The sequence below is a fragment of the Streptomyces sp. NPDC045967 genome (assembly GCF_056430495.1).
The window spans coordinates 1-57,671 of sequence record NZ_JBWKLE010000018.1 but is presented as its reverse complement, the minus strand read 5'-3'; the positions used below and the strand labels follow the sequence as shown (position 1 = coordinate 57,671).

The 57,671-nt window shown below is 73.4% G+C and carries 44 protein-coding genes, 1 rRNA gene and 1 other RNA gene (1 of these 46 running past the window's edge); 20 read left to right on the top strand and 26 right to left on the bottom strand.

The features are described 5' to 3' along the window. The 6 genes from AC07FY_RS26695 to AC07FY_RS26670 all read right to left on the bottom strand — a co-directional run. A protein-coding gene (locus tag AC07FY_RS26695; protein WP_479010834.1) for a HelD family protein crosses the window boundary here: on the bottom strand, positions 1-744 show its 5' end (the start). Its footprint begins 1,563 nt before the window's first position; only the first 744 of its 2,307 coding nucleotides appear in the window; the start codon lies at positions 742-744; its stop codon lies beyond the left edge, outside the window. A gap of 116 nt (positions 745-860) precedes the next feature. Beyond that, positions 861-1,433 (bottom strand): CGNR zinc finger domain-containing protein, encoded by a 573-nt coding sequence (locus AC07FY_RS26690; RefSeq protein WP_479010831.1) that lies wholly within the window; start codon positions 1,431-1,433, stop codon positions 861-863. Positions 1,434-1,585: 152 nt separating this feature from the next. Continuing rightward, positions 1,586-2,134: a GNAT family N-acetyltransferase gene (locus tag AC07FY_RS26685; protein WP_479010829.1), complete on the bottom strand. Its 549-nt coding sequence runs from the start codon at positions 2,132-2,134 to the stop codon at positions 1,586-1,588. A 44-nt stretch (positions 2,135-2,178) separates the two neighbouring features. Further along, entirely contained in the window at positions 2,179-3,318 is a 1,140-nt protein-coding gene (locus tag AC07FY_RS26680; protein WP_479011028.1) for a uroporphyrinogen-III synthase, read from the bottom strand. Positions 3,319-3,416: 98 nt separating this feature from the next. Further along, positions 3,417-4,790: a nitrate/nitrite transporter gene (locus tag AC07FY_RS26675; protein WP_479010826.1), complete on the bottom strand. Its 1,374-nt coding sequence runs from the start codon at positions 4,788-4,790 to the stop codon at positions 3,417-3,419. A gap of 98 nt (positions 4,791-4,888) precedes the next feature. Next, entirely contained in the window at positions 4,889-5,854 is a 966-nt protein-coding gene (locus AC07FY_RS26670) for a LysR family transcriptional regulator (protein WP_479010823.1), read from the bottom strand. Positions 5,855-5,948: 94 nt separating this feature from the next. Here AC07FY_RS26670 and AC07FY_RS26665 point away from each other — a divergent pair, with 94 nt between their 5' ends. Both AC07FY_RS26665 and AC07FY_RS26660 read left to right on the top strand, forming a co-directional pair. Further along, entirely contained in the window at positions 5,949-7,331 is a 1,383-nt protein-coding gene (locus tag AC07FY_RS26665; RefSeq protein ID WP_479011025.1) for an MFS transporter, read from the top strand. A gap of 47 nt (positions 7,332-7,378) precedes the next feature. Next, entirely contained in the window at positions 7,379-8,365 is a 987-nt protein-coding gene (locus tag AC07FY_RS26660) for an SH3 domain-containing protein (RefSeq protein ID WP_479010820.1), read from the top strand. Positions 8,366-8,498: 133 nt separating this feature from the next. Here AC07FY_RS26660 and ssrA read toward each other — a convergent pair. The 5 genes from ssrA to ftsE all read right to left on the bottom strand — a co-directional run bounded on the left by ssrA (position 8,499) and on the right by ftsE (position 12,407). Continuing rightward, positions 8,499-8,887, bottom strand: a transfer-messenger RNA (tmRNA) gene (ssrA, locus tag AC07FY_RS26655). A 103-nt stretch (positions 8,888-8,990) separates the two neighbouring features. After that, positions 8,991-9,476 (bottom strand): SsrA-binding protein SmpB, encoded by a 486-nt coding sequence (gene smpB / locus AC07FY_RS26650; protein ID WP_479010817.1) that lies wholly within the window; start codon positions 9,474-9,476, stop codon positions 8,991-8,993. Positions 9,477-9,494: 18 nt separating this feature from the next. Further along, positions 9,495-10,676, bottom strand: a complete 1,182-nt coding sequence (locus AC07FY_RS26645) for a S41 family peptidase (RefSeq protein ID WP_479010815.1) — start codon at positions 10,674-10,676, stop codon at positions 9,495-9,497. A gap of 67 nt (positions 10,677-10,743) precedes the next feature. Beyond that, positions 10,744-11,700, bottom strand: coding sequence for a permease-like cell division protein FtsX (gene ftsX / locus AC07FY_RS26640; RefSeq protein ID WP_479010812.1), 957 nt, complete (start codon positions 11,698-11,700; stop codon positions 10,744-10,746). Positions 11,701-11,717: 17 nt separating this feature from the next. After that, on the bottom strand, positions 11,718-12,407 hold the full coding sequence (ftsE, locus tag AC07FY_RS26635; protein WP_069923855.1) for a cell division ATP-binding protein FtsE: 690 nt from the start codon (positions 12,405-12,407) through the stop codon (positions 11,718-11,720). A gap of 249 nt (positions 12,408-12,656) precedes the next feature. On the opposite strand from ftsE, the gene AC07FY_RS26630 reads away from it, so the two are divergent. Beyond that, complete coding sequence (locus AC07FY_RS26630) at positions 12,657-12,848, top strand: hypothetical protein (protein WP_479010809.1); 192 nt, start codon at positions 12,657-12,659, stop codon at positions 12,846-12,848. An 88-nt stretch (positions 12,849-12,936) separates the two neighbouring features. Here the strand turns inward: AC07FY_RS26630 and prfB are convergent, their stop codons facing one another. Continuing rightward, positions 12,937-14,046, bottom strand: coding sequence for a peptide chain release factor 2 (gene prfB, locus AC07FY_RS26625; protein WP_479010807.1), 1,110 nt, complete (start codon positions 14,044-14,046; stop codon positions 12,937-12,939). Between the two features lie 328 nt (positions 14,047-14,374). Here prfB and AC07FY_RS26620 point away from each other — a divergent pair, with 328 nt between their 5' ends. Beyond that, on the top strand, positions 14,375-15,388 hold the full coding sequence (locus AC07FY_RS26620) for an isopenicillin N synthase family dioxygenase (RefSeq protein WP_479010804.1): 1,014 nt from the start codon (positions 14,375-14,377) through the stop codon (positions 15,386-15,388). A gap of 38 nt (positions 15,389-15,426) precedes the next feature. Here AC07FY_RS26620 and AC07FY_RS26615 read toward each other — a convergent pair whose 3' ends face one another. Then, on the bottom strand, positions 15,427-16,695 hold the full coding sequence (locus AC07FY_RS26615) for a serine/threonine-protein kinase (RefSeq protein WP_479010801.1): 1,269 nt from the start codon (positions 16,693-16,695) through the stop codon (positions 15,427-15,429). A gap of 158 nt (positions 16,696-16,853) precedes the next feature. Continuing rightward, entirely contained in the window at positions 16,854-18,587 is a 1,734-nt protein-coding gene (locus AC07FY_RS26610; RefSeq protein ID WP_479010798.1) for a serine/threonine-protein kinase, read from the bottom strand. 414 nt (positions 18,588-19,001) lie between these two features. Here AC07FY_RS26610 and AC07FY_RS26605 point away from each other — a divergent pair, with 414 nt between their 5' ends. The 5 genes from AC07FY_RS26605 to AC07FY_RS26585 all read left to right on the top strand — a co-directional run bounded on the left by AC07FY_RS26605 (position 19,002) and on the right by AC07FY_RS26585 (position 28,116). After that, entirely contained in the window at positions 19,002-22,028 is a 3,027-nt protein-coding gene (locus tag AC07FY_RS26605) for an FtsK/SpoIIIE domain-containing protein (protein ID WP_479010795.1), read from the top strand. A gap of 119 nt (positions 22,029-22,147) precedes the next feature. Then, positions 22,148-23,509, top strand: coding sequence for an ABC transporter substrate-binding protein (locus AC07FY_RS26600; protein ID WP_479010792.1), 1,362 nt, complete (start codon positions 22,148-22,150; stop codon positions 23,507-23,509). Next, positions 23,509-24,858 (top strand): carbohydrate ABC transporter permease, encoded by a 1,350-nt coding sequence (locus AC07FY_RS26595; RefSeq protein ID WP_479011022.1) that lies wholly within the window; start codon positions 23,509-23,511, stop codon positions 24,856-24,858. Before AC07FY_RS26600 ends, AC07FY_RS26595 begins: the two co-directional genes overlap by 1 nt. After that, positions 24,855-25,715: a carbohydrate ABC transporter permease gene (locus tag AC07FY_RS26590; protein ID WP_479010789.1), complete on the top strand. Its 861-nt coding sequence runs from the start codon at positions 24,855-24,857 to the stop codon at positions 25,713-25,715. The genes AC07FY_RS26595 and AC07FY_RS26590 overlap by 4 nt, the downstream gene beginning before the upstream one ends. A gap of 106 nt (positions 25,716-25,821) precedes the next feature. Next, positions 25,822-28,116, top strand: a complete 2,295-nt coding sequence (locus tag AC07FY_RS26585; protein WP_479010786.1) for a bifunctional glycosyltransferase/CDP-glycerol:glycerophosphate glycerophosphotransferase — start codon at positions 25,822-25,824, stop codon at positions 28,114-28,116. 42 nt (positions 28,117-28,158) lie between these two features. Here the strand turns inward: AC07FY_RS26585 and AC07FY_RS26580 are convergent, their stop codons facing one another. Next, complete coding sequence (locus AC07FY_RS26580) at positions 28,159-28,827, bottom strand: TetR/AcrR family transcriptional regulator (protein ID WP_479010783.1); 669 nt, start codon at positions 28,825-28,827, stop codon at positions 28,159-28,161. A 155-nt stretch (positions 28,828-28,982) separates the two neighbouring features. Here AC07FY_RS26580 and AC07FY_RS26575 point away from each other — a divergent pair, with 155 nt between their 5' ends. Together AC07FY_RS26575 and AC07FY_RS26570 are read left to right on the top strand one after the other, a co-directional pair. Beyond that, entirely contained in the window at positions 28,983-29,897 is a 915-nt protein-coding gene (locus AC07FY_RS26575) for an ABC transporter permease (RefSeq protein WP_479010780.1), read from the top strand. Further along, the gene (locus AC07FY_RS26570; RefSeq protein WP_479010777.1) at positions 29,890-30,675 is read left to right on the top strand and encodes an ABC transporter ATP-binding protein; all 786 of its coding nucleotides are present in this window, start codon (positions 29,890-29,892) and stop codon (positions 30,673-30,675) included. Before AC07FY_RS26575 ends, AC07FY_RS26570 begins: the two co-directional genes overlap by 8 nt. 80 nt (positions 30,676-30,755) lie before the next feature. Here AC07FY_RS26570 and AC07FY_RS26565 read toward each other — a convergent pair whose 3' ends face one another. From AC07FY_RS26565 to AC07FY_RS26555, 3 genes are all read right to left on the bottom strand, one after another. Beyond that, positions 30,756-35,723 carry an NAD-glutamate dehydrogenase gene (locus tag AC07FY_RS26565; RefSeq protein ID WP_479010774.1) on the bottom strand — a complete coding sequence of 1,656 codons (4,968 nt, stop codon included), beginning with the start codon at positions 35,721-35,723 and terminating at the stop codon, positions 30,756-30,758. 353 nt (positions 35,724-36,076) lie between these two features. Then, positions 36,077-36,766: an HAD family hydrolase gene (locus tag AC07FY_RS26560; protein WP_479010771.1), complete on the bottom strand. Its 690-nt coding sequence runs from the start codon at positions 36,764-36,766 to the stop codon at positions 36,077-36,079. After that, positions 36,763-37,263 carry a DUF6912 family protein gene (locus AC07FY_RS26555; RefSeq protein WP_479010768.1) on the bottom strand — a complete coding sequence of 167 codons (501 nt, stop codon included), beginning with the start codon at positions 37,261-37,263 and terminating at the stop codon, positions 36,763-36,765. Before AC07FY_RS26555 ends, AC07FY_RS26560 begins: the two co-directional genes overlap by 4 nt. A 386-nt stretch (positions 37,264-37,649) precedes the next feature. Between AC07FY_RS26555 and AC07FY_RS26550 the strand changes: the two genes are divergently transcribed. Continuing rightward, positions 37,650-38,135: an Rv3235 family protein gene (locus AC07FY_RS26550; protein ID WP_479010765.1), complete on the top strand. Its 486-nt coding sequence runs from the start codon at positions 37,650-37,652 to the stop codon at positions 38,133-38,135. Positions 38,136-38,261: 126 nt separating this feature from the next. On the opposite strand, the gene secA is transcribed toward AC07FY_RS26550, so the two are convergent. Continuing rightward, the gene (gene secA / locus AC07FY_RS26545; RefSeq protein ID WP_479010762.1) at positions 38,262-41,048 is read right to left on the bottom strand and encodes a preprotein translocase subunit SecA; all 2,787 of its coding nucleotides are present in this window, start codon (positions 41,046-41,048) and stop codon (positions 38,262-38,264) included. 239 nt (positions 41,049-41,287) lie between these two features. Here secA and AC07FY_RS26540 point away from each other — a divergent pair, with 239 nt between their 5' ends. Both AC07FY_RS26540 and AC07FY_RS26535 read left to right on the top strand, forming a co-directional pair. Continuing rightward, positions 41,288-41,872, top strand: coding sequence for a GNAT family N-acetyltransferase (locus AC07FY_RS26540; RefSeq protein ID WP_479010759.1), 585 nt, complete (start codon positions 41,288-41,290; stop codon positions 41,870-41,872). Between the two features lie 10 nt (positions 41,873-41,882). Next, the gene (locus AC07FY_RS26535) at positions 41,883-43,064 is read left to right on the top strand and encodes a winged helix-turn-helix domain-containing protein (RefSeq protein WP_479010756.1); all 1,182 of its coding nucleotides are present in this window, start codon (positions 41,883-41,885) and stop codon (positions 43,062-43,064) included. 228 nt (positions 43,065-43,292) lie between these two features. Here the strand turns inward: AC07FY_RS26535 and AC07FY_RS26530 are convergent, their stop codons facing one another. The 6 genes from AC07FY_RS26530 to mtrA form a co-directional block, all read right to left on the bottom strand. Next, positions 43,293-44,045, bottom strand: a complete 753-nt coding sequence (locus AC07FY_RS26530; RefSeq protein WP_479010753.1) for a response regulator — start codon at positions 44,043-44,045, stop codon at positions 43,293-43,295. A 200-nt stretch (positions 44,046-44,245) separates the two neighbouring features. Beyond that, a complete protein-coding gene (hpf, locus tag AC07FY_RS26525) occupies positions 44,246-44,941 on the bottom strand; it encodes a ribosome hibernation-promoting factor, HPF/YfiA family (RefSeq protein WP_479011020.1) in 696 nt (231 codons plus the stop codon). A gap of 307 nt (positions 44,942-45,248) precedes the next feature. Further along, entirely contained in the window at positions 45,249-46,007 is a 759-nt protein-coding gene (locus AC07FY_RS26520; RefSeq protein WP_479010750.1) for a ComF family protein, read from the bottom strand. A 140-nt stretch (positions 46,008-46,147) separates the two neighbouring features. Then, positions 46,148-48,040, bottom strand: coding sequence for an LpqB family beta-propeller domain-containing protein (locus AC07FY_RS26515; protein ID WP_479010747.1), 1,893 nt, complete (start codon positions 48,038-48,040; stop codon positions 46,148-46,150). Continuing rightward, positions 48,024-49,982, bottom strand: a complete 1,959-nt coding sequence (gene mtrB, locus AC07FY_RS26510; RefSeq protein ID WP_479010744.1) for an MtrAB system histidine kinase MtrB — start codon at positions 49,980-49,982, stop codon at positions 48,024-48,026. Before mtrB ends, AC07FY_RS26515 begins: the two co-directional genes overlap by 17 nt. A gap of 1 nt (position 49,983) precedes the next feature. Further along, entirely contained in the window at positions 49,984-50,673 is a 690-nt protein-coding gene (mtrA, locus tag AC07FY_RS26505) for a two-component system response regulator MtrA (RefSeq protein ID WP_189747360.1), read from the bottom strand. A gap of 235 nt (positions 50,674-50,908) precedes the next feature. Between mtrA and AC07FY_RS26500 the strand changes: the two genes are divergently transcribed. The 6 genes from AC07FY_RS26500 (at position 50,909) to AC07FY_RS26475 (ending at position 57,490) form a co-directional block, all read left to right on the top strand. Further along, positions 50,909-52,165 (top strand): hypothetical protein, encoded by a 1,257-nt coding sequence (locus AC07FY_RS26500; RefSeq protein WP_479010741.1) that lies wholly within the window; start codon positions 50,909-50,911, stop codon positions 52,163-52,165. A 6-nt stretch (positions 52,166-52,171) separates the two neighbouring features. Beyond that, entirely contained in the window at positions 52,172-52,852 is a 681-nt protein-coding gene (locus AC07FY_RS26495) for a DUF4129 domain-containing protein (protein WP_479010738.1), read from the top strand. Beyond that, on the top strand, positions 52,849-54,594 hold the full coding sequence (locus tag AC07FY_RS26490) for a DUF4350 domain-containing protein (RefSeq protein WP_479010735.1): 1,746 nt from the start codon (positions 52,849-52,851) through the stop codon (positions 54,592-54,594). Before AC07FY_RS26495 ends, AC07FY_RS26490 begins: the two co-directional genes overlap by 4 nt. Then, complete coding sequence (locus AC07FY_RS26485; RefSeq protein ID WP_443299230.1) at positions 54,591-55,571, top strand: AAA family ATPase; 981 nt, start codon at positions 54,591-54,593, stop codon at positions 55,569-55,571. The genes AC07FY_RS26490 and AC07FY_RS26485 overlap by 4 nt, the downstream gene beginning before the upstream one ends. Then, a complete protein-coding gene (locus AC07FY_RS26480) occupies positions 55,571-56,881 on the top strand; it encodes a DUF58 domain-containing protein (protein ID WP_479010731.1) in 1,311 nt (436 codons plus the stop codon). The genes AC07FY_RS26485 and AC07FY_RS26480 overlap by 1 nt, the downstream gene beginning before the upstream one ends. A gap of 264 nt (positions 56,882-57,145) precedes the next feature. Continuing rightward, positions 57,146-57,490: a transposase gene (locus tag AC07FY_RS26475; RefSeq protein WP_479011017.1), complete on the top strand. Its 345-nt coding sequence runs from the start codon at positions 57,146-57,148 to the stop codon at positions 57,488-57,490. A 103-nt stretch (positions 57,491-57,593) separates the two neighbouring features. Here AC07FY_RS26475 and rrf read toward each other — a convergent pair. Further along, positions 57,594-57,671: ribosomal RNA gene (gene rrf, locus AC07FY_RS26470) — 5S ribosomal RNA — on the bottom strand; the annotation flags it as partial.

Below are 57,671 nucleotides of genomic sequence, written 5' to 3'. Positions count from 1 at the left end.
CGGTCCGCCCGCGACCTCGGCGACGGAGGCGGCGGGGGCGCGGATGACGAGGTCCTGCTCGGCCTGGATGGAGGAGACGATGTCGCGCATCGAGTGCGTACGGGCCCGCCCGAGCGCGGCCATCAGGGCGCCGTCGCCGAGCGCGGGCAGCTCCTGCCCGTCCAGGAAGGCGGTGACCTCCGGGCGCATCAGGTCGTCCTCGACGCCCAGCACCTTGCGGCCCTTGGAGCGGATGACGCGGCGGCGCAGGACACGGCCGGGGTCCTTGGGCGTGGAGCGGTAGAACGGCGCGGCCGCCGGGGCCCGCCAGTCGATGACCAGCGGCGTGTAGTCGGAGTCCAGGACCCCGATGCGGCCGATGTGCAGGGTCTCGGCGACGTCTGCGGTCAGGTCCTCGCGGATCGCGTCGTCGGCGGGCTGGACGGAGGTGTAGGCGCCGTCCGGGCCGCGCTCCCCGTCCTTGCCGAGCAGCAGGTCGACGCGGCCGAAGAGGAAGTCCTCGAACTCGTTGTTGAGCCGGTTCAGGTGGATGCCCGCCCGGAAGACCTGCGCGTCGCGCTCGGCGAGGGCACCGGGGGTGCCCACCTGACCGCGCTGGGCGGCGTCGTTCATCAGGAACTCGGCCTCGTGGATCTTCTCCTCGAGGCGTCTGTACACCCGGTCGAGATGCGTCTGCTCGACCGCGATCTCCCGATCTCGGACGGAATCCGCCGTGCTGTCGACAGCGGCATTCTGCGCGGCCACCAAGGCCCCCTTCTGACGTGCATGGGCGACCGTCAACCGTACGCGACCCGGCCCCTTGTCCGCACGCCCGTTCCGGAACCGCGCCGGGTGGTGTCGCGCGGGCCGGGCCGGGGGTTCTAGACGGTCCCCGCCGCCAGGGTCCGGCGGCGGTGGCGGGCGACGCGTTCGCGGTTGCCGCACAGTTCGCTGGAGCACCAGCGGCGCCGGTGGCCCCGGGAAGTGTCCAGGTAGACGCGGGTGCAGCCGTCACCCTCGCAGGCCCGCAGCAGCGCCAGCCCGGCGGAGTCGGTGAGCAGCTCCACCGTGTCGCGGGCGACGGCGGCGAGCAGCGCCCCGCACTCCACGCCGCCGCACAGCTCCCGGACGAGGTGCCCTTCCCGGTCCCGTACGGCGCACAGGCCGGGGGGTGGTCCGGCGGCCAGCGCGTTGACCCGGGCGAGGGCGAGCGCCGTGGCGGGCGGCGACGCGGCGGCCGGGTCCAGCTCCGCCCGTACGAGGGTCTCCACGTCGGCCCGAAGCGCACGGAAGGCGGCCGCCCAGTCAGGGCCGACCCGGGCCAGCGGCGTCCGGTCGGGCACCAGGCCCGCTCCGGCGAGCCACAGCCGCAGCCCGGCACCGTCGGAGAGCCCCTCGCGGGGGGCGAGCGTGGCCACCAGGTCAAGGCAGACCCGGCCGGAGTCGAACCGCATGCCCGTCACCGCCTCGCGTCGTGGGGCGCCCCACCAGAGTGCCGCCCCGCGCGGACGAGGGGAAGCCCCCTGCCGCGGCCCGGCCCGGCGCAGCCCGGTCCGCCCGGCACGGCGCAGCCCGGCGCGGGCCCGGCAGCCGTGCCCCGCGCGGGCTACCGCGCCGGCGGGTCGTCGTGCAGGAGGCGCTGGAAGAGGCGGTGGTCGCGCCAGGCGCCGTCGATGTGCAGGTAGCGCGGGGCGACGCCGTACTCCTCGAAGCCCGCCTTGCGCAGGACCCGCTGCGAGGCGTGGTTGTCGAGCCGGGTCCCGGCCTCCACCCGGTGCAGGCCCACCTCCTCGCGGGCGACCCGGCACACCTCCTCGAGGGCGGCGGTGGCCAGCCCCCTGCCGTTCCACTCCTGGTCCACCCAGTAGCCCACGCCGCCGCTGCACAGCGGACCGAGCACGATCGAGCCGAGGTTGATCCCGCCGATCAGCCGGCCGCCCTCCGCCTCGACCAGCACGTACGGGACCATCCGCCCGCCGTCGCGGTCCGCGAGCATGCCCTCGATGCGGGCCAGCTGCCCGCGCTCGGTGTAGAAGTCCGCCGGCCGGAGCGGTTCGTAGGGCGCCATGAACGCCCGGTTGCGCGCATAGGCCTCCGCCAGCCCGGCGGCGTCGCCGCGCTCCAGGCCCCTCATCCGCACCCCGTCAATGATCATTCCCGCACGCTAGCGCAGGACTTCCCCACGCGTCACCGGGTCGGCTACGCCCCGTACTTGGCCTCCCCGCCGGCGTCCAGCGAGAGCCGGTACCCGCGCTTCACCACCGTCTGGATCATCTTGGGTGCCCCCAGCGCCACCCGGAGGCGGGCCATCGCCGTCTCCACCGCGTGTTCGTCGCGTCCGGAACCCGGCAGCACCCGCAGCAGGTCGGCCCGGGCCACCACCCAGCCGGGCCGCCGGGCCAGGGACCGCAGCAGGGCCATCCCGGCCGGCGGCACGGGGCGCAGCTCCTCGTCGACCAGGACCGCGTGCCCGCGGATCTCCAGCCGGCGGCCGGCCACCGGCAGCACGCGCGCCCGGCCCGGCAGCTCCTGGCAGAGCAGCTGCACCAGCGGGCCCAGCCGGAACCGCTCCGGCTGCACGGTGTCCACGCCGTGCGCCTGCAACGGCAGCGCCGTCACCGGGCCGACGCACGCCGCCAGCACCCCGCCGCCCCGCAGCGCCGCCAGCAACGGCTCCCGTACGCCGCGCTCGTCCGCCCGGGCCAGCAGCGAGGCCGCGGCCGGCGCCGAGGTGAAGCTGACCGCGTCCACCGCGCCGCCCACCACCGCGTCCAGCAGCCGGTCGAGCGGGCCCGGGTCCTCGGGGGGCATCCACCGGTACACCGGGACCACGACCACCTCGGCCCCGCCGGCCCGCAGCGCCTCGACGAAGCCGGGCAGCGGCTCCCCGTGCAGTTGGAGGGCGATCCGCCGCCCGGCCACCCCGGCCGCCAGCAGCCGTTCCAGTACCTCGGCGAGCGACTCCGACTCCGGGGACCACGCCTCCACCAGTCCGGCGGCCCGGATCGCGCCCTTCACCTTCGGTCCCCGCGCCAGGAGTTCGGTGGTCCGCAGCCGCGCCAGCAGCTCCTCGCCGACTCCCCACCCGTCGGCGGCCTCGATCCAGCCGCGGAAACCGATCGCGGTGGTGGCGACCACCGCGTCGGGCGCGCGGCCGATCAGTTCCTTGGTGGCGGCCAGCAGTTCGCTGTCGTCGGCCAGCGGGACGATCCGCAGCGCGGGCGCGTGCAGCACGGAGGCTCCGCGCCGGCGCAGCAGGGCGATGAGTTCGTCCGCGCGCCGGGCGGCGGTGACGCCGACGGTGAAGCCGGCGAGCGGACCGGTCGTGGTGTCGTCCATCGTGACCTGCCTCGTGACGTGCATGCGGGGGGCGGTGCGGGTGGTCCGAGCCTGCCAAGGCGTCGTGTCGGACTCGGTTCACCCGTATTTCGCCCCGGTTACACCGACGTGAGCTGCGGCTTCGCCTCGGCCCCGGCGGCCGGGAGCACCGCGGCGGCGGCCGGACGGCGAAGGTATACCGCCCAGGTCACCGCGCAGCACAGGGCGTAGAAGCCGAGGAAGGTCACGAAGGCCGCCGTGCCGGACCCGGAGGTGAGGAACGCCTCCCGGAAGACCAGGTTGATGCCCAGCCCGCCGAGCGCCCCGATCGCCCCGATCAGCCCCATGGAGGCCCCAGAGAGCCGTCGCCCGTACGCGGCCGCCGCCTCGCCGCTCATCCCGCGCGCCAGCGCCTTGGCCTGGAAGATGCCCGGGATCATCTTGTACGTCGAGCCGTTGCCGAGCCCGCTCAGCACGAACAGCGCCACGAACCCCACGAGGAACACCCCCAGCGAGTGCCGCTGGGAGGCGAGCACCACCACACCGGTCGCCGCCGCCATCGCCACGAAGGTCCCCAGGGTGATCCGGGCCCCGCCGAACCGGTCCGCCAGCGCGCCGCCGACCGGCCGGATCAGCGAGCCCAGCAGCGGGCCGACGAAGGTCAGCGAGGCGGCCTGGAGCGGGGCGCGTCCGAACTGGGTCTGGAGCACCAGGCCGAAGGCGAAGCTGTAGCCGATGAAGGAGCCGAAGGTGCCGACGTACAGGAACGCCATGATCCAGGTGTGGGCGTCCTTGACCGCTTCGCGGACCGCGCCGGTGTCGTTGCGCACGGGCGCCAGGTTGTCCATCCGCGCCAGGGCCAGCCCCGCCGCGACCACGACGAGCGGGATGTAGGCGCCCAGCAGCAGCCGCGGGTGCCCGGCTCCGGCGGTGGCGATGACCAGCAGTCCGGCGAGCTGCACCACGGGGACGCCGATGTTGCCGCCCCCGGCGTTCAGCCCGAGCGCCCAGCCCTTCTTGCGCAGCGGGAAGAAGGCGTTGATGTTCGTCATGGAGGAGGCGAAGTTGCCGCCGCCGACGCCGGTGAGCGCGGCCACCGCCACGAAGGTGCCGTACGAGGTGCCCGGCTCCATGACCAGCAGTGCGGCCGAGGTGGGCGCGAGCAGCAGCAGGGCGCTGACGACGGTCCAGTTCCGGCCGCCGAAGCGGGCCACGGCGAAGGTGTAGGGCACCCGGACGAACGCGCCGACGAAGGTCGCGGTGGCGATCAGGAAGAACTTCCCGGCCGGGTCGATGCCGTACTCGGGGCCCATGAAGAGGACCATCACGGACCAGAGCGACCAGATGGAGAACCCGATGTGCTCGCTGAGCACGGAGTAGACCAGGTTGCGGCGGGCGATCCGCTCGCCGGTCTCCTTCCAGAAGGTCTCGTCCTCGGGATCCCACTGCTCGATCCAGCGGCCTCCCCTGCGCGGTGCGGTCGTACCGGTCATCTCACGCCCTCCACAGCTGTCGCGTCCTTGGTGACGACCGTAGGAAGGGCGCGTTTCGGCCCCGGTCCCCGCCGGATGACCGGCGGGAAACCTTGCTCTCACCCGTCGACGGCGCCGGGTGTGAGCCGGCCGGGGGTCCAGCTGCCGGGGGGCGGCCGGAGCCATCCGTGCTCGGCGGCCAGTCCGGCGGCGGCGGTCCGCAGGGCGTCCAGGCCCGGGTGGCCGAAGCCGCGCCGCCACACCATCGACAGCGGGGAGAGCGGAACGGGGTCGGTCAGCGGGCGCTTGACGCAGCCGGGCATGTCGAGGAAGTCCACGGTCACCAGGACCGGGTGGCCCGTCTTGGCCATCACCCGGCGGAACTCCTCCTTCCCCACGGCCACGGGGGCGGGCGGCGCCATCCGGATCCCGCGTCCGGCGAACAGCTCGCGCGCGAGCTCCGTCCACTCCACGGTCCGCGGGTTCCCGGCTCCCGCGTAGACGGTCTCCCCGGCCAGCGCGTCCACGCGTACGGCGTCCCGCGCGGCCAGCGGGTGCCCCTCGGGAAGCAGCACGGCGAGCGGCTCGTACCGTACGGGCGTCTGCGCGAGGCGCGTGCGCAGCCCCGGGGCGAGCCCGTCGGCGTACCCGAAGGCGACGTCGAGGCGGCCGGCGGCGATCTCGGCGGCGGCGTGGGTGAGGCCGCTCTCGAAGCGGGCCATCAGCTCGCAGTCGGGGGCGAGTTCGCGGGCGCGCTCCAGGACCCGGCGGCCGGTGCTGGGGCCGTCGGTGTTCAGGTCGACGAGGAGGGCGCGGGGGGCGGTGAAGGCGGCGGCCATGTCTTCGTGCGCGGCCAGCACCCGCCGGGCGAGCGGCAGCAGCCGCAGTCCGTCGGCGGTGAGCTCGACCGCCCGGGTGGTGCGCACGAACAGCGCGGTGCCCAGGGTCTGTTCGAGCCGGCGGACGTCGCGGCTGAGGGCCTGCTGGGCGACGTAGAGGCGCGCGGCGGCACGGGTGAAGTGCAGCTCCTCGGCGGCGGCGACGAACCCGCGCAGCAGCCTGGGGTCCACATCACGGGGGATCACCCCCGGAGACTAACAACAGGAACCGGTGAATGCGTCCGGGACAGGTGTTGGACGCCGCGGCGGGACCCGGCCGAGGGTGGTGGCCATGCCCCTCATGACCGTCACCGGCGCCACGCTCGTGCTCGCCGCCCCGTCCGGCCCGGCCTCCACCGCGCCCGCTCCGGCGCCCGTCCCGGCACCCTCGCCCGCGCCCTCCCCCGCGTCCGGCCCCGCGCCCTCGCCCGCGTCCGCCCCCGCGCCCGCTCCGGCCGTCGCCCCGGGCGGTGTCCTCGGGCCGTACCGCCGCCTGTTCGCCCTGCCCGGCACCCGCGCCTTCACCGCCGGCAACCTGCTCGCCCGGCTCCCCATGGGCATGTTCGGGATCAGCGCGGTCATGATGATCGCCGGCCAGCGCGGTTCGTACGCCCTCGCGGGAGCCGTCACGGCCACCGGCCTGGCCGCCACGGCCGTGGTCGCGCCCTGGACGGCCCGGCTCGTCGACCGCTACGGGCAGGCCCGGATCGCCGTGCCCGCCACCCTGGTCGCGGTCCTGGGCTCGCTGTGCCTGATCCTGTGCGTGCGCACCGGAGCCCCGGCCTGGACCCTCTTCGCCTCCTACGCGGCGACCGCCACCACCCCCAACATCGGCGGCATGTCCCGCGCCCGCTGGACCCACCTGCTGCGCGACTCCCCCGCCTCGCACCACACGGCGATGTCCTTCGAGCAGGCCGCGGACGAACTCTGCTTCCTGCTCGGCCCGGTGCTGGCCGCCTTCCTCTGCACGGCCGTCTTCCCCGAGGCCGGCACCCTCGTCGGCGCCGCCCTGTTCCTCACCGGGATGCTCGTCTTCACCGCCCAGCGCTCCACACAGCCCCCGGCGACCGGCGCCGCGCCCCGCCACGGCTCGCCGCTGCGCGCCCTGGCACCGCTCCTGGCCCTGTTCGGCTGCCTGGGCCTGGTGTTCGGCTCGATGGAGGTCGCCTCGATCGCCTACCTCGACGCCGCCGGGCTCGGTGCCGCCTCCGGCCTGGTCCTCGCGCTGCAGGCGGCCGGCTCCTGCGCGGCCGGCCTGCTCTACGGCACCCTGCGGCCCCGCACGCTGCGGACCTGCGTGGGCGCGCTGGCGGTCCTCATGGCCCTGCCCTGGGCCGCGGCGGCCACCGGCTCGGTGGCCGCGCTCGCCGGCGCCCTGCTGCTGGCCGGCATGGCCACGGCGCCGACGATGGTCACCGCGATGTCCCGGGTCCACGCGCTGACCCCGGCGGGCCGCCTCAACGAGGGCATGACCCTCGCGGTCACCGCCATCCTCACCGGCATCGCGGCCGGTTCCGCCACGGCGGGCCTCACGGTCGACCACTTCGGCGCGGCGGCGACCTACCTACTGCCCGCGGCCGCCGCCCTCGCCGCGGTGGCGGCCGCGGCCGCGGGGCGGTGCGTGTGGCGGGCGGGTGATCGTTCCCGCGTGGTACGCACCGCCGCCGCTCGCGATCCGCGATAACTGGGGGTGCCTTCCCCCAGCGCCCTTTCTTCGCGGAGGAACACCCCTTGCCTGCTCAACGCTCCGTTTCGGCTGCCGTGATCGTCGCGGCCATCACCGCCTCCTGCCTCGTACCGGCCGTGCCCGCCCTCGCCGACTCGGCGGGGGTGCGGTTCTCCCAGCCGTACGTTCCCTCGATCGCCCCCGGCCGGACGGGCCGCGTCGTCATCGCCGCCGCCACCGGGGCCGATCAGTCCGTCAGCAGCACCTTCCGGATCACCGCTCCGGAACGGACGACCTTCCCGGAGGCCCGCTTCTACTGGAACGGCCGGCGCACGGCCTCGCCGTGCACGCTCTCGCACGACGCGCGGCAGCTGACCTGCGAGGCCGGGACCCGCGCCAATTTCGTCCTCCCCGCGAACGAGCAGACGCGGCTCGGCGTGGCGGTCCGGGTGGACGCCGACGCCCCGGAGGGCACGACGCTGGACGGCGGGGCATGGGCGGCCGACACCGAGGCGCCCGCTCTGTTCGCCGTGGCCACCCCGCTGGCGGGGCCGCCCGGCCCCAAGGGCGACGACGGCAAGCCGGGCCACCACGGCAAGCCCGGAAAGCCGGGCCCCAAGGGCGAGAAGGGCGACCGGGGCGACACGGGCCCGGAAGGCCCCGGCGGCCCGCAGGGACCCCAGGGCACCCAGGGTCGGCCCGGAAAGCCCGGCCCGGCCGGTCCGCAGGGCCCGAAGGGCCCCAAGGGCGACACCGGCAAGCCCGGCGACTGCAAGTGCGGCGGCGGAGGCGGCCACCACGACCAGCCGAAGGCCAAGATCGTCTCCCCCGGCAAGGGCCTCGGCATCCGCTCCGGCCCCGGCACGAAGTACACGAACACGGGCAAGGCGCTGACCGGCACGGTGGTCAAGCTGCAGTGCAAGGTCAAGGGCCAGAACGTCGACGGCAACGCGATCTGGTACAAGCTCGCCGACGGCCGCGGCTGGATCTCCGCCCGCTACGCGCTCAACCTCAACAAGGTGCCGTTCTGCCAGGTCCTGTCGTCGAAGTAGCGCCGGTCGAGCCCGGGGCGCCGGGCGTCTCGGGCCAGGCGGGACTTCGACGGCAGGGCCGAGCAGCCACCGCACCCCGGGCATGACGAAGGCCCCGCAGCCGAGAGGCCGCGGGGCCTTTGCCCACATGGGGTGGTGGAGATGGCGGGAATCGAACCCGCGTCCAACGGTGCAGAAGCAGGGCTTCTCCGAGCGCAGTCCGCTGCGCTTTTCTCAGCCCCGGAGATCACACGGACAAGTCTCCGACGGGCTCAGTCACTGTTTGGTTTCCCTCCAGCCCCCGTGACCGGGGTTAGAGGTTTAGATCCCTAATTGACGCCAGGATCCGGACCGGGACCACTTCCGGGCTGACGCTCCTCACAGAGGCTTCAGCTCACTGTTATTAGGCAGCGAGGGTGAAGCGGGAGTTATCGCTCTTGGAGTTGGCGATTATTTTTTGCGACATGTGGTTAACGAGATCATTGCCGCTTCCTCGGCTCGCTTCCCCTGCATCGACAGCCGCTGTCGAAACCGATCATCCCCATGTTTCACGCTGTTCAGTTGTCGTACTGCACATCACGCTCCCCCCGCGAGCGGGAGGCGCTGACGCCATGGTACGCGAAGTGGACCACCGCGTGCCAGGAGGTTAAACGGTGCCCCGCTGCTTGCGGCGGATCGCCGAGATCGCACGGTTCGTCTCGCGGGTGTCCTGCTTCTCCCGGAGCGTCTGCCGCTTGTCGTACTCCTTCTTGCCCTTGGCCAGCGCGATCTCGACCTTGGCGCGACCGTCCTTGAAGTACAGCGTCAGGGGCACGATCGTGTGGCCCGACTCGTCGGTCTTGCGCTCCAGCTTGTCGATCTCCTCCCGGTGCATGAGGAGTTTGCGCTTGCGCCGGGCGGTGTGGTTGGTCCAGGTGCCCTGGCTGTACTCCGGCACGTGCACGTTGTAGAGCCACGCCTCGCGGCCCTCCACCGACACGAAGCCGTCCACCAGCGAGGCACGGCCCTGGCGCAGGGACTTGACCTCGGTGCCCGTGAGCACGAGACCGCACTCGTAGGTGTCGATGATCGTGTAGTCGTGCCGCGCCTTCTTGTTCTGGGCGATCAGCTTGCGCCCTTGTTCCTTAGCCATAGTGCGGTCATTTTCGCACTACGGACCCACCCCGAGGCCACCCAATACCTGCGCGGCCCGTTCCTCGACCCCCGCGCCGGCCGCCACGTCCGGGGTGATGCCCCCGCCGTCGAGGCTGCGGCCGCCCGGGGTGCGGTACGTGCCCACCGTCAGCTCGGCCACCGAACCGTCCGGGAGTTCGGTCGGCATCTGCACCGAGCCCTTGCCGAAGGTCCGGCTGCCCACCGCAACGGCCCGGCCGCGGTCCTGGAGGGCGCCGGTCACCAGCTCGGCGGCGCTCATCGTGCCGCCGTCCACCAGGGCCACCAGGGGTCGGGCCGTGTCGCCGCCCGCGTCCGCGTACAGGGCGCGCTGGGCGCCCCGTACGTCGTACGTCGCCACCAACCCGCCGTCCAGGAAGGCGGAGGCCGCCGCCACCGCCTCCGCGACGAGTCCGCCCGGGTTGCCGCGCAGGTCGAGCATGACCCCGGCGCCGGGCGGGGCGGCGGCCACGGCCGCCTTGACGCGCTCGCCCGAACCGCGGGTGAAGGAGGCGACCTTGATGACGGTGATCCCGTCGCGCAGCTGCCGTACGGTCACCGGCTCGGTGCGCAGCTGCTCGCGGCTCACGGTCTCGGTGAGATCCGCGCCCTCCCGGCTGAGGTTCAGTACGACGGGGGTGCCGGCGGCGCCGCGCAGCAGGGTGACCACCTCGGTGACGGGGAGGCCGGTGACGGCGCGCCCGTCGACGCTCAGCAGCCGGTCCCCGGCGCGGACGCCGGCCCGGGCGGCGGGGCCGGCGGGCTGCACCCTGTCGACTTCGATGCGGCCCTCGCCGCCGCGCCGGGCCCAGAGCCCGACGCCGGTCCAGCGGCCGTCGAGGCTCTCGGCGAACGCGGCGTACTCGCCCTGGTCGTAGACGGCGCCCCAGCGGTCGCCGCTGCGGCTGACGACCTCCTCGGCGGCCTTCTTGCCGGACTTCCCGTCGGCGACGGCCTCGGCGACGGCCCGGGCCACGGCTTCCCGGTCGGCGGTGCCGGTGGACCGGGGCGGTTCGGGCACGGGGGTCCCGGCGCGGACGGTGAGGGCGGTGGCGGCGCCTTCGGGCTCCCAGCAGCCGGTGCCCGCGGCGGTCCCGACGGCCGCGAGGAAGGCCAACGTCAAGACGGCCCCGCGACGGAGGTCGCGGGGCCGGGGACAGAGGGCGGGCAGACCCGGCATGGCGCCGAGTCTAGGACAAGCACCGCGCGGTGACGGATGGTTGCCCGTACCGCTCACGGGGCGCTCGTCACACCTTCAGGTACTTGCGCAGGGCGAGGAACGCGGCAACCGAGGGCATCAGAAGGCCGATGAAGAGCACGTACGGCAGCTTGCCGAGGACGGCGGTCCAGCCCATGAAGTCGATGATCTGGATCTTGTCCCGCAGGCCGACGCCGTGGTCGATGACGAAGTACTGGCCCGAGACGAGCATCACGCAGGCGAACGCGGCGCCGATGAGCCCGGCGACGGCCGCCTCCATGATGAAAGGGACCTGGATGTAGAAGCTGGAGGCGCCCACCAGCCGCATGATCCCGGTCTCCCGCCTTCGGCTGAACGCGGAGACGCGCACCGTGTTGACGATCAGCAGCAGCGCCACGATCAGCATGATCAGCATGATGCCGAGCGCCGCGAAGTTCAGGTAGTTCAGGATCTTGAAGAGTTCGTCGATGGTCTGGCGCTGGTCGTCGACGGTGTAGACGCCGTCACGGCCGGTGAAGGCCGAGGTGACGCTCTTGTACTTCTCGGGGTTCTTGAGCTTGACCCGGAAGGACTCCTGCATCTGGTCCGGGGTGATGGAGGAGGCCAAGGCGGTGTGGCCGTACTGCTCCTGGTAGTGCTTGTACGCCTCGTCCGCCGACTCGTAGGCGACGGACTGGACCAGGGACATCGCCTTGAGCTCGGTCTCGATCTGCTTCTTCTGCTCCTCGGTCACCGCACCCTTGCCGCAGGCGGCACCGCCGCCCGTGCCGCCCGACTTCGCGGCGGCCTCGGTGGCCTCCTGGGCGTCCTGCTTGTTGCAGAGGTAGATCGAGACGTTGGCCTTGTCGTACCAGTAGCCCTTCATCTTGCTCACCTGCTCGCGCATGAGCAGGGAGCCGCCGAACAGGGCCAGCGACAGGGCCACGGAGATGATGACCGCGAAGGTCATGGTGAGATTGCGACGGAGGCCGACGCCGATCTCCGACATGACGAACTGGGCGCGCATTGCGTCTCAGGGACCTTTCAGTGCTGGTAGCCGTAGACGCCGCGCGACTGGTCGCGTACGAGTCGGCCCTGCTCGAGCTCGATGACGCGCTTGCGCATCTGGTCGACGATCTGCTGGTCGTGGGTCGCCATGATCACGGTGGTGCCGGTCCGGTTGATCCGGTCCAGCAGCTTCATGATCCCGACGGAGGTCTGCGGGTCGAGGTTGCCGGTGGGCTCGTCCGCGATGAGCAGGGCGGGGCGGTTGACGAAGGCGCGGGCGATGGCCACGCGCTGCTGCTCGCCGCCGGAGAGCTCGCCGGGCATCCGGTCCTCCTTGCCGCCGAGGCCGACGAGCTCCAGGACCTGCGGGACGGCCTTGCGGATCTCGCCCCGCGGCTTGCCGATGACCTCCTGCGCGAAGGCCACGTTCTCCGCGACCGTCTTGTTGGGGAGCAGGCGGAAGTCCTGGAAGACGGTCCCCAGCTGGCGCCGCATCTGGGGCACCTTCCAGTTGGAGAGCTTGGCGAGGTCCTTGCCGAGGACGTGGACCTGGCCGTGGCTCGCCCGCTCCTCGCGCAGGATGAGCCGCAGGAAGGTGGACTTGCCGGAGCCGGAGGAGCCGACCAGGAAGACGAACTCGCCCTTCGCGATGTCGAGGGAGACATCTCTCAGTGCGGGGCGGTTCTGCTTCGGGTAGGACTTGGAGACGCTGTCGAATCGGATCACGGTGCACCACGGTCGCCGGGAGTAGGTGTGCGTGACCATACGCGAACGGGCGAGGGGTGTGGACCCGGCAATCGGAGATGCCCCTTTTATCCCCTGACCGGGGAGGACGGGGGGACGGCCGGGACCGCGTTTGCCCGGAGGGGCCGCGCCGAATGCCCACGGAGCTGGCACAGTGGTAGGGGGAACGGTCCCGTTCCCCGCCGCGTTGTAACCGGTGTCGCAGTGTGAAGGGGACGAGAGGAGGAGCGCATGACATATGACCGGCTCGTGTGCGCGAACTGCGCCGCACCCGTGAGCCAGGGCCGCTGCCCTGTGTGCCGGGCGAACCGGGAGCGCCTCCAGCAGGAGGGCCCCTTCTCCGGCCTGAACCCCGTGGCGCTCATCGCCCTCATGGTGTTCCTGGTGGCCGCCCTGGTCCTGGTGGCCGAGCAGACCGCGTAGACGTACCGATCACGACCGCGCACGGCGAAGGGCCCGGACACCTGGTGTCCGGGCCCTTCCCTCATGCCGGTGGGGTGGTGCGGCGCGTTCAGGCGGTCTGCTCCTGCTGCTTGCGCCAGCGGATCCCGGCCTCGAGGAAGCCGTCGATCTCGCCGTCGAGCACCGCCTGCGGGTTGCCGACCTCGAACTCCGTGCGCAGGTCCTTGACCATCTGGTACGGGTGCAGGACGTAGGAGCGCATCTGGTTGCCCCAGGAGCTGCCGCCGTCCTTGAGGGCGTCCATCCGGGCCTGCTCCTCCTGGCGGCGCCGCTCGAGCAGCTTGGCCTGGAGGACGTTCATGGCGCTGGCCTTGTTCTGGATCTGCGAGCGCTCGTTCTGGCAGGAGACCACGATGCCGGTCGGGAGGTGCGTGATCCGCACGGCGGAGTCGGTGGTGTTGACGCCCTGGCCGCCGGGGCCGGAGGCGCGGTAGACGTCGATGCGCAGCTCGGTCTCGTCGATCTCGACGTGGTCGCTGGTCTCGACGACGGGCAGCACCTCGACGCCCGCGAAGGAGGTCTGGCGGCGGCCCTGGTTGTCGAAGGGCGAGATGCGCACCAGGCGGTGCGTGCCCTGCTCCACGGAGAGGGTGCCGTAGGCGTAGGGGGCCTTGACGACGAAGGTGGTCGACTTGATGCCGGCCTCTTCCGCGTACGAGGTCTCGTAGACCTCGGTCGGGTAGCCGTGGCGCTCGGCCCAGCGCAGGTACATGCGCTGGAGGCGCTCGGCGAAGTCGGAGGCGTCGACGCCGCCGGCCTCGGCGCGGATGTTGACCAGGGCCTCGCGCTCGGCGTACTCGCCGGAGAGCAGGGTCCGGACCTCCATCTCCTCCAGCGCCTTGCGGACGGCGACCAGCTCGGTCTCGGCCTCGGCGAGGGTCTCCGCGTCGTCCATCTCCTGCGCGAGGTCGAACAGGACCGCGAGGTCGTCGATCCGGCTGCGCAGGCTCTCGGTCTTGCGGACCTCCGCCTGGAGGTGGGACAGCTTGCTCGTGATCTTCTGGGCGGCCTCCGGGTCGTCCCACAGGGACGGCGCGGCGGCCTGCTCCTCGAGCACGGCGATATCTGCCCTCAGCTTGTCGAGGTCCAGGACGGCCTCGATCGACCCCATGGTCGAGGAGAGGGACTTCAGCTCTTCGGAAACATCGACGACTGCCACGGGTCCAGCGTAGCCGGTCCGCGGGCGGGGCAGTCCGGGCAGGCCGGTTCACCCGTACTGATGGCCGGTCGTACGGGCGTACGCTCACCGTATGACCGTTCCCCTCGTCACGCGCCTCGTGAAGCGCCGCCATGTGGACCACATGCGCGTCACGACGTCGAGCTGTCTGCCGCCGGACCAACCCCGAGCCTGATCCACACCGATCCGACTTCGGTCCTGTACGCGGCCCCAGCGGTCCCGGCGCCATCCCTGCCGGCGGCCCTCCCCCGTCCGCGGCCCCCGCCACCCCGAGGGGACAGGACCCCGTGACATCCGAAACGGAGCCGTCATGCCGTCCGCGCACCCGTCCTCTCCCGCCCTGCCCGTCCTGGACCTCTCCGAGGCGGACGACCCGGCCCGCCGGGCCGGGTTCCTGAAGCGGCTGCACGCCGCCGCCCGGGACACCGGGTTCCTGCACCTGACCGGGCACGGCGTCACCGCCGCCGAATGCGCCCGCGTGCTGGATCTGACCCGGGCCTTCTTCGCCCTTCCGGAAGCCGACCGGCTGGCCGTGAGCAACCTGAACTCCCCCCACTTCCGCGGCTACACCCGGATCGGCCACGAGCTGACGGGCGGGGCCTCCGACTGGCGGGACCAGCTGGACGTGGGCGCGGAGCGGCCGGCGCCGGCGGTGGGGCCGGGCGACCCGGCGTACCTGTGGCTGGAGGGTCCCAACCAGTGGCCGGCGGCGCTGCCGCAGCTGCGGGACGTGGTCCTGGACTGGCAGTCCCGGCTGGCGGGGGTGGCGCACCGGCTGCTCCGGGAGGTCCTGGCGTCGATCGGCGCACCGCCGGACTTCTTCGACGCGGCCTTCGCCGACCGCCCCCACCTGCACACGAAGCTGATCCGCTATCCGGGGTCGGCTCCCACGGGCGCGGACCAGGGAGTCGGCGCGCACAAGGACTACGGGTTCCTGACGCTCCTGCTGCAGGACTCGGTGGGCGGCCTGCAGGTGGTGCGGGACGGGGGCTACCTCGACGTGCCGCCGCTGCCCGGCGCCTTCGTCGTCAACCTGGGCGAGCTGCTGGAGATCGCGACCGAGGGCTATCTGACGGCGACGGACCACCGGGTGGTCAGCCCGCCGGGCGCGGTGGAGCGCTATTCGGTGCCGTTCTTCTACAACCCGCGGCTGGACGCGGTGGTGGAGACGGTCCCGGGGGACTACCTGGCGCAGGCACCGGGGATCGCGCACGACGCGTCGAACCCGCTGCACGCGGAGTACGGGCGCAACGAGCTGAAGGGCTGGGTCCGCGCCCATCCCGCCGTGGCCCGGCGCTGGCACCCGGAACTGGTCGCCGCCTGACGCCCCGGCCTCCGGCCCCGGGCTGATCCGAAGGACGCTCAGGGGGTGCGGGGGCCCGACCGCTGGTCGTCCTGCCGCGGCTGCGGGTCCTCGCCCGAGACGGCGGCCCACGTGCCCAGTCCGACGGCCGCGACCAGCGCCACCGCCGCGGCCGACAGGGCCAGCCGCCGCTTGCGGGCGGCCTCGGCCCGGTGCCGGGCCGAGCCCGGGCGGTGGCCGCCGGCCGGGCGCGGGACGCGGGCGGTGCCCAGCGCGCCGCCCGCCAGCTCGTCCGGCCCCGGTACCCGCATCGAGGTGTGGGTGTCGCGGTTGGAGTCCGTCGCGGAGCCGGGGACCAGCGGCACCACGCCCCGGCGGCGCACCGGATCGGCGGCGGAGGCGGCCGCCGCGCCGGACGGGTCGTCCGAGGGGCCCGGCTCCGGTTCCGCGTCGTCCGGCTCGTCCACGTCCAGCGGCGGCATCCCGGCCAGCAGCGGGAGCAGCTCCCGCAGCCGGACGGAGAGTTCCGACGCGCGCAGCCGCGACGCCGGGGCCTTGGCCAGGCACTGCACGATCAGCTGCCACAGCTCGTCGGGGATGCCCGGGAGCGGGACCACGGTCTCGGTGACGTGCCGCCGCAGCACCGCGCCCGGGTGGCCCCCGCCGAAGGGGGTGAATCCGGCCAGCAGCTCGTACAGGACGGTGGCCAGGGCGTATATGTCGACCGCCGCCCGCGGGGGCAGGCCCTCGACGATCTCCGGCGCCAGGTAGTCCGGCGTGCCGATGATCCGCGTGGTCGGCGCCGAGGCCCGGCCGGCGGAGGCCCGCCGCGGGGTGTCGATCAGTTTGGCCACGCCGAAGTCGGTCAGCAGCGCCGGGTGCGCGCCGCCCGGGCCGAGCGGGCCCTGCATGTCCAGCAGGACGTTCTCGGGCTTGACGTCGCGGTGGACGACCCCGGCCGCGTGCGCCGCGGCCAGCGCGTCCGCGACGTCCGCGACGATGGCGACGGCCGCCTCGGGGGCGAGCCTGCGCTCGCGGTCGAGGCGCGTGCGCAGGTCCGTACCGCGGACGAGGTCCATGACGAGGGCGAGGTCGTTGCCGTCGACGACGAGGTCGCGGACGGACACGACGTGGGGGTGCTCCAGGCCGAGCAGCGCACTGCGCTCCTGGACGAAGCGTCCGACCAGCTCCTGGTCGGACGCGAGGTCCTCGCGCAGCAGTTTGACGGCGACGGGCCCGTCGGGCCCCTCACCCAGCCACACCGTGCCCGCGCTGCCGCGCCCCAGGATCTGGTGCGCGGTGTACCGGCTGCCGATCTTCCGTGCCACGACTGCTCCCTCAGCGGCTGGCGTACGCACCAAAGCTACGCGGCCGGGTGGGCGTTGGAGGCCAGCAGGGGCCCGGATTCGCGGCGACCTTCACTTCTGCGGGCGAAATCACGTCCCAGAAGTCGACAAATCAACGAAGTCGGCGCTACGGGGCCCGGTCAGGGCTGGGTGGACCCCGCGGTGTCCCCGAGGGAGCCGACCCAGTCCGCGATCGAGGAGCCCCACGTCCACAGCTGGTCCCACCAGCCCCGGCCGGTGCCGACCCACTCCTGGAGCGGGGTGAGCTCCCAGACCAGCCAGCCCGCCACGACGAACAGCAGGATCATGACCAGGCAGCCCTTGAGGCAGCCGAGGCCGGGGATGCGGACCGGGTTGGCACCGCGCCGGCGCGGCTCGCGCGGGGCCGGCTGGCGGGGCGGCGGAGCCTGCGGGGGCTGCTGCTGCGGGGGCTGCTGCGGCTGGCGGTACTGGGGCGGCTGCGGCTGCTGGTACGGCTGAGGCTGGTGTGCCTGCGGTTGGTAGTGCTGCGGCGGCGGGGGTGCGTACTGCTGCTGCGGAGGCGGCTGCGGCTGGCGGTACTGCGGCTGCCGCGGCTGCTGGTACGGCTGCTGCGGGGGTTGTTGGGGCTGCTGGGGCCGGTGCTGCGGCGGCTGCTGGGGCCGGTGCTGCGGCGGGGGCGGCGCCTGCCGCTGCGGGCGGCGGCGCAGCGGGTCCTCGCTCGGGTCGAGGTACTGGACCTGGGTCTGCTCGTTGCGGTCGCGGACGGCGCGCATCTGCGACTCCCACGGATGCGGCTGGTCCGGCTGCTGCACGGGCGGCATCACCGAGGTCGGGTCCGCACCGCCCGCGCCGACCGGCGGCATGACGCTGGTCATCGCGTTCGGGTCGTAGGCGCCGAGCGGCGCACCGGCGCCCGCGGGCAGCACCTGGGTGGGGTCGGCGGACCCGGCCGCGCCGGGGGTTTCGGGGACCGGGGCGGGCGAGGGGTCCGGGGCGAGCAGGGCACCGACGCCGAGCGCGGCCTCCACCTCGGCGGCCGTGGAGTGCACGCCGATGCCGGCGGCGACCACGCGCAGCCCGCGGGCGAGGCTCTCGGCGCTGGGCCGCTCGTTCGGCTCCTTGCGCAGGCAGCGCTCGACGACGGTCCACAGCGGCTCGGGCACGCTCGCGGGGCGCTGCGGCTCCTCGCTGAGGTGGCGGTGGAGCACTTCGAGCGCCGTGCCGCCCGCGAAGGGCGGCCGGCCGGTGAGCAGCTCGTAGAGCAGGATGCCGGCGCCGTAGATGTCGACGGCGGAGGTCTGGGGGCGGCCCTCGGCGGATTCGGGGGCCACGTAGGCCGGGGTGCCGACGAACTCGTGGGTGCGGGTCAGGCCCGGGGAGTCCGCGAGGCGGGCGATGCCGAAGTCGGTGAGCATCGGCCGCATGGCTCCGCCGCGCTCGTCGAGGAGCACGTTGGCCGGCTTCAGGTCGCGGTGCACGACGCCGTCGGCGTGGCTGGCGGCGAGCGCGTCCGCGATCTGCGCGGTCAGCAGGCTCGCGGCGACGGGGCTGAACGGGCCGTTCATGCGGAGGTACTTGTGCAGGTCCGGGCCGTCGATCAGGTCCATGACCAGGGCCAGCAGGTCGCCCTCGACCACGAGGTCGCGGGTGCGGACGATGTTGGGGTGCGTCAGGCGCAGCAGGACGGAGCGCTCGCGCAGGAAACGCATGACGATGTCCGCGTCCTGGGCCAGCTCCTCCTTGAGGACCTTGATGGCCACGGTCTCGCCGGGCTGCCCGGCGACGGCCGCCTCGGCGCCCGCGGTCTCCCGCTGGCGGGCACGCCAGACGGTGCCCGTGGCGCCGCGCCCGAGCGGCTCCTCGAGCAGGTACTTGCTGCCGACTGGCCGCACGTCTCGCGCTCCCCTGCTGTCGTCTTCTGTCGTCCGGATTTTCCGACCCACTCTAGGGGGTGTCCCCGTGAAGGACGCCGACCGCCGGAGGTTGGTTGCCGCACATGTGTACGGAGGGTGACGCCCGAGGGGTATGCCGGAGGCGATTTTCCCCGGCTCCCGGTCGGATCCGGCCGAGGTCGGCGCCGTGCCGCGATCAATCAAGATCAATTGTCGCCGGGCGCCGGGCGTGTTGTCCGCGACAGGTGCGAGGATGCACCCGTACGGAACGGCACGGGCGGGAGCCGCGCCTTCCGGCAGACCTGACCGGACGACGCGTCCGTGCCGGGCGGGGGGCGGTCGGGCAGTGGTGCGCCGAGATCCCCCTGCCGGGCGCACTCACCGCGCACCGCGCAGAAGGGACCGCTGACGGCGATGCAGATCCGGCTGACCGTCCTCGGGTCGCGCAGCGGCCACCAGCCCTCGACCACCCCCGTGAGCTGTGACGTACTGGTCACCGCGCCCGTCGGCACCGCGCTCGCCGCGGTCGCCTCCGGGCTCGCGGCGACCGTCGGCGGGCCCGACACCGGGGGAACGGTCGTCCTCTACGCCGGAGCCGAGCGGCTCGACCTCCAGCGGCGGGTGCTGGGCGAGCCCCCGCTGGTGGACGGGGCGGTGCTGGCGCTGCACGCCCCGGTTCCGGACGTGCTGCCCGAGGAGGGCCTCGGCGCGCTCCAGCTGCACGTGGTGGCCGGGCCGGACGCGGGCGGGGTGCACCTGCTGCACAGCGGTCAGATCAAGGTGGGCCGCGCGGCCGACGCCGACGTCCCGCTGGACGACCCCGATGTGTCCCGGCTGCACTGCTCGGTGACCGTGCTGCAGGACGGCCGGGTGTCGGTGGCCGACCTGGACTCGACGAACGGCACCGCGCTGGACGGCTCCCCGGTCGGACCGCGGCCGGTGGCCCTGCCGCCCGGCGCGCTGCTGCGGGTGGGCGAGTCCACCCTGCGGCTGGCCGCCCCGGCCCAGGCCCCCGCCTCCCTGCCGGTGGCCCCGGACCTGGAGGGCCACCTCGCCCTCGGCGGCCGCGGCTCCGCCGCCGCCCCGCCCGGCTCGACCGGTTCGACCGCCTCACCGACCCCGCCCGCCCCGACCGCCCCACCCGGCGCGCCCGCGGCCACCGCCCACCGGCCGGGCCCGCCCGCCCACCGGCCCGGCCTGCCCGGCACGCAGTGGACCGGCACCCCCGGATCGGCACCCGACCCCTATGCCGGCGACTCCTGCCCCGGCCCCCTCGCGGCCGCGCCCGAGCCGCCCGGGCCGGGCGCCCCTGGGGAACCGGCCGGGGGCCGCCGCAAGGGCCTCGGCGCCTGGGCCCGCAAGTGGGTACGGGGCGAGGAGACCGCCGCCGCCCCGGCCGGCCCGGCGGCCGTCGCCGCCCCCGCCGCACCCCACCCCGACGACCCGGCCGCCCTGCTGCTGGCCGCGCTGGGGCCCACCGAGCGGCTGTGGTCCCGGGCGCCGGGGCACCCCGCGGTGCTGGACGTGGGTCTGGGCGCCGGCAGCCGGGTGTCGCTGCGCGCCGTCGGAGCACTCGGCCTCGCCGGCCCGCGCGCCCGGCTGACCGGCCTGGCCCGCTGGGTGGTCGCCCAGCTGGCGGGCCTGCACGCGCCGGCGCAGCTGGAGATCGTGCTGGTCTGCACCGACCGGGCACACACCCTCGCCGAACGGCGGCGCGACTGGGGCTGGCTGGGCTGGCTGCCCCACGTGCGGCCCGCGCACGGCCAGGACTGCCGGCTGCTGCTCGCCTACGACCGCGACCAGGCGGCCGCCCGCGCCGGTGAGCTGGCCCGGCGCCTGGACGACGGGCCGCTCGGCACGCACTGGGCGGCGGCCGATCCCGAGCGGGTCCGGCAGGCCGCCGAGGTCTACCAGGGCCCCTACACCCTGCTCGTACTGGACGGCGATCCGGGCACCGGTGCGCTGCGCGACCTCACCGGGCGGCTCGCCTCGCACGGCGCGGCCGCCGGGATCCACGTCCTGGCGCTGGCCGAGGCCCCGCCCGCCACACCCGCCTCCCCGGTCGCCGACACCTACGAGACGGCCTGCGCGCAGAGCCCGGCCTTCCGGGACTGCGGCGCGGTCGCCCTGCTCAGCGGGGACGTGGCGACGACCGTACGGACCTTCGCGGTCCGCGGCGGCAAGCCCGAGCAGCGGGGCGCCACGGCCACCGCCGACGCCGTGTCCGCGGCCTGGGCCGAGCGGTTCGCCCGGGCCCTGGCCCCGCTGCGCGCCGAGGGCGCGCACGCCGCCGAGCCCTACCGGCCGGCCGCCGCCGCCCTGCCGGCGACCGCCCGGCTGCTGGACGAGCTGGGGCTGGCCCGCGCCACCCCGGCCTCCCTGATGGCCCGCTGGGCCGCCGCCACCGAGCAGGGGCAGGCGGTGGGCGGCCTGGTCGAGCTGGTGCTGGGCAGCGGCCGGCGCGGCCCGGTCGGCGCCGAACTGGTCCACGACGGCCCGCACCTGCTCATCGAAGGCCCGGCCGGCAGCGGACGGACCGAGCTGCTGCGGTCGGTGGCCGCGTCGCTGTCGGCGGGCGCCCGGCCCGACCGGCTGGGACTGCTCCTGCTGGACGGGGCGGGCGGCGAGCGCGGGGACGGGCTGGCGCCCTGCACCGACCTCCCGCACGTCTGCGCCCACCTGGTGGCCTCGGACCCGCTGCGGATGCGGGAGTTCGCCCAGGCGCTGGGCGCCGAGCTAAAGCGCCGCGCCGAGCTCCTCGACGGGACGGCCTTCGCCGAGTGGCACGCGCGGCGCGAGGTCTCCGACCGGATGGTCGCGCCCCGCCGGCCCACGGAGGGCGAGCTGCGCGGCGACCTCGACCCCCAGCGCACGGGCACGCTGCGGCTGCGCCCGTCCCTGTCGGCGGCCCATACCGACCCGGCCGGGCCGAGTCCGCTGCCGCGCCTGGTGGTGCTGGTCGACGACTTCGACGCGCTGGTCGCGCCGGGGCTGGGCAGCACCGGCCGCCCCGCCGCCGGTTCGGTGGTCCGGGCGCTGGAGGCGGTGGCCCGGGAGGGTGCCCGGCTCGGGGTGCACCTGGTGGCCGCCAGCGCCCGCCCGGACCGTACGGCCGACACCGTGCCGGCCCGGCTGTCGACCCTGCGCGTGGAACTCGACGCACCCGACCAGCCGGGGCCCGGCCGCGGCCTGCTCCGCTCCCCGGACGGCCGGACGGTGCCCTTCCAGGCGGGCCGGGTCACCGGCCGGATCCCCCGGACCGCCACCTTGCGGCCGACGGTCGTCCCGGTGGAGTGGGAGCGGATGGGCGACCCGCCCGCCCGGCGCCCGGTGCGCGAGCTGGGCAACGGACCGACCGACCTCGCGCTGCTGGCCAGCGCCCTGGACCGGGCCGCGCACCTGGTCTCGGCGATACCCGTGCGCTTCCCGGCCGCGCCGTAGGTGCGGCCGTCCGGCGCGGACGGCCCGGCGGCGGCTGCCCGAGGCGGTATTGCGGGGGCGCGCGGGTCGGCGTAGACCTTGTGTTCCGGGACACACCCACGGCCATCGGGGGCAGAACCATGCGCAGGCACGGAACGAGCCGTACGAAACTCAGCTGGGCCGCACTGGCCGCGGCGGGCGCGCTCACGTTGAGCGCGTGCGGCGGGGGCGACGGCGGCGAGGAGCAACCTGCCCCCGGCGGTACGGTCCAGAGCCCGAGCGTGGCGTTACCCCGGCTGGATGGCGAGAAGCTGGAGGTCGCGGCGGTCTGGACGGGACCGGAGCAGGAGAACTTCACCAAGGTCCTGAAGGAGTTCGAGAAGCGGACGGGCGCCACCGTCACCTTCGTCCCGGCGCAGGACCCGATCGTCACCTTCCTCGGTTCGAAGATCGCGGGCGGGGCGCCGCCGGACGTGGCGCTGCTCCCGCAGGTCGGGGCGCTGGTCTCGGCGGTGCAGAACAAGTGGGCGCAGCCGGTGGGCCCGGAGGCCCGGGCGCAGCTCGACAAGAACTACTCGGCGGGCTGGAAGACGCTCGGGGCCGTCGGGGGCACCCAGTACGGCGTCTACTACAAGGCCGCCAACAAGTCGCTGGTCTGGTACAACGCGAAGGCGTTCGAGGCGGCGGGCGTCAAACCCCCGGCGACTTGGAAGGAGTTCCTGGCCGCGGCCGACACCCTGTCCGCCTCGGGCACCCCGGCGGTCTCCGTGGCCGGTGCGGACGGCTGGACGCTCACCGACTGGTTCGAGAACGTCTACCTGTCGCAGGCCGGGCCGGAGAAGTACGACCAGCTGGCCAAGCACGAGATCCCGTGGACGGACGACAGCGTCAAGCAGGCCCTGACCACGCTGGGCGAGCTGTTCGGGCGCAAGGACTTCCTGGCGGGCGGGCCGAGCGGGGCCCTGTCCACCGAGTTCCCCAAGTCGGTGACCCAGACCTTCACCGGTGGCGACCGGCCGGCGGCGGCGATGGTCTACGAGGGCGACTTCGTGGCGGTCAACATCGCGCAGACCGAGGCGAAGGTGGGGACGGACGCACTCGTCTTCCCCTTCCCGGCCGTGGGCGCCAAGGCGCCGGTGGTCTCCGGCGGCGACGTGGCGGTGGCACTGAAGCCGTCGAGGGGCGCGCAGGCGCTGCTGACCTTCCTGGCGTCGGCGGACGCTGCCGAGATCCAGGCCCGCGAGGGCGGTTTCATCTCCCCCAACAAGGCGGTCGACCCGGCGGCCTACCCCAATGACATCCAGCGCGGCATCGCCAAGGCGCTGATCGCGGCGGGCGACGACTTCCGCTTCGACATGTCGGACCAGGCTCCGGCGGCCTTCGGCGGGACCCCGGGCGCGGGCGAGTGGAAGGCGCTCCAGGACTTCCTGGCGAACCCGTCGGACGTGGCGGGCACCCAGGCGAAACTGGAGGCGGACGCGGCCAAGGCCTACGGGAACTGATCCCGGTGAAGGCCAAGGCCACCGCGCCCGCCGCTGCCCCGGCGGGCGGGAGCTCCCGCTCCGCCGAGGCCAGGCGCCGCCGGCTGATCGCGGCGGCGTTCCTGCTGCCGGCCCTCGTGCTGCTCGGCGCACTCGTCGTGCACCCGATCGGCTACTCGGTCTACCGAAGCTTCTTCGACCGCCCCGGGACCGGCTTCGTCGGCGGCGACAACTACCGGGAGATCCTCAGCGACACCACCATCCGCACCGCCCTGGGGAACACGGCGCTGTGGGTGGTGCTCGCGCCGACCACGGCCACCGCCCTCGGCCTGATCTTCGCGGTGCTCACCGAACGGGTGCGCTGGGGCACGGCGTTCAAGCTGCTGGTGTTCATGCCGATGGCGATTTCGATGCTCGCGGCGGGCATCATCTTCCGCCTCGTCTACGACCACGATCCCGACCGGGGCGTCGCCAACGCGGTCTGGGTCGGGGTCCACGACACCTTCGCGGAGTCCTCGGCGTTCCCCAAGGCCCGCCCGGGGCGGGACTCCCCGCTGGCGGACGCCGGCGGGGGCGCCTTCGTGACCCGGGATCCGGTCCGGGCGGGCAGCCCGGTCCTGCTCCCGCTGGTCGGGGTGGCCCCGGAGGCCCTGCCGGAAGGGACCCGGACGGCCCGGACGGCGGACACCGAGGCCGGGCGGGTCACCGGGACGGTCTGGCAGGACTTCACCCGGGGCGGGGGCGGCCGCACCAACGCGGTCGACCCGGCCGAGCAGGCCCTCGCCGGGATGCGGATCGAGGCGGTCAAGGACGGCCGCGTCGTGGACACCGCGACGGCCCGCGCCGACGGCACCTTCACGCTGTCGGCGAAGGCCGACGGGGCGCTGCTGCGGCTGCCCGCCGCCAACTTCCGCGAGGCGTACGGGGGGGTGCAGTGGCTCGGTCCCGCGTTCGTCACTCCGGCGGTCATCGGGGCGTACGTGTGGATGTGGGCCGGTTTCGCGATGGTGCTGATCGGGGCGGGGCTGGCCTCCGTACCGCGGGAGCTGCTGGAGGCGGCGCGCGTCGACGGGGCGACCGAGTGGCAGGTGTTCCGCCGGATCACCGTCCCGCTGCTCGCCCCCGTGCTGGCGGTGGTGCTGGTCACCCTTGTCATCAACGTGATGAAGATCTTCGACCTGGTGTTCGTGATCGCGCCGGGGGCGGTGCAGGACGACGCGAACGTGCTCGCCCTCCAGCTGTACCGGACCTCCTTCGGCACGGACGCCGATCCGGGGCTGGGCAGTGCCATCGCCGTGCTGCTGCTGGTGCTGGTGGTCCCGGTGATGCTGGTGAACATCCGCAGGCTGCGCAAGGAGGGGTCCCGATGAGGCCCGCGGACTCGTTCGCCAGGCTCGCCTCCGCCCGACTCGCCGCCGGGGCGGTGCGCGTGTTCCTGGTGGTGGCCGCGTTGTTCTGGCTGATGCCCACCCTCGGTCTGCTGCTCTCCTCGCTGCTGTCCCCGGGCGACCTGAACAGGGGCGGCTGGTGGCAGGCGCTGACCGCGCCCGCGCGGCTGACGGCCGGGAACTACGAGCGGCTGCTCGCCAACGAGACGATCACCTCCTCGCTGCTGAACACCGTCGCGATCGCGGTCCCGGCCACCCTGCTCGTCCTCGTCCTCGGCGCCTTCGCCGGATACGCCTTCGCCTGGCTGGAGTTCCCCGGGCGGGACTGGCTGTTCCTGGTCGTGGTGGGGCTGCTGGTCGTCCCGGTCCAGGTGGCGCTGATCCCGGTGTCCGAACTCTTCGGCGCCATCGGGCTGTTCGAGACCACGGCGGGCGTGGTGCTCTTCCACACCGCCTTCGGACTGCCGTTCGCGGTGTTCCTGCTGCGGAACTTCTTCGCCGAGATCCCGCGGGAGCTGCTGGAGGCGGCCCGGCTGGACGGGGCGGGTGAACTGCGGCTGTTCGCGCGGGTGGTGCTGCCGCTGGGCGGTCCGGCGATCGCCTCCCTCGGCATCTTCCAGTTCCTGTGGGTGTGGAACGACATGCTGGTGGCACTGGTCTTCGCGGACTCCGCGAACCCGCCGGTGACGGTGGCACTCCAGCAGCAGGTGCGGCAGTTCGGGAACAACATCGACGTGCTGGCGCCCGGGGCCTTCCTGTCGATGGTCATCCCGCTCGTCGTCTTCTTCGCCTTCCAGCGGCACTTCGTCTCGGGGGTGATGGCCGGAGCGATCAAGTAGCGGGCGAGGACTCCCCGCACCGCTGCGACGTGCGGTGTTGACGCTGCGCAACCCGATTGCCGCACAGCGCGTAACCCGACCCCGCCACGGGGGGTTGCTGGGCCATATGCCCGCGCCGACCCCTGGATGTGCCGTGCCCCGGTTCAGCGTCATCGTGCCCGCGTACAAGGTCCAGGCGTACCTCCAGGAGAGTCTGGAGTCGGTCCTGTCCCAGTCGTACCCGGATCTGGAGCTGATCGCGGTCGACGACGCCTCCCCGGACGCCTGCGGCCCGATCATCGACGAGTGCGCCGCCCGGGACCCGCGGGTCACCGCCGTGCACCTGGCGGACAACCTCGGGCCGGGCCCGGCACGCAACGCGGGCCTGGCCCGGGCCACCGGCGACTACCTGCTCTTCCTCGACGGGGACGACACGCTGGCGCCCGCCGCGCTCCAGGCCGTCGCCGACCGGCTCAAGGCCACCGGCTCCCCCGACGTGCTGGTCTACGGCCACGCGCGCACCTGCTGGACCGGCGAGCTCGAGCGCGACCGTCCCTCGCACCGGCTGTCCGAGGAGGGCCCGGCCAGCTTCCGCCTCGTCGACCGGCCGGCGCTGCTCGGCATGCCGGTGATGGTGTGGAACAAGGCGTACCGCCGGGAATACGTGGAGCGCGAGGGCTTGCGGTTCCCGTCCGGCTACTACGAGGACGTCCCGTGGACCTACGCGGCGCTGCTGGCCGCGGAGTCCGTGGCGGTGCTGGACCGGGTCTGCGTCCACCACCGCCGGCGCCGGGCGGGGTCGATCCTGACCACCGCCAGCCGCCGCCACCTCGACGTCCTCGACCAGTACGACCGGGTCTTCGGCTACCTCGCCGGCCGCCCGGAGCTGGAGCGGTGGCGGCCGGCGGTGCACCGGCGGATGGCCGAGCACTTCTGCGCCCTGTACGCCGACCCGCACCGCCTGCCGCGCGCGAGCCGGGCCGAGTTCTTCCGGCGGGCCGCCGCCCTGCTGCGCCGCCACCGGGCCCCGGGGGCACGGGCGGCGTCCCCCACCCGGACCGACCGCGTCCGCCACCTGCTGATGCGGCTGGGCGCCCGGCGCACCTACCGGCTGCTGTCCGCCCTGCGGGTGTGCGGGCCGGCGGCGGGCCGCGGCGCCTCGGCGCTGGGGCGGGGCCTGCGCGAGAGCGCCCTGCGCCTGCACTACCGCACCCAGCGCCTGCTTCCGCTGCGCCCGGACCTCGCGGTCTTCTCCGCGTACTGGCACGGCGGCTACGCCTGCAACCCGGCGGCCATCGAGGCGAAGCTGCGGGAGCTCTCGCCCGCCATGCGCACGGCCTGGATCTGCGAGCCGCGGCACGCGGCGACCCTTCCCCGGGAGACGACCCCGCTGCGGCCGGGCACGGCGGCGTACTGGACGGCCCTGGCCAGGGCCGCGTACCTGGTGACCAACGTCAACCTCGAACGGAGCCTGGTCAAGCGCCCGGGCCAGATCGTGGTGCAGACCCAGCACGGGACCCCGCTCAAGCGGGTCGGCCTCGACCTCCAGGACCGGCCGGCGGCCACCCCGACGCCGGACTTCGCCGGGCTGCTGCGCGGCGCCGACAGGTGGGACTACCTGCTCTCGGCGAACCGGCACTCCACCCTGGTCTGGGAGAAGGCCGTCCCCGCCGCGTACACCACCCTCGAGTACGGCTATCCCCGCAACGACGTCTTCCACCGGGCCACCGGGGCCGACGTCGTCGCCGTGCGCGAACGCCTCAACATCCCGGCGGGCTCGACGGCGATCCTGTACGCGCCCACCCACCGCGACTACCGGCGCAGCCGGCCGGACCACCTGGACTTCGAGCGCGTCCTGCGCGATCTCGGCCCGCGCTTCACGCTCCTGGTCCGCACCCACCTCACGTACGCGGACGCGCCCTTCCCGCTGGAGCCCCATCCCCGCCTGCTGGACGTCTCCGCGCACCCGTCGGTGGAGGAGCTGTGCCTCGCCTCCGACGCGCTGGTCACGGACTACTCGTCCCTGATGTTCGACTACGCGGTGCTGGACCGCCCGATCGTCATCCACGCGGACGACTGGGAGGCGTACGAGGCGGCCCGGGGCACCTACTTCGACCTGCGCACGTGCCCGCCGGGCGCCATTGCGCGGACCGAGGACGAACTGGTGGACATCTTCACCACGGGCCACTGGCGGGGCTCCCGCTCGGCCCAGCTCCGCGCGGCGTTCCGCGCCCGCTTCTGCCCGTACGACGACGGCCACGCGGCGGAACGGGTGGTGCGCCGCGTCTTCCTGGGCCAGCCGGTCCCCGTCCCGGCCGTCACCCCTCTGGCATCCCGCCGCCCCACCCCCGCAGCCCCGGTCCTGCCCTCCGCACCCGCCTCCGCCCCGCCCGCACAACCTCTGGCCCACGTCTGGCCGTAGCGGGGAAGCGGGGGGCGCCACGCGTTGCGGGCAGGCGCGTGCTCAGACCGGCCGGGTGCCCGGGCAGGAGGTCAGGCCCGCCACCACCTGGTGCGCCAGGGTGTCCAGGTGGGCCGGGGTCACCGTGTCGCGGACCACCACCTGGCGCCAGTAGAGCGGTCCGATCAGCAGGTCGAGGGCGTGCTCGGGGCGGATGTCCGCGGGGAGTTCTCCGCGGGCGGCGGCGTCCGCGACGATGCCCTGCGCCATGCGGTGCTGCCCGTCGAGCAGGGCTCCGCGGACCGCCTCGGCGATCTCCGGGTTGCGGGCAGCCTCGACCAGCAGGTCGGGGATCACCGCGGAGGCCACGGGGTGGCGCAGGACGTGGGACATGACCTCCAGCAGGGCGCGTACGTCCCCGTACAGGGACCCCGTCGCCGGTACCGGCAGGCCGTCCGCCGCGAAGGCGCCGACCAGGTCCAGCACCAGGTGCAGCTTGGACTTCCAGCGCCGGTAGACCGCCGTCTTGCCGACGCCCGCCCGGCGGGCGATGCCCTCGATGGACATGCGGGAGAAGCCGACCGCGGCCAGTTCCTCCACCACCGCCTCCCGGATCGCCTCGGTCACGTCCTCGCGCAGGACGGCGGCGCCCGCGGGTGCGCGGCGGGCGGCGGCGGGGGTGGGGACGGGGGCGGCGGGGGTGGGGACGGGGGCGGCGGGATCCGTGGTCATGCACAGAGCATAGCCGCGCCCGCGTCACGACGATACGGTTGCGTTCCGACGCACTGCGCCCTAACCTCGCCGTAGCGACGATACGGACCCGTCCTCTCCCTCGGCCGGCGCCGAGCGGAGCCCTGACGCCCCGACCCCCGGCGAAAGCGACCCTTGTGACCACCGCGACCGCACCCCCGACCGCATCCGCCCCCGCGACGCCTCCGGCCGCCGCGGACCTGGCGGCGGCGCACGGCCTGACCCTCAGCGGCGCCCGCCCCTCCCTGCCCCGCTACCTGGCGGAGCTCTGGAACCGGCGCCACTTCGTGACGACCTACGCGACCGCCCGCATGCAGGCCACCTACAGCACGGCGAAGCTCGGCCAGGTCTGGCACCTGGTGACCCCGCTGCTCAACGCGGCGGTCTACTACTTCATCTTCGGCATGGTCATGCGGGCCAGCCACGGCGTGCCCGACTACGTGCCGTTCCTGATCACCGGCGTCTTCGTCTGGGACTTCATCGGCAGCTCGATCAACGCGGGCACCCGTTCCGTCCACAGCAACCTCGGCCTGGTGCGCGCCCTGCACTTCCCCCGCGCGAGCCTGCCCCTCTCCACCGTCGTGCAGCTCTTCCAGCAGCTGCTCGTCACCATGGGCGCCCTGGTCGTCCTGTTGCTGGCCTGCGGCCAGACACCCGGCCCGGCCTGGCTGCTGGCCGTCCCGACGCTGCTGCTGACGGCCGTCTTCGCCGCAGGCTGCGCCATGGTCATGGCCCGCATCGGCAGCAGGAGCCCGGACGTCAGCCAGCTGATGCCCTTCGTCCTGCGGACCTGGATGTACTCGTCGGGTGTCATGTGGTCCATCGACCAGATGCTGAAGAGCGACCACCTGCCGCACTGGGTGCTGGCGGTGCTCAAGTTCAACCCGGCGGCCGTCTACATCGACCTGATGCGCTTCTCGCTCATCGACAGCTTCCCCGCGCACGCGCTTCCGCACCACGTCTGGCCGGTCGCCATCGGCTGGGCGCTGCTCGCCGGAGCCGGCGGGTTCGTCTACTTCTGGAAGGCCGAGGAGAGTTACGGCCGTGGCTGACACCGCAGGGGGAACCCGCGTCCCCACCGTCATCGCGGACGACGTCCACGTCGTCTACAAGGTCCACGGCGGCGCCCGCAAGGGCGGCGCCACCGCGGCCCTCAGCCGGATCTTCTCCCGCGGGCCCGCCTCCGGCGTCCGCGAGGTGCACGCCGTCCGGGGCGTCAGCTTCACCGCGTACGAGGGCGAGGCCATCGGCCTCATCGGCTCCAACGGCTCGGGCAAGTCCACCCTGCTCAAGGCCATCGCCGGGCTCCAGCCGGTGGCCCGCGGCGCGGTCTACTCGCACGGCCAGCCCTCGCTCCTCGGCGTGAACGCCGCGCTGATGAACGACCTGACCGGCGAGCGCAACGTCGTGCTCGGCGGCCTGGCGATGGGCATGAGCCGCGAGCAAATCCGCCGGCGCTACCAGGGCATCGTCGACTTCTCCGGGATCAACGAGAAGGGCGACTTCATCTCCCTGCCCATGCGCACCTACTCCTCCGGCATGGGCGCCCGGCTGCGGTTCTCCATCGCCGCCGCCAAGGACCACGACGTGCTGATGATCGACGAGGCCCTGGCCACCGGTGACGCCGCCTTCCAGCGCCGCAGCCAGGACCGCATCGAGGAGCTGCGCGAGCGCGCCGGCACCGTCTTCCTCGTCAGCCACGGCATCAACACGGTGCGCGAGACCTGCGAACGCGCCCTCTGGCTGGAGTCGGGCGTGCTGCGCATGGACGGCCCCGCCGAGGAGGTGTGCGCCGCGTACGAGGCGTTCACCGGCGGAGGCGGCGCCTGAGGCGGGCGCGCCCCCCGCACACGGACGGGCCGGGCCCGGGACCGCGAAGGTCCCGGGCCCGGCCCGTCCGGCAAGAACGCCTAGCTGTGCGTGCGCAGCAGCGACCGCATCGTCCGCATCGCCACCGACAGGTTCGCCAGGTCGAAGTCGTCCGAGCCCCGGATCTCGTCCAGGGTCGTCCGGGCCCGGCCGATGATCGCCGCGTTCCTCTCCTCCCAGGCCCGGAACCGCTCCTCGGGAGTGGAGCTGCCGTCGCCCACCGACAGCACGTCGGCGGTCAGGGCCGCGTGCGCCGCGAACAGGTCCTCGCGGATGGAGGCGCGGGCCATCGACTGCCAGCGGTCGGACCGCGGCAGCTCGATGATGCGGTCCATGAGCTGGGTGATGTCCAGGCGGTCGGCGAGGTCGTAGTACACCTCGGCGACGTCCAGCGGAGCCACGCCGGTGCGGTCCGCGATCGCGACGACGTCCAGCGTGGGGAAGGCCGAGGAGAAGCCGGCCACCTTGGCCGCCAGGTCCTCGGGGACGCCCTCGCCGATCAGCTCGTCCATGATCGACTGGTACCACTCGAGGTCGGCGCCGCGCACCAGCTTCGGCAGCTCGGCCCAGACGTGCCCGACCCGGTCACCGAAGAACTCGATGGTCTCGGTGATCTGCAGCGGCTGCGGCCGGTTGTTCAGCAGCCAGCGCGTACCGCGCTCGACCAGGCGCCGCGAGTGCAGCCGGATCCGGGTCTGGACACTGGCCGCGACCTTGTTGTCCAGGTCCTCGACCGCGTCCCACACCTCGTCCAGGCCGAAGATCTCACGGGCCGAGAGCTGCGCCCGGACGATCTCCTCCGTGGAGGCCCCGGTCTCCTCGCGCAGGCGGTGCAGGAAGGTCGAACCACCGGTGTTGACGGTGTCGTTGACCAGGAGGGTGGTGATGATCTCCCGGCGCAGCGCGTGCCCGTCGATCTGCTCGGGGAACTTCTCGCGCAGGGCGGCCGGGAAGTACGCGAGGAGCAGCCGGCGCAGGTACGGGTCCTCCGGCAGTACGGTGTGGATGAGCTCGTCCGCCAGCGTGATCTTGGTGTAGGCGAAGAGGACGGCCAGCTCCGGCTGGGTCAGGCCGCGGCCGTTGGTGAGCAGTTCGCGGATCTGCCGGTCGGTGGGCAGGAACTCCAGCTGGCGGTTGAGCAGCCCCTCGCGCTCCAGGCGGCGCATGAAGCGCTGCTGCGCGTGGAGCAGGCTGGGGGCCTGCGCGGCGCCGTTGGCGAGCGCGGTGTTCTGCGCGTAGTTGTTGCGCAGCACCAGCACGCCGACCTCGTCGGTCATCTCGGCGAGCAGCTTGTTGCGCTGCTTGACGGTCATGTCGCCGTCGGCCACGACCGCGTTGAGCAGGATCTTGATGTTCACCTCGTGGTCGGAGGTGTCCACGCCCGCGCTGTTGTCGATGGCGTCGGTGTTGACCCTGCCGCCCTCGCCGCCCGCGCCCGTCCGGGCGAACTCGATGCGGCCGAGCTGGGTCAGGCCCAGGTTGCCGCCTTCGCCGATGACCTTGGCCCGAACGTCGGAGCCGTTGACGCGGATGGCGTCGTTGGCCTTGTCGCCGACGTCCGCGTGCGTCTCGGCGGTCGCCTTGACGTAGGTGCCGATACCGCCGTTCCACAGCAGGTCGACGGGGGCCTTGAGGATGGCCTGCATCAGCTCGGCCGGAGTCATCTTGGTGATGCTCGCCTCGATGCCGAGGGCCGCGCGGACCTGCGCGGTGACCGGGACGGCCTTCGCCGAACGGGGGTGGACGCCGCCGCCCGCCGAGATCAGCGAGGTGTCGTAGTCCGCCCACGACGAGCGCGGCAGGTCGAACAGGCGCCGGCGCTCGGCGTAGGAGGTGGCCGCGTCGGGGGACGGGTCGAGGAAGATGTGCCGGTGGTCGAAGGCCGCCACCAGGCGGATGTGCTCCGAGAGCAGCATGCCGTTGCCGAAGACGTCGCCGGACATGTCGCCGACACCGACGACCGTGAAGTCCTCGGTCTGGGTGTCGTGGCCGAGCTCGCGGAAGTGCCGCTTGACGGACTCCCAGGCGCCGCGGGCGGTGATGCCCATGCCCTTGTGGTCGTAACCGGCCGAACCGCCGGAGGCGAAGGCGTCGCCGAGCCAGAAGTTGTACTGGTGCGCGACCTCGTTGGCGATGTCGGAGAACGTCGCGGTGCCCTTGTCGGCGGCGACGACCAGGTAGGTGTCGTCGCCGTCGTGGCGCACCACGTCCTGCGGGGGCACGACCTCGCCCGCGACCAGGTTGTCGGTGATGTCCAGCAGGGCGGAGATGAAGGTGCGGTAGCAGGCGATGCCCTCGGCGAGCCAGGCGTCGCGGTCCACCGAGGGGTCCGGGAGCTGCTTGGCGACGAAGCCGCCCTTGGCGCCGACCGGCACGATCACGGTGTTCTTGACCATCTGCGCCTTGACCAGGCCGAGGATCTCCGTACGGAAGTCCTCGCGCCGGTCGGACCAGCGCAGGCCGCCGCGCGCGACCTTGCCGAAGCGCAGGTGCACGCCCTCGACGCGCGGCGAGTACACCCAGATCTCGTAGGCGGGGCGGGGCGCCGGCAGGTCGGGGATGGCCTGCGGGTCGAACTTCATGGACACGTAGTCGTGCCATTCGAAGCCCCGCGCCTCCTGGAAGAAGTTGGTGCGCAGGGTCGCCTTGATGAGGGTGAGGAAGGCCCGCAGGATGCGGTCCTCGTCGAGCGAGGCGACCTGGTCCAGGGCCCCGTCGAGCTCCTCCAGCATGGCGTCGACGAGCTCGCTGCCGGCGGCCTGGCGGCTGGGCGACAGCCGCGCCTCGAAGAGGGAGACCAGCAGCCGGGTGGTGTGGACGTTGTTGCGGAGGGTGTCCTCCATGTAGTCCTGGCTGAAGGTGGAGCCCGCCTGGCGCAGGTACTTGGCGTACGCGCGCAGCACGACGGCCTGCCGCCACGTCAGCCCGGCGCTCAGCACCAGGGTGTTGAAGTTGTCGTTCTCCGCCTCGCCGTTCCAGACGGCCGCGAAGGCCTCCTGGAAGCGCTCGCGGGCGTCGTCGCCGAGGTAGGCGTCGCCGCTGGCGCCGACGGCGGGCATCCGCAGGCCGAAGTCGTAGATCCAGGCACTGACCCGGTCGGAGCGGCGCAGTTCGTAGGGCCGCTCATCGGTGACCTCGACGCCCAGGCGCTGGAGCACGGGCAGGACCGCGGAGAGGGAGACCTGCTCGCCCGTGCGGTAGATCTTGAACCGGCGCTCACCGGGGGCCGCGCCGACGGGCTCGTACAGCGAGAGCGCGAACGGCAGGTCGCTGGCGGAGAGCCGCTCCAGGTGGCAGAGGTCGGCGACGGCGGCGCGCGGCGAGTGGTCCGCCTTGTAGCCCTCGGGGAAGGAGGTGCCGTAGCGGCGCAGCAGCTCGGCGGCGCGCTCCTCGCCCAGCTCGGCGACCAGGGCCTCGGAGAAGCCGTCGGTCCAGGACCGGGCGGCTTCGACGAGGCGGCCCTCGATGCGCTCGACGTCGCCGTCGGTGAGGACCGGCAGCTCCTTGCCCTGGGGCACGCGGACGACGAAGTGGATGCGCGAGAGGATCGACTCGGTGTTCCAGGCGGTGAAGTCGACGCTGATGCCGTCGAGCTCCTCCTTCAGGATGTCCATCAGCCGCAACCGGACGCCGGTGGTGAAGCGGTCGCGCGGCAGGTAGACGAGCGCGGAGTAGTAGCGCCCGTACTCGTCCTGGCGCAGGTACAGCCGCAGCCGGCGGCGCTCCTGCAGGTACAGGACGGAGGTGACGATCTCGCGGAGCTTGTCGACCGGGGTCTGGAACAGCTCGTCGCGCGGGTAGGTCTCGAGGATCTGCAGCAGGTCGCGGCCGTCGTGGCTGCTCGGCGCGAAGCCGGCGCCGTCGAGGACCTCGCTGACCTTGCGGCGGATGACGGGCACCCGGCGCACCGACTCGGTGTACGCGGCGGAGGAGAACAGGCCGAGGAAGCGGCGCTCGCCGACGACGTTGCCCTCGGCGTCGAACTTCTTGACGCCCACGTAGTCGAGGTAGGAGGGGCGGTGCACGGTGGAGCGGCTGTTGGCCTTGGTCAGCACCAGCAGGCGGTGCTCGCGGGCCTTGGCACGGGCGTCGGCGGGCAGCCGGTTGAACGACGGCGAGACGGGGTGGCCGTCGTCCTTGCCGCTGTGGTGCGGGTCGGAGCGCAGGATGCCGAGGCCGGTGCCGGGCACGGCGGCCAGGGAGTCGCCGTCGACGAGGTTGTACTCGCGGTAGCCGAGGAAGGTGAAGTGGTCGTCGGCGAGCCAGCGCAGCAGCTCGCGGGCCTCTTCGAGCTCGTATTCGCGCAGGTCCGGGGCGGTGGGCTCGTCGGGCAGGCCGGCGGCGATGCGCAGCGCCGCGTCGCGCATCTTCTCCCAGTCCTCGACGGACTCGCGTACGTCGGACAGGACGCGCAGCAGGTCGCCGGTGATCTGCTTCAGGTCGGCGCGGTCGGTCTCGCGGTCGATCTCGACGTGGATCCAGGACTCGACGAGGGAGTCGTGGGGGCGCGCGGTCCTGGGGCCGTGCGCGTCGCAGTCGGGGCCGAGGATCTCGATCAGCCGGCCGGTGACGTCACGGCGGACGACGACCTGGGGGTGGATGACGACGTGGATGCCGCGCCCCTGGCGGGACAGCTCGTTGGTGACGGAGTCCACGAGGAAGGGCATGTCGTCGGTGACGACTTCCACCACGGAGTGACTGGAGGTCCAGCCGTTCTCCTCGACCGTCGGGGTGTGCACGCGCACGCTCGCGGTGCCCTGCGGCCGGTTCTCCGCGAGCCGGTAGTGCGACAGCGCCGCCCCGAACACGTCGACCGGGTCCCGGTCGAGGAGGTCCTCGGGGGCGGTGTGCAGGTAGTAGCGCTGGAGGTAGGAGAGCACCGTTTCCCGGTCGGGACGCTCCCCTTGCTCGGACCCAGTCGGAAGTAGCCCCCCGGCCGGGCTGTTCTCAGCTACCCGGGCCGCCCGCGCGAGCAGCTCGGCCTTTGCTTCGTCCAGCTTGGTCTGCATTACCTGGCTCCTGTCGCGCGCCATTGCGTGACGTAGGTGAAGGAAGGATCGGCGTCGCGCCGCGAAGCGGGGTGTCCGTTTCGGGACCGGCGCTGGGCCGCGGAAGGGCCGACCGGGAGGGAATGATCCGTGGGCGCCTCGTCCCGGCGGCGGAAACCAGCGAGGGCCCGGGCACGGTGGTGCCACGGGCGCAGGAGGCTTCGGCGCCTCCGATGACTATCGCGCTGATCACGGGTACCAGGCTATCGCCACCCGCCCCGGACACGTCATGGATGTGTACAAAACTTGAGGTTGAAGTTTGACGTTCTGGACAGCGACGGACAGGACGGCGGGGCGTGGCGCTCCGACGGGCGCTATCCGGCCATTTCCCGAGCGGTGCGGACGGCCTCCGCCAGGGAGTCGACCACGGGCACCCCGGCCGATTCCAGACTGGCGCGGCTGTGCGAACCGCCCGTGTAGAGCACGGCCCGGGCGCCGACGTGGGCCGCGGCGAGGGCGTCGTCCACGGCGTCTCCGATGAGGACCGTACGCTCGGCCCTCACGCCCGTCCCGTCCAGGGCGGCCATGTGCCGTACGAGGTGCACCGCCTTGCTCGTGTGGGAGGGCCCGGTCCGGCCGTCGACGCGCAGGAAGTGCCGGTCGATGCCGTGCAGGCGGACCAGCGGGACGAGCTTCTCGTGCGGCGCGAGCGAGAGCAGCGACTGGGTGAGCCCGTCGCCCTGCCAGGTGCGGAGCAACTCGCGGGCGCCCTCGGCGAGCCCGGCGCTCTCGGCGGCGGCCCAGTAGTGGCGGTGGAAGGTGTCGTCCATGACCTGCCACTCGTCCTCGGTGGGCAGCCGCCCCATCAGCCGCTCGTAGAACTTGGGCACCGGTACGACGTACAGGTCGCGGTAGGTCTCCAGGGTGATCGGCGCGAAACCGAGCTCCGCGAAGGAGGCGTTGGTCGCGGCCATGACGGCGTCGATGTCGTGCAGGAGGGTGCCGTTCCAGTCCCAGACGATATGGGTGGGGGTCGGGATCCGCAGGTGCGCCGGGGCTTTCATGTCAGCAGCCCCGGGATCTCCTGCACCCCGAACCACAGCAGTTCGTGGTCCTCGGCGCCGTCCACGGCGGACCGCGCGTCGCCGTCCCCGGCGTCGGCGGCCGCCACGGCCCGGACGGCGGCGGCCACGTCCTCCTCGGCGTCGTCGGCGTCGACGTGGACGGCGGCGGCCACGGAAAGCCGTACGACATCGGCGAGGGCGACCCGGCCGAGGGCGGCCTCCTCCTCCCCCGGGGCGGCGGTGGCGGCCCCGTCGGCGACGTCCAGCGCGACGACGACGCGCCGGGGCGGCGCGGCCGGGTCGGCGGCGATCAGCCGGAGGGAGGCGGCCGCGGCGCGGCCGAGGGCCGCGTACTCCAGCTCCTCGATGTCGTCCGACACGTACCACTCGCGCAGCTCGGGGGTCACGGCGTACGCACGCAGCGGGCCGGGACCGAGCTCACCCGCCTTGTGCGCCTCGGCGAGCCCGGGGAGGGTCAAGGGGACGTACACGCGCATGGCCGGCTGCTTTCGGTAGTCGGAAACTCCCCCAGGATACGACCGCGCCGCCGGCCTCCGGGAGTGCGCGGGCCGCGCCACCCCCCGGCACGGGTCGGCACCGGTGGCACGTGGGAACCCTCCGGCGGCGGGGCGGGCGGCCCTCCGGGTGACGACCCGTCCCCCTTCGGGGTGCGCACGGCACGTCCGGCGCCGTCCACCCGCGGCCCGCGCCGCGGGGCGCCGGGGCCGCCGCGAGCCCGCCGGACACCCGGATAGGTGAACCGCGACCGCCGCCCGGGCCCGGTGATCGGCCGGTTGCGGAGCGTGTCCGGACCGTCGTAGATGTTCCCCATCAAGTTACCGCCCGGTACCCACCGGGCCCGTCTGTTCGGGGGTAGATCGCGATGGACACCACGCTGCGCGGCACGATCGGCGGCGAGGCGGCCCGGCGCCGCACCGGCGGCCCGTCCCGGACCCGTCCCGCCGGCCGGCGCGACACCCGGCGCCCGGTGCCCGCGCCGCGGCCGGTGCGGCTCGGCCCGCACCACTGGTTCGCCGAGCGCCTCCTGGCGGTCGTCAGCGGTCTGCGGCCGGTCCACTCGCTCCTCGGCCACACCGTCGGGCCCGCCTATGAGCAACTGGTCGTCCTGGCCCCGGCGGAGCACCTGCGCGGCCGGCTGCGGCCCGTCGTGCGCCAGTGCGGCCGCTTCACCCCGGGCCCGGGCGTCATCGAGGCGTTCGCCCGCATTTCCACCGGCGACCGCATGACGGCGATGGCCTTCCGCCTGGAACAGGGCCCGGACCTGCGCTGGCGTTGCGCCGCGGTGGAACTGCACGGCCCCGGTCCGGCCGGAGGAGGAGAAGGAGGAGGAGGAGCGACCAGGACATGACGGCGAGTCGGGGCCGGGGCACGACCCGGCCGGGGCTCGGAACGGCTGGCGCCTGACACACGACGGCCGGGGCCGGACACCACCCGCGGTGTCCGGCCCCGGCCGTCGAACCCGGCTCCGCCGGTCCTACTTCTTGCGGCGACGTCCGCCGGAGGCCTTCGCGGCCTTCCGCCGCTCCGCCCGCGTCATCCCGTCACCGGAGGCGCCGTCCGCCTCGAAGTCACCCTCGACGACACCGCCCTCACCGTCGACGGTCGGCGCGGAGAAGTGCAGCCGGTCCGGCCGCTGGGGAGCGTCCAGCCCCTTGGCGCGGATCTCCGGACGGGCCGGCTCCTTCGTCAGCGACGGCGCCGCGTCCTGCACCGGGACCTCCTCGACATGCTGCTCGACCTGGACCTCCAGGTTGAACAGGTAGCCGACGGACTCCTCCTTGATGCCGTCCTGCATGGCGTTGAACATGTCGAAGCCCTCGCGCTGGTACTCCACCAGCGGGTCCTTCTGGGCCATCGCCCGCAGACCGATGCCCTCCTGCAGGTAGTCCATCTCGTAGAGGTGCTCGCGCCACTTGCGGTCCAGCACCGACAGCACCACGCGCCGCTCCAGCTCACGCATGATGTCGGAGCCGAGCGCCTTCTCGCGCTCCGCGTACTGCTCGTGGATGTCGTCCTTGATGGACTCCGCGATGAACTCGGCGGTGATGCCCGCCCGGTCGCCCGCGGCCTCCTCCAGCTCCTCGATGGTGACCTTCACCGGGTAGAGCTGCTTGAAGGCGCCCCACAGGCGCTCCAGGTCCCACTCTTCGGCGAAGCCCTCGACCGTCTCGGCCGCGATGTACGCGTCGATCGTGTCGTCCATCATGAAGCGGACCTGCTCCTGGAGGTCCTCGCCCTCCAGGACGCGGCGGCGCTCGGCGTAGATGACCTCGCGCTGGCTGTTGAGGACCTCGTCGTACTTCAGGACGTTCTTGCGCGTCTCGAAGTTCTGGGTCTCGACCTGCGACTGGGCGGACGCGATCGCGCGCGTCACCATCTTGTTCTCGATCGGCACGTCGTCCGGCACGTTGGCCATGGCCATGACGCGCTCGACCATCTGCGCCTTGAACAGGCGCATCAGGTCGTCCCCGAGCGACAGGTAGAAGCGGGACTCGCCCGGGTCGCCCTGGCGGCCGGAGCGGCCGCGCAGCTGGTTGTCGATACGGCGCGACTCGTGGCGCTCGGTGCCCAGCACGTACAGCCCGCCGAGCTCCTTGACCTCCTCGAACTCCGCCTTCACGGCGGCCTCGGCCCTGGTGAGCGCCTCGGGCAGGGCGTGCGCCCACTCCTCGATGTGCTCCTCCGGGTCCAGGCCGCGCTGGCGCAGCTCGGCCTCGGCGAGGTCGTCCGGGTTGCCGCCGAGCTTGATGTCGGTACCGCGGCCGGCCATGTTCGTGGCGACGGTGACGGCGCCGCGGCGGCCGGCCTGGGCGACGATCGTCGCCTCGCGGTCGTGCTGCTTGGCGTTGAGCACCTCGTGCGGGATGCCGCGCTTGGAGAGCTGCTGGGAGAGGTACTCGGACTTCTCGACCGACGTCGTGCCGACGAGGATCGGCTGGCCCTTCTCGTGCTTCTCCGCGATGTCGTCGACGACCGCGGCGAACTTCGCGACCTCGGTGCGGTAGATCAGGTCCGGCTGGTCCTTGCGGACCATGTCGCGGTTGGTCGGGATCGGGACGACACCGAGCTTGTAGATCTGGTGGAACTCGGCGGCCTCGGTCATGGCCGTACCGGTCATGCCCGACAGCTTCGAGTAGAGGCGGAAGAAGTTCTGCAGGGTGATCGTGGCGAGGGTCTGGTTCTCGTCCTTGATGTCCACCCCTTCCTTCGCCTCGATCGCCTGGTGCATGCCCTCGTTGTAGCGGCGGCCGGCGAGGATACGGCCGGTGTGCTCGTCGACGATCATGACCTCGCCGTCGAGGACGACGTAGTCCTTGTCCTTCTTGAACAGTTCCTTCGCCTTGATGGCGTTGTTCAGATAGCCGACGAGCGGGGTGTTCACCGACTCGTAGAGGTTCTCGATGCCGAGCCAGTCCTCGACCTTGGCGACACCGGCCTCGTGGATGGCGACGGTGCGCTTCTTCTCGTCGACCTCGTAGTCGCCGGTCTCCTCGATGCCCTTCAGCGGCTGGCCGGCCTCGCCCTTGGTCAGGCGGGTGACCAGCTTCGCGAAGTCGCCGTACCACTTCGTGGCCTGGTCGGCCGGGCCGGAGATGATCAGCGGGGTGCGGGCCTCGTCGACCAGGATCGAGTCGACCTCGTCGACCACGGCGAAGTTGTGGCCGCGCTGGACGAGCTCGTCCTTGGACCACGCCATGTTGTCGCGCAGGTAGTCGAAACCGAACTCGTTGTTCGTGCCGTATGTGATGTCGCAGTTGTACTGCTCGCGGCGCTGCGCCGGCGACATGTTCGCCAGGATGCAGCCGACCTCCAGGCCGAGGAACTTGTGCACCCGGCCCATCAGCTCGGAGTCGCGCTCCGCGAGGTAGTCGTTCACCGTGATCAGGTGGACGCCCTTGCCGGACAGCGCGTTCAGGTACGCGGGCAGGGTGCCGACGAGAGTCTTGCCCTCACCGGTCTTCATCTCCGCCACGTAGCCCAGGTGCAGGGCCGCGCCGCCCATGATCTGGACGTCGTAGTGCCGCTGGCCGAGAACCCGCTTGGCCGCCTCGCGGACGGTCGCGAAGGCCTCGGGCAGCAGGTCGTCCAGGCTCTCGCCGTCCTGGAACCGCTGCCTGTACTCGTCCGTGAGCGCCCGCAACTCGGCGTCGGAGAGGTTGACGAAGTCCTCTTCGATGGAGTTGACCTGGTCCGCGATGCGGTGCAGTTTGCGCAGGATCTTGCCTTCGCCTGCACGCATGAGCTTGTTGAAGACGGACACCGAGGTTTGTCTCCTTGCCGGTCGGGCCTGGGCACTGTTCGTACACGGGCACGGCAGGTGGGCCCCACCGCAACGGCCATCGTAAGCGAGGACGTGGTCGCGTCGGGAGGTCCGCCGTAGCCGCGAGGGCGTGGGCGCCCGGATTGAGAACGTACGGGAGGCGCCGAAGGTGCCGCTGTTCCCGCCGGCGGTTGTGAAAAAGAGTTCCCCGGGCGCCGCCCGGACAGCAGAATCCGTTCATGGAGCCCACCACACTCACGACCGCCCGCCTGGACCTGCGGCCCTTCGCCCCCTCCGACGAGGACGAGGTGTACGCCGCCTGCCAGGACCCCGACATCCAGCGCTGGACGCTCGTCCCCTCTCCCTACCGGCAGGAGCACGCGCACGGCTTCGTGAACGAGGTGGTACCGGCCGGGTGGCGCGAGGACACCGCGTACGCCTTTGCCGTACGCCTGGGGGCCGGGGGCCCGCTCGTCGCCGCCGTCGGCGTCCACGTGCACGGGAGCGACGCCTACGAGATCGGCTACTGGGCCGTCAAGGAGCACCGGGGCCGGGGCTACATGACCGAGGCCGTGGAGGCCGCGGCCCGCTGGGCCTTCACCGAGGTCGGCGCCGTACGCCTGGAGTGGCGGGCCGAGGCCGGCAACACCGGCTCCCGCACCGTCGCGGAGAAGGTCGGCTTCCGCTTCGAGGGCGTGCTGCGGGCCGGCGTGCAGCGGGCCGGCACCGCGCGCGACTGCTGGATCGGCGGCCTGCTCCCCTCCGACCTGGGCCTGGCCCCCGCCCTGCCCTACCTGGCCGCCGGTGTCAGTGGCGCCTCCTAGGCTGCGGACCATGACGAGCCTGCCGCAACCGACGCTGTCCCTGTCCGCCGACGAGGCCCGCCGGATCGCCCTGCGCGCACAGGGCTTCCTCGGCGTGCCCGACCGGCGCGGCGGGGTCCGCGGCGTGCTGCGCCACCTGGGCGCCGTCCAGCTGGACACGATCTCGGTCCTGGCCCGCTCGCACGAACTGATCCCTTACGCCCGCCTCGGCGCGGTGGGCCGGGACACCGTGGAGCGGGCGTACTGGTCGGACCGGCACGCCTTCGAGTACTGGTCCCACGCTGCCTGCATCCTGCCCGTCGAGGAATGGCCGCATTTCGCCTTCCGCCGCCGGGCCCGGCGGGCGCGCGGACACCGCTGGCACGTCCTGGAGGACAAGGACCGCTCGACGCGGGCGGTGCTGGACCGCCTCCGGGCCGACGGCCCGCTGACCTCCACCGAACTGGGCGGCGCCAAGAACGGCGGCGAGTGGTTCGACTGGTCCGAGACCAAGATCGCCGTGGAGTGGCTGCTCGACACCGGCGAGGTCGTGTGCGGCCAACGCCGGGGCTGGAAGCGGGTCTACGACCTGCCCGAGCGCGCCGTGCCCGACGCGCTGCTCCACGACGACCTGGACGACGACACGTGCCTGCGCCGCCTGGTGGCCCTGGCCGGGCGGTCCCTGGGCGTGGGGACCCGCGCGGACATCGCGGACTACCACCGCCTCAAGGGGGAGCAGGTCGACGCGGTGATCGCGGACTCCGGGCTGGTCCCCGTCTCCGTGCAGGGCTGGGGGAAGCAGGCGTGGGCGGATCCGGCGGCACTCGCGACACCGCCCCGGGGCCGCCACCGCACCACGCTGCTCTCGCCCTTCGACTCCCTGGTGTGGGACCGCCCCCGCACGGAGCGGATCTTCGGGTTCACGCACCGCCTGGAGGCCTACGTGCCCAAGCCGAAGCGGATCCACGGGTACTTCGCGATGCCTCTGCTGGCGGGCGGCCGCCTCCAGGGCCGCGTCGACCCGGCCCGCGAGGGCCGGACCCTGGTGGCCCGGCAGCTCTCCCTGGAGACTCCCGGGGCGGCCCCGGCCATGGCGGAGGCGCTGTGGGAGGCCGCCCGGTGGGTGGGGTGCGAGGAGGTGCGCGTCGAGCGCGCCGCCACCGCGCGGGAGGTGGAGGCGGTCCGGGCGGAGCTCACGGCACGGCGCCCGTGACGGCCCGGCCGGCGGGCGAGCGGCAGGCCGAGCCGGGGCGCCGGCGGCCGAGCCGGTCACAGCACTAGGTCCTGTCGTCAAAGTGGCGCCGGTCAGGCCCGCGGCGTCCGGTGCCGTGCATCGCAAGGCGGAGGGGCGCCCGTGTACTGGACGTACTCGGGCGCCCCGACAACGCGGCGAGGTGCGGTGCCGGGCGTCGCGGGCCAGGCGCGACTTTGACGACAGGGCCTAGCGGATCTCCAGGATCTTCTCGCGCATCGCGTAGACCACGGCCTCCATCCGGGAGTGCAGTTGCAGCTTCTCCAGGATGTTGCGGACGTGGTTCTTCACGGTGTTCTCCGAGATGAACAACTCCTTGGCGATGTCCCGGTTGTTCATGCCGGTGGCCACCAGCTTCAGGACTTCCAGCTCCCGGTCCGTCAGCCTCGGCGCGGGCACCAGCCGCCGCTCGTCGGTCCGCTGGATCATCGACTTGAACTCGGTGAGCAGCTTCGACGCCATCGACGGGCTGATCTGCGACTGGCCGTCCGCCACCGCCCGGATCGCCGTCGCGACCTCGTCCGTGGAGATCTCCTTCAGCAGGTATCCGGTGGCGCCCGCCTTGATCGCGTCGTAGAGGTCCGCCTCCTCGTCGCTGATCGTCAGCATGATGATCTTCGCGGAGGGTGCCACCTCCTTGATCGAGGTGCACGCCTCGATCCCGCCGCGCCGGGGCATCCGCACGTCCATCAGCACGATGTCCGGCAGCAGGTCGGCCGCCTTGTCCACGGCCTCCGCGCCGTCCCCGGCCTCGCCGACGACCTGGATGTCCTCCTCCTGCGCGAGGACGATCTCCAGCCCCCGCCGGAACAGGGCGTGGTCGTCGACCACGAGGACCCGGATGGGTTCCCCCGCCGGCGACCCGGTGGGCGCGCCCGACGGGTCCGCCTCCCGGCAGCCCGCACCGTCGTCACCGCGTACCGGTCCGAAGCTGTCCGCCATCGTTCCTCCCCCTGCATGTGCCGAGCTGCCGGGCCAACCGGACCGGCCGCGCCGCCGGTTGACTGACCGCCATGATTCCATGCCCGCGGCACGCCGCGGGGGCCCGCCGCCTGCGGCCCGGCGCATACGCGCCACACACAAAGCCCCCGCGGGACGCCGAAGCGTCCCGCGGGGGCGGCGCGGCACAGTGCGGCGACTGCTCAGCCGCCGAGTGCGCCCCCGGCACCACCGCGCGGCTCCTCCGAGCTGGAGGCGCCGTCGGGATTGACGTGGATCACGCCGTAGTCGTAGGCGTGACGCCGGTAGACGACACTGGGCAGCTTCGTCTCGGAGTCGACGAACAGGTAGAAGTCGTGGCCGACCAGTTCCATCTCGTACAGGGCCTGGTCGAGCGACATGGGTCCCGCCGAGTGCGTCTTCTCGCGGACGATGAGCGGGCCCTCGCCCTGCACCTCGAGGGAACCGATCCGGGTGACCGGAACTCCGTTCGCCTGCTCCTCGGTGAAGGGCTCGCCGTTCGCGTTCAGCTGGGCGGCGTCCGGCACGACGTCGGCGACCTCCGCCGCCGGGATCCGGCCCGCGCCCCTGCGGGTGTAGCGCTTGTCGTGCTGCTTGCGCAGCCGGGCCTCGAGCTTGTCCTGAGCCAGGTCCAGCGCCGCGTACGGGTCGGCCGCGGCGGCCTCGGCACGGATCACCGGACCCCGCGAATGCAGAGTGATCTCCACACGGTCGGAACGGTCGGCCTGGCGCGGGTTGTGCTCCTTCGACACCTCGACATCCAAGCTGATCACCTTGGCGTCGAGCCTCTGGATCCGCTCCGGATTCAGCTTCTCGGCCACGTGCTTGCGGAACCGGTCGGGCACTTCGGTCTTACGGCCCTTGACGACGATGTCCACGCAGAACTCCGTTCCCGGATAGCTCCGCCCGACGGGGCGAAGCGTCTCCCTTTCGCACCAGGCTCCGGTGAAGGCCGGAGCCTCGGACTTGGCGACTTCCACCTCCTCCCCCATCGGCGGGATCTTCACCCCACCGACTTCGGAGTCGAGCGACGGCGACGCGCGGGGCCCAAGGATCGCCAGTCCTCACAACCGAACATATCCCTCTATGCCGGTTGTCGGCACCCGCTACCGGAACGTACTTCCGTCCCGACGGCCATACACTCTTACTACCTGCAACGATGGACCTTCCCCCGGGGTTCCAAATCTATTCACCGGTTTCTTGGTCTGTCCGGGTCGCGGCCACCACCGCCGCCCGCTGCGGGGCCCCTTCTCCCAGGCCGGCCGCCCGCATCGCCCGGGCCGCCTCCGCCAGCGTCGCCCCCGTGGTGACCAGATCGTCCACGAGTACGATCCCGGACCCGTCCGTCAGCCTGGCCCCGCCCGGGCACACCTCCAGCGCCCCCGCGAGGTTCTCCCGGCGCTGCCGGGCCCCGAGCCCCGCCTGGTCGGCGACCGCCCGCCGCAACCGCAGGACGGGCGCCACGCGCGCGGGCACCCCCGCCCGCCGCAGCCGTCCCGCCGCGGCCAGCGCGATCCTGCGCGCGGGATCGTGCCCGCGGGCCCTGACCTGCCGCCGCGCGGAAGGGACGGGCACCAGCGCCACCTCGCGCCCCCGCCCTCCTGCCTCCGCTCCCCCCGCATCCCCCGCTCCCCCCGGCCGGCCACCCGCCTCCGCCAGCGCCGCGCGCACCGACACCGCGAGCGCGGCACCGAGCGCCTCCGCCAGCGGCAGCGCCCCGCGCTCCTTGTGCGCCAGCAGCACGGCCCGTACCGGTCCCTCGTAGCCGGCGGACGCGTACACCGGCGGGAGCCCCGCCGGCCGCGGGAAGAGCCGTGCACGCGCCGCCCCGGCTCCGCCCAGCGCCTCCCGGCAGCCGGCGCACAGCAGCACCCGCGCGGCCCCGCAGCCCGCGCAGTCCACCGGCAGGACCAGGCCGGCGAGCTCCTGCCACCACCCCCGCATGGCTCCACGCTGCCCGGTCCCGCCGCGGCCCGCCACCCCTGTGGACAACGCCGCGCCACCGGACCCCGGGCCGACCCGGACCGACCCCGGCCGGCCGAGATCACCCCGGATCAGCCCGGGTCACCCCGGATCAACCCAGGTCACCCCGGGTACACCGGCGCCCGTCCGCCCTCTGCCACCGTCCGCCACTGCGCCCCCGGCGGCAGCCACACGATGCCGTCCTCCGAGAACCCCACCACCGGCTTCGGCTTCGACTCGTCCTCCGACGCCGCCACCGCGACCGCGGTCAGCCCGGTCGCCCCGGGCAGGCTCGCCGCGACCACCGACCCGTCGGCCAGCATGTAGCGGGCCTGTACGACCCCGCCGTTCTCCCGGCCCACCACCAGCAGCCGGCCGCGCGGCGCCCAGCTCATCGCCGTCACGTCCACCATCTGCGGCGCCGCCGGGCGCAGCTCGCGCACCGACACCGCCGACACGTCCCCCGCGGCGTCGGGCCGTTCGATCCGCCCCACCCACAGGTTCTTGCGCTCGCCCTTCTCCACGAGCAGCGCGATGCGCGCCCCGTCGGAGGACGCCTTCAGCGAGGTGATCCGCCCGTCGAGGCCCGCCACCTGCACCTTCTCGGGGGTTCCGGTGCCGTCCGGCACCCGCCACAGTCCCGGGTGCTGCGGGTCCTGGTCGACGACCCACAGGTCGCCCGCCGCGTCCCAGCTGGGCGCGGTCAGCGTGTTCGACTTGGCGCCCTTGCCGATCGGTACCGGCTGCGGCATGGGCCCGGTCCCGGTCAGCGGGACGACGTACAGCCCGTGCCCGTCCTCGGAGACCACGGCCGCCCGCCGCTCGTCGTACGACACGGCAGCGGAGCGGACCTTGAACCCGGGGGGCGTCGACAGCGGCCCCGGCACCGGTTCGGAGCGGGGCTGCTGGTCCTCGCCGGTCACGTCCAGCTTCATCCGGACCAGCCGGTTCTGGTCGTCCACGTAGTACTGGTAGTCGGGCGTCCGGGGCCGGTTGGCGATCACGGCCGCCGTCACCTCGGTCACCGAGCACAGCGAGGAGGACTTCCCGTCGGAGCGCAGCAGTTCGACGCGGTCCAGCCGGGAGGCCGTCAGCTCCTTGACGGTGTAGAGGAGTTGGGTCGCCATCTTCTGGCACTGCGGCGACGCGACGTTGTCCGCCTTGTCGTTCAGCGGCACCCGCAGCGTGTTCTGGCCGTCGTAGGAGAGGGACTTGGTGCCCGACCGCAGTTCCGTCCCGGTGGGGAAGCTGGACTCGACGACCGGCGCGAGCCACCGGGAGGGGCCCGCCAGCAGCGACTGCACGGTCTGCGTCGTGGGGTCCATCCGCGAGTCCGGGTCGCTGCGCTGGCGCACGTAGACGGGATCGGCCACCAGGTTGCCGCCCGCGAAGTAGTACTTGTTGACCGGCATGTATATGCGCTGGAAGTCCGATTCGCTGAGCACGAGGCTGCTCGGCGGGCTGGAGATCCGCCACTGCTTGTCCTCCTGGACCAGCTGGAGGAACTCGGTGTAGTCGCCGCTCTCCGGCTGGTAGGCGCTGCGCTCGTCGACGGTCGCGAGCTTCTTGCCGGCCACCTTCCACCGGGGCCCGTCGGGGTCCTTCTCGGTGCGGACGGGGAACCGGTCGAGGCCGGCCGAGAGCACGGTGACGGCCGCGCCGGGCCGCCAGGTCTTCGCGGCCTCCTCGGTGAGGTACTTGCGGGCGGTCTCCAGCTGCGGATCGTCGCTGGTCATCGCCTCCAGGAAACCGTCGACGATCTCACCCGCGCTGGCCTTGTCGGCGGGCGGTACGCCGAACACCCGGACCTGGGAGTCGACGCCCTGCGACGCCTGCACCCGGCGGATCTCGCCGTGGTCGGGCATCGAGGCGCACCCGGCCAGCAGCAGCGCGGCCGCACCGAGCGCGCAGGCGCGCAGGGACCGCGCCCGCCTGCCGAGCGGCGTGCGCGGCCGGCTGCCGCGCCTTCCCGCGGGCTCCCTCCCCGGCACTGCTCCCTCAGCGTCCGTCGGCATCCGCATCGGCATCCGTTCGTTCCTCCTGTGGTCCCTGCTCGGCGGGCCGGGCCACGACCCTGGCGCCGCTGCCCGGCAGGGCCGTCGGGTCGGCGGGTACGGACTGCCCCGATGCCACCGCCGGCCGCGGCGGTATCGGCGACCGGTCCCCCGCGTCCGCGGCCGGAAGCCGGTCCGCCGCGACGCCCGCGGCCTCGGCCGCGGCCCTGGCGCGGTTGGCCCGGGAGTCCTCGGGTTCCAGCGGGATGGGCGAGCCCCGCAGCGGCTCGTCCGCGGTGCGCGGCAGGGTCAGGCGGAACTGCGAGCCGCCGCCGGGCTCGCCCCACGCCTGCAGCCAGCCGCCGTGCAGCCGGGCGTCCTCGACGGCGATGGACAGGCCCAGGCCCGTGCCGCCGGTGGTGCGCGCCCGCGCCGGGTCGGCGCGCCAGAAGCGGTTGAAGACGCGGGTGGCCTCGCCGGGCTTGAGCCCGACGCCGTAGTCCCGTACGGCGACCGCGACGGCCCCGCCCGCGGACGCCAGCCGGACCACGACGTCGCGCCCCTCGCCGTGCTCCACGGCGTTGACGACGAGGTTGCGCAGCACCCGCTCCACCCGCCGGGCGTCGGCCTCGGCGATGACCGGCTGGGTGTCGCCGAGCACCCGGATCCGGCTGCCCTTGTGCTCCGCGAGCGGCTCGGCTCCGTCGATGACGCGGCGTACGACGTCCCGCAGGTCGATGGGCTCCGCCTCCAGGGCGGCCGCGCCCGCGTCGAACCGGCTGATCTCCAGCAGGTCGGACAGCAGCGACTCGAACCGGTCGAGCTGCCCGGCGAGCAGCTCGGCGGAGCGGGCCGTGACCGGGTCGAAGTCCACCCGGGCGTCGTGGATGACGTCCGCGGCCATCCGTACGGTCGTCAGCGGGGTGCGCAGCTCGTGCGAGACGTCCGAGACGAACCGGCGCTGCATCCGCGACAGGTCCTCCAGCTGCTGGATCTTGTTCTGGAGGTTCTGGGCCATCTTGTTGAAGGCTTCGCCCAGCCGCGCGATGTCGTCCTCACCGGTGACCTTCATGCGCTCCTGCAGCCGCCCGGCCGACAGCCGCTCGGCGATCCCCGCGGCCATCCGGACGGGGGTGACGATCTGCCGGACCACGAGCCAGGCGATGGCGCTGAGCAGCGCCACGACGAACAGTCCGGCGGTGGCGATGGTGCTCTTGACCAGGTTGAGGGACTCCTCCTCCTGGGTGAGCGGGAAGAGGTAGTAGAGGTCGTACGGGTCGCCGTTGATGTCGGTGAGCCGCTTGCCCACGACCAGCGCGGGCTCGGGCGCCTTCTCGCCGGCCCCGGTGGTGTACCGGATCTCGGAGAAGGTCTTGAAGGTGCCCGCCGAGTGGTTGACGGCCCGGCGCAGCTGCACGGGCACGCTCGCGGTCGGATCCACGTTGCCCGAGGCGCGGGCGCCCTTGACGCCCTGGGTGCCGGGCAGGACCTGCTCACCGGTGCCGGCGCCGAGCGCGACCACCTCGAAGGCGGTCTGGCCGCCACTGGCCAGCTGTTTGACCAGCGAGTTCATCCAGGTACTGGCGTCCAGTCCGACCTTGTTGTCCGCGGCGTCGGGCCCGTCCACGGTCGCCGGGGTGTTGGCCTTCTCCTGGGCGACCGCGAACCCGCCCGCCGCCTGGCTCTGCGCCGCCTCCTCCTTGGCGTCCAGCAGGCCCTTGCTGACCTGGGCGATCACCACGAAGCCGAGCGCGAGGACGACGGCGAGCGACATCAGCAGGGTGGCGGCGACCACCCGGAGCTGCATGTTGCGCCGCCACAGCCGGACGGCCGGGAGCAGCGGCCGGCGTCCGAGGCGTACGCACAGGCGCAGCACGGAGGCACCGGGCGCACCCTCCTGGAGCAGCCGCCCGGGTCGCAGGCCCTCCCAGCGCGAGCCGCCCCGGCCCGTGCCGGACTGCACCTCAGCTGGGTCCGGCCTTGTAGCCGACACCGCGCACCGTCACGACGATCTCGGGGCGCTCGGGGTCCTTCTCGACCTTCGAGCGCAGGCGCTGCACGTGGACGTTGACCAGGCGGGTGTCCGCGGCGTGCCGGTAGCCCCAGACCTGCTCCAGCAGCACCTCGCGGGTGAAGACCTGCCAGGGCTTGCGCGCCAGGGCGACCAGCAGGTCGAACTCCAGCGGGGTCAGCGCGATCGAGGCGCCGTCCCGCTTGACCGAGTGCCCGGCCACGTCGATGACGAGGTCACCGATGGCCAGCTGCTCGGGGGCGGGCTCCTCCGACCGGCGCAGGCGGGCCCGGATGCGGGCGACCAACTCCTTCGGTTTGAACGGCTTCACGATGTAGTCGTCGGCGCCGGACTCCAGGCCCACCACGACGTCGACCGTGTCGCTCTTGGCGGTGAGCATCACGATCGGCACCCCGGACTCGGCCCGGATCAGCCTGCAGACCTCTATGCCGTCCCGTCCGGGCAGCATGAGGTCGAGCAGCACCAGGTCCGGCTTCGCCTCCCGGAAGGCAGCAAGTGCCTTGTCACCGTCCGCTACGAACGACGGCTCAAAACCTTCTCCACGCAGCACAATGCCGAGCATCTCGGCCAGCGCGGTGTCGTCGTCGACGACAAGGACGCGTCCCTTCATGGTTGACATCATCCCATTAGCCAATCGTTACCAGGCGGTGAGCTGTCCCACAGCCAAAAGGGCTGGAAATCGCCCCTCGGACCTGCGTGGACAGCAGGTCCACCAGTCTCCCCCGGATCCGGGTGACAATGGACCGTACGGGCTGCCGATGATCCGGGGGGATCGCTGGTCCGTTCGTGTGACCCACGTGGCACGATGGCAGCGTCCAGCGCCCCCCGCCGCAGCAGGTGCACGTGAAGGAGCGACGATGAACGACTCGCCGGGCTGGGCTACGCCCGGACCCTCTTCCCCTGAGGGCGAGCGACCCGGGGCGCCCGCCGACCGCCCGGTCTCCGGCGATCCGAAGTGGTCGGCCGAGCAGCCGCCGCCGGGCCAGTGGACCAGCCCCGCGGGCGGCCAGAACCCGCCCCCGCAGGGACCGCCCCAGCAGCCTCAGCAGCCTCAGCAGCCGCAGCAGGGCCAGGGCTGGGGAGGCCAGGGCGGCCCGTACGGCTCCCAGGGCCCGTACGGCGGCCAGTACGGCGGTTACCCGGGCGGGCCCGGCCAGTGGGGCGCGCCCCCGGCCGCCAAGCCCGGCGTGATCCCGCTGCGCCCCCTCGGCCTCGGCGAGATCCTCGACGGCGCCGTTGCCACGATGCGCACGCACTGGCGCACGATCCTGCCGATCACGCTGGTGGTCGCCACGGTGGTGCAGGTCCTCAGCTTGCTCACCCAGAAGTTCGCGATGGCGGACCTCGCCGTCTCGCCGGAGCCCGGCGGGAACCTCGACGAGGCCGTCAACGACGTCGTCGCCGCCCTGGGGGCCCTGGTGGCGGTCGGCTTCATCGCCGCCCTCGGCGGCATCGTGGCCACCGCGATGCTGACGATGATCTACAGCCGTGCCGTCCTCGGCACCACCTCCACCATCTCCGCCGCCTGGCGCGAGGCCCGTCCGCAGCTGCTGCGCCTTTTCGGCCTCACATTCCTCCTGGGCATCGGCGCGATCGTGCTGTTCGCGGTCCTGCTGCTGCCCGGCCTGCTGACCGAGAACGTGGGCCTGGCCGTCGTGGGCGTGTTCGCCATGATCCCGCTGTTCACCTGGCTGTGGATCAAGTTCAGTCTGGCCTCGCCCGCGCTGATGCTGGAGAAGAGCACCGTCTTCAAGGCCCTCGGCCGCTCCTCCAAGCTCGTCCAGGGCACCTGGTGGCGCATCTTCGGCATCACCGCGCTCACCCAGATCATCACCGGCATCGTTTCGGCGATCATCGTCTGGCCGCTCACCATCGTCGGCGTGGCCGCCTTCGGCGGCGGCCTGAGCGGGATGGAGGACGGCACCGCCTCCACCGCGTGGGGAGCGCTCGTCCTCTCCGGCATCGGCTCGATCATCGCCCAGACCATCGTGATGCCGATCCTGGCCGGCGTCACCGTCCTCCTCTACGTCGACCAGCGCATCCGCCGCGAAGGGCTCGACCTGGAGCTCGCCCGGGCGGCCGGCATCGAGAACTACGGCACGACCGGAGGCTGACCACCCATGATGAGCACGGGGGGCCTCATCACGCGCGCCACGGCTCTCCTGCCGGGCGCCGAGACACCACCGGTCACGACACCGCGCGAAGCCGCCCAGGAGGCTGCCGAGCGCGAACTGTCCAAGCCGATGTACCACGAGAACGACCCGGGGCTGCTGGACCGCGCCCTGCGCACGTTCCTCGACTGGATCGACGACCTGTTCGGCGCCGCCTCCGGGGCGACCCCCGGGGGCACGCTGGGCCTCCTCGTGATCGTCCTCCTGGTCGCCCTGGCCGCCGCCGCCCTGTGGTGGCGGCTCGGCACCCCCGCGCATACCGCCGCCGGCGCGGGCGTCCTGTTCGGCGACGGCATCCGCAGCGCCGCCGACCACCGCACGGCCGCCGACGCGCACGCCGCCGCCGGCCGCTGGACCGAGGCCGTACAGGAACGCATGCGCGCCGTCGTCCGCTCCCTGGAGGAGCGCACCCTGCTCGACCCGCGCCCGGGCCGCACCGCCGACGAGGCCGCCGCCGAAGCCGCCGCGTCGCTCCCCGACCATGCCGCGGACCTGCGTGCGGCCGCCCGCACCTTCGACGACGTCACCTACGGCGGCCGCTCCGCCGACGCCGACACCTACGCCCGCCTGCGCACCCTCGACCTGACCCTGGACCGCGCCAAGCCCCTCCTGACGGGACCCGCCGCATGACCCCCCCAGGCCCCGAAGGCACCGCAGACACCCCCACCTCCCCCGAGGACCCCCGCACCCCGACCCCCACCCCGAACGACTCCGCACAGGCCGACCCCGCCCCCCGCGACCCCCGCACGCCCACGCACACCCCGGCCCGCTCCTCCCAGGACCACCCCGCCAACGCAGACCCCCGCACGGCGGCGACCCCCACCCCCAACCACTCCGCACAGGCCCACCCCGCCCCCCGGGACCCCCGCGCGCCCGCGCACACCCCCGAGGGCCACCCCACCGCCGCGAACCCCCACACGGCCACGCCCGCCCCGAACCACTCCACACAGCCGCACCCCGCGCGCCGCGCCTCCTCCACGCCCGCGCACACCCCGGCCCGCTTCCCCCAGGACGACCCCGGCCGCACGGCCGCCCCGGCCCCGGCCCACTCCCCCGAGCACGCCGCCCGAACCGCCGCCGCCGGCCCCGCACCGCGCCCCGCGACGCCCGGCGATACGCTCCCGCCCGGCCCCGCCGGGGCCCCCGGCCCCGCCGCGCCGGACAGCACCCAGGGGTCCGGCACCCCGCAGGGGTCCGGCACCGCCCGCACCCCCGACCGGGCCCGGCTGGTCCGCCGGGCGCGGCGGGTCCTGGCCTTCGTCGCCGTGCTCGCCGCAGGCGCCACCGCGCTCGCCGTCCTGAACTCCGGCACCCGCCACGGCTTCCTCGACCCGCGCTCCGCCGACCCCTACGGCAGCCGTGCCGTCGCCGAACTCCTCGGCGACCGCGGCGTCACCACCCGCGTCGTCACCACCGCCCGCGAGGCCGCCGGCGCCGCCGGACCGGGCACCACCCTGCTGATCACCGAACCCGACCGCCTCAGCGCGGACCGGCGCGACCTGATCCGCTCGGCCATGGACCTCTCCGGCGGCCGCACCGTCCTCCTCGCCCCGGGCACCCCCAGCCTCCCCGGCCTGGCCCCCGGCGTCGCCGCCCGCAGCGCAACCGGCGCGGACACCCTCGCCCCGGCCTGCGCCCTGCCCGCCGCCGAATCCGCCGGCCGCGCCGCCACCGGCGACGACCTCCGCTACACCACCGACCTGCCCCGGGCCACCGCCTGCTACCCCAGCGACGGCGACGCCACCCTCCTCGTACTCCCCGCCGGCACCGGCGGCGACACCGTCCTCCTCGGCTCCGCCACGCTCCTCCTCAACGAGAACCTCGCCGAGGAAGGCAACGCCTCCCTCGCCCTGCACCTCCTCGGCTCCCGCCCGGAACTCGTCTGGTACATGCCGTCCCCCGCGGACTCCGACCCCGCCGCCGACGGCGCCGCCGAGGACAAGGGCCTCCTCGACCTGATCCCGGCCGGCTGGTCCTGGGCCCTGCTCCAGCTCTTCGTCGCCGCGGCCCTCGCCGCCCTCTGGCGGGCCCGCCGACTCGGCCCCCTCGTCACCGAGAGACTGCCCGTCGCCATCCGCGCCTCCGAGGCCACCGAGGGCCGCGCCCGGCTCTACCGCAAGGCCGGGGCCCGCGACCGCGCCTCCACCGTGCTGCGCGCCGCCGCCCGCGAACGCCTCGCCGCCCTCACCGGCGTACCGGCCGCACAGGCCCACGACCCCCTGGCCCTGATCCCCGCCGTCTCCTCCCGCCTCGCCGGCAACGGCCGGGACGTGACCGCCACCCTCTTCGGTCCCACCCCTTCCGACGACGCGGCACTCGTCGCGCTCGCCGACCACCTCGACGCCCTCGAAAGAGAGGTCCGTACGTCATGACGTACCCGGCCACCGAGTCCGCCGCCGCGGACAGCGCCCGCGCTTCCCTCGAAGCGCTCCGCACCGAGATCGGCAAGGCCGTGGTCGGTCAGGACTCCGCCGTCACCGGCCTCGTCGTCGCTCTCCTGTGCCGCGGCCACGTACTCCTCGAAGGAGTCCCCGGCGTCGCCAAGACCCTCCTCGTGCGAGCCCTCGCCGCATCCCTCGAACTCGACACCAAGCGCGTCCAGTTCACCCCGGACCTGATGCCGAGCGACGTCACCGGCTCCCTGGTCTACGACGCCCGCACCGCCGAGTTCTCCTTCCAGAACGGCCCGGTCTTCACCAACCTCCTCCTCGCCGACGAGATCAACCGGACCCCGCCCAAGACGCAGTCCTCCCTCCTGGAGGCGATGGAGGAACGCCAGGTCACCGTCGACGGCACGCCCCGCCCGCTCCCCGAGCCCTTCCTCGTCGCCGCCACCATGAACCCCCTCGAGTACGAGGGCACCTACCCCCTGCCGGAAGCCCAACTGGACCGCTTCCTCCTCAAGCTCACCGTCCCGCTGCCCTCCCGCGCGGACGAGATCGGTGTCCTGACCCGGCACGCCGCCGGCTTCAACCCCCGGGACCTGCACGCCGCCGGCATCCGCCCGGTCGCCGGCCCGGCCCAGCTCGAGGCCGCCCGCGAGGCCGTCGCCAAGGTCTCCGTCTCCCCCGAGATCGCCGGCTACGTCGTCGACATCTGCCGCGCCACCCGGGAATCGCCCTCGCTCACCCTCGGCGTCTCCCCGCGCGGCGCGACCGCCCTGCTGGCCACCGCCCGCGCCTGGGCATGGCTCACCGGCCGTGACTACGTCACTCCCGACGACGTCAAGGCCCTGGCCCTGCCGACCCTGCGGCACCGCGTCCAGCTGCGCCCCGAAGCCGAGATGGAGGGCGTCACGGCCGACGCCGTCATCACCGCGATCCTCTCCCACGTCCCCGTCCCGCGGTAATGGCCCTCACCGGACGCACCGCCCTGCTGGCGGCCCTCGGCAGCATCCCCGTCGGCATCCTCGAACCGAGCTGGACGGGGATGCTCGCCGTCAACGGCCCGCTGGCCCTGGCCTGCGCCGTCGACTTCACCCTGGCGGCGCCCGTCCGCACGCTGCGCCTGACCCGTTCCGGCGACACCTCGGTCCGCCTCGGTGAACCGGCCGAGGTCCACCTCACCGTCACCAACCCCGGCGGCCGGCGCCTGCGGGCCCACGTCCGCGACGCCTGGCCTCCGAGCAGCTGGATCCCCGGCACCGAGACGGCCGCCTCGCGCCACCGGCTGGACGTCCCGGCCGGCGAACGCCGCCGCCTGACGACCCGCCTGCTGCCCACCCGGCGCGGCGACCGCCAGGCCGACCGCGTCACGATCCGCTCGTACGGGCCGCTCGGCCTGTGGGCCCGCCAGGGCTCGCACACCCTGCCCTGGACGGTGCGCGTCCTGCCGCCCTTCACCAGCCGCAAGCACCTCCCGTCCCGCCTGGCCCGCCTGCGGGAACTGGACGGCCGGACGAGCGTCCTCACGCGCGGCGAAGGCACCGAGTTCGACAGCCTCCGCGACTACGTGCCCGGGGACGACACCCGTTCCATCGACTGGCGGGCCACCGCCCGCCAGCACAAGGTCGCCGTCCGCACCTGGCGCCCCGAACGCGACCGGCACATCCTGATCTGCCTGGACACGGGCCGCACCTCCGCGGGCCGCGTCGCCGACGCCCCCCGCCTGGACTCCGCGATGGACGCCGCCCTGCTCCTCGCCGCCCTGGCCACCCGCGCCGGAGACCGCGTGGACCTCCTCGCCCACGACCGCCGCCCCCGCGCTCAGGTCCAGGGCCGCCCGGCCGCCGACGTCCTGCCGTCCTTCGTGAACGCGATGGCACCCCTGGAACCGGAACTGGTCGAGACCGACTCGCGCACCCTGGTCTCCACCATCCTGCGCAACGCCCCGCGCCGCTCCCTGGTGGTGCTGCTGACGAGCCTGGACGCGGCCGCCGTCGAAGAGGGCCTGCTGCCCCTCCTCCCCCGCCTCACCCAGCGCCACACGGTCGTGCTGGCCTCCGTGGCCGACCCGCACGTGGCGGAGATGACGACCTCCCGGGGCACCCCGGAAGCGGTCTACGAGGCCGCCGCCGGCGCCCAGTCCCAGGCCCAGCGCCGCCGCACGGCCGACCAACTGACCCGCCACGGCGTCCACGTGGTCGACGCCACCCCGGACACCCTGGCCCCCGCCCTCGCCGACGCCTACCTCGCCCTCAAAGCCGCCGGCCGCCTCTGAGCTTGTTCTTCATCTTCTGAGGACTGGGACGGTCCCTGGCAGGTCGAGTTCCCCGGAACGATCGATGCCACGGGTGCACCCGAGCCCAACGAACATGCCCAGGCGCTCAGCGGCGAGCTGCTGTACTGGGTCACCTTTGACGCGCCGCAGTACGACAGCGACGGAGACGGTCCCTATCGCAAGGCCCAGATCTGGGGCCGATATCTGAGGAACGAGCCGGAGCCCGCAGAGTAGGGATGCCGCAGGTCATGCCGCCGCGCCCGAATCGTCCGTCGAACCAGGTCGGACGAGTGTCTGACGCTCGGCGCGACGAGCTGTTCGAGACGGCGTCCGCTCGTCGCCGCGGGCCGGTGGCAGACCGGGAATCCGCATGCCGGGATCGTCAGCGACGCGGGGTACGACATCACCCGCATGGCCTGGGTCCTGCGTGACCTGCCGGTCCAGCTGGTCGGCCGGGTCCGCTCCAACCGCGTGATGCGTCTGCCGAAACCGCCGAGGATGCATGGCGTCAACGGCAGGCCGCCCAAGCACGGCCCGGAATGCCGCTTCACCAAGCCGGAAACCCGGCCCGAGCCCGCAATCACCACGGTCACGGACACGACCATCTAGGGCAAGGCCGAGGCAAGGCGTGGACCCGGGTTTCCGAGGCCGAACGCAGAAAAGCCCCGCACCGGACCCTGGAGGGTCTGGTGCGAGGCTTCCCGCAATGATTGTTCGGCGGCGTCCTACTCTCCCACAGGGTCCCCCCTGCAGTACCATCGGCGCTGAAAGGCTTAGCTTCCGGGTTCGG

Coding starts and splice junctions, on each gene's coding strand:
- AC07FY_RS26530 (WP_479010753.1), bottom strand. CDS start 44,045: ATGGCGGACAGCTTCGGACCGGTACGCGGTGACGACGGTGCGGGCTGC.
- AC07FY_RS26515 (WP_479010747.1), bottom strand. CDS start 48,040: ATGCCGACGGACGCTGAGGGAGCAGTGCCGGGGAGGGAGCCCGCGGGA.
- ftsX (WP_479010812.1), bottom strand. CDS start 11,700: ATGCGCGCCCAGTTCGTCATGTCGGAGATCGGCGTCGGCCTCCGTCGC.
- AC07FY_RS26560 (WP_479010771.1), bottom strand. CDS start 36,766: ATGAAAGCCCCGGCGCACCTGCGGATCCCGACCCCCACCCATATCGTC.
- AC07FY_RS26520 (WP_479010750.1), bottom strand. CDS start 46,007: ATGCGGGGGTGGTGGCAGGAGCTCGCCGGCCTGGTCCTGCCGGTGGAC.
- AC07FY_RS26675 (WP_479010826.1), bottom strand. CDS start 4,790: ATGACCGGTACGACCGCACCGCGCAGGGGAGGCCGCTGGATCGAGCAG.
- AC07FY_RS26535 (WP_479010756.1), top strand. CDS start 41,883: ATGACGAGCCTGCCGCAACCGACGCTGTCCCTGTCCGCCGACGAGGCC.
- AC07FY_RS26550 (WP_479010765.1), top strand. CDS start 37,650: ATGGACACCACGCTGCGCGGCACGATCGGCGGCGAGGCGGCCCGGCGC.
- AC07FY_RS26480 (WP_479010731.1), top strand. CDS start 55,571: ATGGCCCTCACCGGACGCACCGCCCTGCTGGCGGCCCTCGGCAGCATC.
- AC07FY_RS26690 (WP_479010831.1), bottom strand. CDS start 1,433: ATGCGGTTCGACTCCGGCCGGGTCTGCCTTGACCTGGTGGCCACGCTC.
- AC07FY_RS26680 (WP_479011028.1), bottom strand. CDS start 3,318: ATGGACGACACCACGACCGGTCCGCTCGCCGGCTTCACCGTCGGCGTC.
- AC07FY_RS26555 (WP_479010768.1), bottom strand. CDS start 37,263: ATGCGCGTGTACGTCCCCTTGACCCTCCCCGGGCTCGCCGAGGCGCAC.
- AC07FY_RS26645 (WP_479010815.1), bottom strand. CDS start 10,676: ATGCCGGGTCTGCCCGCCCTCTGTCCCCGGCCCCGCGACCTCCGTCGC.
- AC07FY_RS26565 (WP_479010774.1), bottom strand. CDS start 35,723: ATGCAGACCAAGCTGGACGAAGCAAAGGCCGAGCTGCTCGCGCGGGCG.
- AC07FY_RS26490 (WP_479010735.1), top strand. CDS start 52,849: ATGACCCCCCCAGGCCCCGAAGGCACCGCAGACACCCCCACCTCCCCC.
- AC07FY_RS26540 (WP_479010759.1), top strand. CDS start 41,288: ATGGAGCCCACCACACTCACGACCGCCCGCCTGGACCTGCGGCCCTTC.
- AC07FY_RS26580 (WP_479010783.1), bottom strand. CDS start 28,827: ATGACCACGGATCCCGCCGCCCCCGTCCCCACCCCCGCCGCCCCCGTC.
- AC07FY_RS26620 (WP_479010804.1), top strand. CDS start 14,375: ATGCCGTCCGCGCACCCGTCCTCTCCCGCCCTGCCCGTCCTGGACCTC.
- AC07FY_RS26500 (WP_479010741.1), top strand. CDS start 50,909: ATGAACGACTCGCCGGGCTGGGCTACGCCCGGACCCTCTTCCCCTGAG.
- AC07FY_RS26590 (WP_479010789.1), top strand. CDS start 24,855: ATGAGGCCCGCGGACTCGTTCGCCAGGCTCGCCTCCGCCCGACTCGCC.
- AC07FY_RS26630 (WP_479010809.1), top strand. CDS start 12,657: ATGACATATGACCGGCTCGTGTGCGCGAACTGCGCCGCACCCGTGAGC.
- AC07FY_RS26485 (WP_443299230.1), top strand. CDS start 54,591: ATGACGTACCCGGCCACCGAGTCCGCCGCCGCGGACAGCGCCCGCGCT.
- AC07FY_RS26600 (WP_479010792.1), top strand. CDS start 22,148: ATGCGCAGGCACGGAACGAGCCGTACGAAACTCAGCTGGGCCGCACTG.
- AC07FY_RS26605 (WP_479010795.1), top strand. CDS start 19,002: ATGCAGATCCGGCTGACCGTCCTCGGGTCGCGCAGCGGCCACCAGCCC.
- AC07FY_RS26495 (WP_479010738.1), top strand. CDS start 52,172: ATGATGAGCACGGGGGGCCTCATCACGCGCGCCACGGCTCTCCTGCCG.
- AC07FY_RS26585 (WP_479010786.1), top strand. CDS start 25,822: ATGCCCGCGCCGACCCCTGGATGTGCCGTGCCCCGGTTCAGCGTCATC.
- mtrA (WP_189747360.1), bottom strand. CDS start 50,673: ATGATGTCAACCATGAAGGGACGCGTCCTTGTCGTCGACGACGACACC.
- AC07FY_RS26685 (WP_479010829.1), bottom strand. CDS start 2,134: ATGATCATTGACGGGGTGCGGATGAGGGGCCTGGAGCGCGGCGACGCC.
- AC07FY_RS26665 (WP_479011025.1), top strand. CDS start 5,949: ATGACCGTCACCGGCGCCACGCTCGTGCTCGCCGCCCCGTCCGGCCCG.
- smpB (WP_479010817.1), bottom strand. CDS start 9,476: ATGGCTAAGGAACAAGGGCGCAAGCTGATCGCCCAGAACAAGAAGGCG.